We start from the raw sequence: 55,529 nt of genomic DNA, 5'->3' as shown, positions 1-55,529 counted from the left end.
GCGTGGCAACGCCGGTCGGGCACTGATTGGTGTGGCAACGCCGGGACTGGATGCAGCCGACCGCAAACATGAAGGGGCGTGCAGCGTGGCAGATATCGGCTCCGAGCGCGTGCTTGACCACCATGTCATAGCCGAGCGCGACCTTGCCGCTGGCAATCACTCGAATATGCTCGCGCAGCCCACAGCCGGTCAGCGCTTGATCCACAAACGGCAGTGCCTCGTTGATGAAAAGGCCGAAACTGTCGGAAAATTCGGCTGGCGCCGCGCCGGTGCCGCCTTCCGCGCCATCGACCGTAATGAAGTCCGGATAGGTGCCAGTCTCGACCATCGCCTTGCAGATGCTTAAAAACTCGCTGCGCTTCCCGATGCAGAGCTTGAAGCCGACCGGCTTACCACCGCTTAACTCACGAAGACGTGCAACGAACGCCAAAAGCCCCTTGGGCGTCGAAAACTCCGGGTGCGCGGCGGGAGACTCACACGCCTGCCCCACCTCGATCTTGCGGGTTTCGGCAATTTCCTCGTTGACCTTGGACGCTGGAAGCAGCCCGCCGTGTGAGGGCTTGGCCCCCTGGGAAAGCTTGATCTCGATCATCTTGACCTGCTCGCCGCGAGCCTTTTCCTTGAAGGCTTCCGAATCGAAGCGGCCGTCCTCGGTGCGACAGCCGAAGTAGCCTGTGCCCAACTGCCAGATCAGGTCGCCACCGTACTTTTCATGGTAAGGGCTGATCGCGCCCTCGCCGGTGTCGTGCGCGAATCCGCCTTTCTTGGCGCCCTTGTTCATGGCAAGAATGGCGTTACCGGAAAGGGCCCCAAAACTCATGCCGGAGATGTTGAAAATCGAGGACTCGTAGGGCGCCGTACACTGCGGCCCGCCCACCCGGATGCGCGCATGAGCCTGGTCGACCTCTTTCGGCGACAGCGAGTGCGCCGAATAGTCATAGCCCGGGGCATCAACATCGCGCAGCGTACCGAACGGCATGGCATCCGATGCGCCCTCGGCACGGGCGTTGATCAGCTGACGCTGCTCTCGGCTGAACGGACGGCCGCTGGATTCGGATTCGAAAAAATACTGGCGAAGCTCCGGACGGATGAATTCAAGCAAATACCTGAGATGCCCAACGATCGGGTAGTTGGTCAGGACGTTGTAGCTCGAACTCAAATCCTTGATGCCAAGCGCTGTCAGGGCAAGCCAGACCACCCAGGCCAGATGCCACCAAGGCGAGACCAGCACCGCCAGCGCAGCGATGACGACGAATAACACGGCAACGGTTGTAAAAAATGCACGACGGTACATGACGCTCCTTAGGTCAAATGACATCCTTGTTCGTGACTTAAGATAGAAGGCTTTGCCTGTACACGCCTGTATGACACTCCAAATCCGGCCCACATCCACATCCACGCCCGCATCCCCACGGTGCCCGCAAAAAAACGCCCCGCGAAGGCGGGGCGTGGAGACGATAGATTTACGTGACGTCAGGAATGAGACGGCTGCGGCAGCTCCGGCAGGGTCTCATGCAGCATATCGACGCTTTGTCGATAGTACTTCTGCGCTTTTTCCCGCTCGCCAAGGCTCGTATAGAGCCGGGCAAGTTCCGCGCAGGCCATCCGGTCGGGGCGGCTTCGATAGCTTGCCTCGAAGTATTCGCGGGCCTTTTCCCACTGCTGGTTGCGAAGGGCCAGCCGGCCAAGCGTCAACATCAGGTCCGGGTCCTGCGGGCGCTCTTCGGCCCACTTTTCGGCGTACATCTGCTGGCGCTCCACATCGACGTTCAAAAGGCCATAGCGCAGGACCAGCGCCGCATCCCAGTGCTCCTTGAGGGTCTGGCGGAGCAGGCGCTCGGCCTGGTTCTCTTCACCGGCCTTGTAAAGCGATTCGACGTAGATCAGCACCAGTTCCGGGTCGTTGCGCAGTGAATCCGGCATTTCCGCCCAGAGCTGACGCACCTCATCGAGACGACGGTAATCGCCGGATGCGTTTCTGATCGAGGCCAGATAGGCGCTGCGCTCAAGTGTTCTACGCTCCTCGTCGGACACCAGATTATGGCGTTCAAGACGCGGCATCAGGCGACGAAGACCATCCCAGTCGCCCACGCTCAAGTAGGCCTGTTTAAGCAACTTGAGCACCTGCGGGTGTTCCGGCAACTGCTTTTCGATCCGCGTAAGCGTGGCGACCGCCTGCTCATGCTGCTCACGATCAAGCATCAGCTGCGCCTGAATCAGCGATACCGCAGTATCCGCGCCCTCGGTGCTGCCGTGCGCCTTCTTGAGCAGGGTTTCTGACTGGTCGTAGCGGCCCTGGTAGTGCGCAGCCAGTGCCGCAGAGAGGTAGTTGATCAACGGCGCCGAGGAATCATCGGCCGAGCGTACCAGCGACTTCTCGGCCTTTTTCCAGTGACCTTCTGCCAGCGCGACCAGACCTTGAACGGTGCGGTGCATGGCCTGACGATTACGCGTCCGGTTATTCCAGCGCTTGAGCCGTCCAACCGGGCGACGAAGGCTTGAAAGAATCCGCACCAGTGCATAAAGCACCCAGAACAGCACGAACAGCACGATAAGTCCGAGCCAGAACGAGGTCTGGATGGAGGTATCCCCCACTCGGATCAGGAAGTAGCCCGGTGTGGACAGCATAAGCTGACCGAACAGCGCACCCACCGCCAAACCGATGACGATGAACAGAATCAGTTTTCTCATTCGGAAGCTCCTTGCTGCTCATAGCGCTTGCGCATGATGTCACGCAGGGTGCTCAGTGACGCGCTGATGTCGGGAAGCTCCGGATGAATCGTTTCGTTGGCCAGCTCATCAAGACGAGACAGCGCCGTGCGGACACGCTCGTCGCTGGTCTGGTAGTACTGTTTGACCAGCGTCTGTGCCCGCTCGATGCTCTGGGCATAGATGTCCGGCTGCCCCTTGAGCAACGCAAGCTGCGCCTGCTCGAGCATCAGGCGAACGTTCTGGCGGAGATACCCTTCCTGTTCCGGTGTAATCAGGGCTTCAAGGGCTTCGTCGTGATGACGCACCGTGACCAGGTCCTTCAGCTGCTGACCGAGGCGCGCCAGCTGTTCACGCCAGCCGCCACTGTAGGTCGAGCCGTCATCCACCTTGGCCGACAGGGCCTGGGTATCCTGCGCAAGCGGCAGCCGTTCAAACTGCTGAGCTTCGGAGGCAAGCGACAGGTACAGCCCTGTTTCGTCCACGCTTGGGACACTGTCAAGCGCGCTCAGCTCGGAATGAATCTGTCGACGCACCGGCGTAAGGGCCGGGTTATCGGCCTGAGTGAGCCGGTTGTCGGCGCTCTTGAGCAGGGTATAGGCCCCGCTGACGTCGCGCTCGAGCTGCAGGCGCTGATTGGCCAGACGCAAAAGATACTCGACTTCGGCGTACATCCATTCGCGGGCATCGGTCTGCTGTGATGCAGAGAGTTCACTGAGCACTTTTTGCTGAGTCTGACCGGTTTCTTCGATCGAGGCCTTGAGCGATTCAATCGTGCTCTGCTGCTGGGACAGCGTCTGTTTAAGCGGCTCGGTGCTGGCCACTTGTTGATCAAGCGATGCCAGCCGCGCCTTTTGATCCATGAGCATCTTGGCGCCGAAGCCGAACCCCACCAGCATCACGAGCAATACAATGACAAGCACCACGACCAACGCCTTGCTGCCCTTGCCCTTGTTTCCGCCGGAGCCTGACCCGGAGCCGCCGTGTTTGGGCGGCGTATTGGCCCCGCCCGCGCTATAACGCGTACTTGCCTTGTCGGGCGTCTCTGCCTTGGCGCTCTTACCGCTTTCTGAGCCCGAGGACGAAGGCGGCACAGTCTGGCTGTGAGTCGAAGCGGCGTTATCGTCGTTGTCGTGTTCTTGCTTGCTCATGTATCACTAGCCTTTATCAAGGTTAGAAGGCGCCACACAGTGAGCGACAGCACGTGCAAGTGCTGTCGGTGAGGCGTCACCGGCAATGGTTATGGCCGTGAATCCGTGGAAGGATGCCGTTTCCGCCAAGCGCTGGCTGGACACGACGAGCGGCCGTTTTTTGGTTGAATCACTACACCATAACAGAAGATGTTCAAGCTGTTCGGCGCTGGTCAAGATCAATGCTCTAAACGCCCCGTCTTCAAGTACGCGCTGATGGTGCGGCTCAGGCGTATGAACGGTGCGTTTATAAAGCGCCAGTGTATCGACACTGGCGCCGCGCTGCATCAGCGTTTCGTGCAATAACGTGCGACCACCCTCACCGCCGACCAGCAAGACGCGCTGGCCTGATACGGCCTCCGCCTTAAAGGCCGGCATGGAAAGAAGGGCCTCGCTTGCACTGCCGCTACCTGGCGGTGGCGCACCAACATCCTCGCCAAGCCCGTGAGACAAGACCTCGGCCGTACTGGCGCCGGTACCCCACCACGTGATGCCGATGGGGTACTGCGGCCAGAGGTCATCGATCCACTCGAGCAGACAGGCTGCCGCGAACGGGCTGGTGACCAGTACGATCTGATAGAGATCCAGATCGAGAAGGCGTCGTCGCGTATCGCCGGAAGCGTCCTCGAGCGGCACCAGTTGCATGACACCGAGGTTCAGGACCTCGGCCCCAAGCGCCTCGATGTCCTGCTCAAGCGCTTTCGCCCGAGCACCGGGCCGGGCGATCACGACCCGAGGCTTAGCGCTCGCCATAGACCGCGTCCAGAATCGCACCTGCGCCCTGTCCAAGCAGCATATCCGCCACCTGCACTCCGAGCGCCTCCGGCTCATCGGCCGGCCCGCGGGCCGTGGCCCTGAGCACCTGGGAGCCATCGGGTGCGCCGACAAGCCCGCGAAGCCAGAGCGTTTGCCCTTCATCCTCGAGTACGGCGTAGCCGCCGATCGGCACCTGGCAGCCGCCCTCGAGATGCGTATTCATCGCGCGCTCAGCAAGGACTTGCGCCGTGGTCGGCGCATCGGAGAGCGCCTCGATCAGCGTGCGTGAGCGCGTATCGTTCAGACGGCACTCGATCCCGAGCGCGCCCTGACCGCACGCGGGCAACAGCTGCTCCGGCACCAGCTCCGACGTAATGCGCTCGGAGAGTCCGACCCGGGTGAGCCCCGAGGTCGCCAGCACGATGGCATCGAACTGACCGTCATCGAGCTTTGAAAGCCGCGTTTGTACGTTACCGCGCAGGCTTTTAATGACCAGATCCGGGCGCAACTCCTTGAGCTGAAGCCCGCGGCGAAGGCTTGATGTACCCACACAGGCCTCTCGCGGCAGATCCTCGAGGCTCTGATAGTGGTTCGACACGAACGCATCCGTCGGCGCGCCGCGATCCATGATGACCGCAAGTCCCAGCCCGTCCGGAAAATGCATCGGGACGTCTTTCATCGAGTGCACCGCGATGTCGGCGCGCCCGTCCAGCATCGCCTCCTCAAGCTCCTTGACGAACAATGCCTTGCCGCCGATTTTCGCAAGCGGCGTATCGAGGATCTTGTCGCCCCGCGTCGATAGACCAACCAGCTCGACGACAAGCCCCGGATTAAGTGCTTCCAGGCGCGCCTTGACGTGCTCGGCCTGCCACATGGCCAGCGGGCTTTTTCGGGTCGCTATGCGAAGCGGAACGGATTCAGGCTCTGACACGGGCACTCCAATGATCGAGGGATAGATAGAGCATGATAAAGCACCGCTCATCGGCTAAAAACCATTACGCCGCATTACCGCATGAAGGCAGATGCAAAGCACGCAATGAAGGGCGAGCCTTGGACACGAGTTTGGTACACTCAAGCGTATCCGGCACGGCGAATTCGCACTGTGCCCATTCAGCCACGTACCACTTCGGGATTGTCTTGCCATCATGACACAACAGACCAATCAGTCCTGGGGCGGGCGCTTCAGTGAGCCTACTGATGCGTTCGTCGCGGCCTTTACCGCCTCCATCGGCTTCGATAAACGCCTGTACCACCATGACATTCGTGGCTCCATCGCCCACGCCACCATGCTTTCGCAGGTCGGCGTACTGACCGAGGATGAGCGCGACGCCATCATCGACGGCCTTTCCGACATCGAGCGCGACATCGAGGCGGGCAACATTGAATGGTCGGTCGCACTCGAAGACATTCATATGAACATCGAAGCCCGGCTGACCGACAAGATCGGAATCACCGGCAAGAAGCTTCACACCGGCCGCTCGCGAAACGATCAGATCGCCACCGACATTCGCCTGTACCTGCGCGATGAAATCGACGCGATCGACTTGGAGCTTACGCGCCTGCGCGAGGGCATGATTACACTCGCCGACCGCGAAGCGGACACCATCATGCCGGGCTTCACGCACCTGCAAACCGCGCAGCCGGTCACCTTTGGCCATCACGTGCTCGCGTGGCAGGAAATGATCGCCCGCGACCACGAGCGCCTGCGCGACTGCCGCAAGCGCGTCAACGTGCTTCCACTTGGCGCGGCCGCCCTGGCCGGCACCACCTACCCGATCGACCGCCACGTCACCGCTGAACTTCTGGGCTTCGACCGCCCGGCGGAAAACTCGCTGGACGCGGTCAGCGACCGGGATTTCGCGATCGAGTTCACAAGCTTTGCAAGCCTTCTGTTGATGCACCTGTCGCGCATCAGCGAAGAGCTGGTGCTGTGGTCCAGCGCGCAGTTCGATTTCATCGACCTGCCCGACCGCTTCTGCACCGGCTCCTCGATCATGCCGCAGAAGAAAAACCCAGACGTGCCGGAACTCGTGCGCGGCAAGACCGGACGTGTCTATGGCCACCTGATGAGCCTTCTGACCCTGATGAAGTCTCAGCCACTGGCCTACAACAAGGACAATCAGGAAGACAAGGAGCCGCTGTTTGACAGCGTCGATACGGTCAAAGGCTGCCTGCGCGCCTTCGGCGACATGATTCCGGCCATCGAGGCCAAGAACGCCTCCATGTACGAAGCTGCCCGCAAGGGCTTCTCCACCGCGACCGATCTGGCGGACTATCTGGTCAGGCAGGGTGTGGCCTTCCGGGACGCCCATGAAATTGTCGGCAAATCGGTGGCCTACGGCATCGAGACCGGCAAGGATCTGTCCGAGATGACGCTTTCGGAACTCAAGCAGTTTTCCGACACCATCGAACAGGACGTGTTCGAGGTGCTCACGCTCGAGGGCTCGGTCGCCGCGCGCAACCACATCGGGGGGACCGCACCGAATCAGGTTCGCGCCAGCGCCCAACGCGCCCGCGATACCCTTGCGCACTTTACCGGAGGTACCGCCCAGTGAAGACACGCCTTGCACTTTTGGTCTCGGTGGCGCTGCTGGCTGGCTGCGGCCAGAAAGGCCCGCTTTATATGCCAAACGATGAGGCTGCGGCCGAGAAGTACGACCCGCAGCACGCCTACGAGCAGGACGCCGGCGCGCAGGATGGCACCGACGCATCGTCTAAACGCACTGACGGCTCACCAAACGTTTCAGATGCCGAGCGCTCAGAGCGCACGCAAACCGACACGCAAAACGACACCGACAGCCCCGAAGAGACCCGGCCATGAGCGCTTTTGACTATAAAAACGGCCAACTTCACGCCGAACACGTCGCCCTTTCCGACGTCGCCGACCAGGTCGGCACGCCTTGCTACGTTTACTCTCGAGCGGCGCTGACCGAGCACTTCAAGGGCTATCAGGCGCCGCTTGAAGGCCGAGCGCACCTGATCTGCTACGCGGTCAAGACCAATGGCAACCTGGCGGTGCTCGATACGCTCGCACGCCTGGGTGCCGGCTTCGACATCGTATCGATCGGGGAACTCGAGCGCGTCATCGCCGCTGGCGGCGACCCGAGCAAGGTGGTGTTCTCGGGCGTTGCCAAGCAGCGCCATGAAATGGCCCGGGCGCTCGAACTCGGCATCAAATGCTTTAACGTCGAATCGAGCGCGGAGCTCGAGCGCCTGAACGATGTGGCAGCAGGTCTTGGCAAAATCGCGCCGGTCTCGCTTCGGGTCAACCCAGACGTTGACGCCGGCACGCACCCCTACATCTCCACCGGCCTCAAGGACAACAAGTTCGGCGTGGCGATCGACGATGCGCTCGCGACCTACCAGCGCGCGCACGCGCTTTCGAACGTGAATCCGGTCGGACTCGACTGCCACATCGGCTCGCAGCTGACCGAGATTGCGCCGTTTCTTGACGCCTTGGACCGCCTCAAGCAGCTGATGGCCACCCTCAAGGAGCAGGGCATCACGCTCAAGCACCTCGACCTTGGCGGCGGCCTTGGCGTCAATTATCAGGGCGAAACGCCCCCGGCGACACGCGATTACATCGAGGCGCTGATCGAACGGCTGGATGACGACAGCCTCGAGCTGATCTTCGAGCCCGGCCGCTCGATCGCGGCCAATGCAGGCGTCATGCTGACTCGGGTCGAGTACCTGAAGCCGGGTGAAACCAAGCATTTCGCCATTGTCGATGCCGGCATGAACGACCTGATCCGCCCGTCGCTGTACCAGGCCTATCAGGGCATCGTCGAAGTCGATACGACGCAGGAGCGAACGCGTGAGACTTACGATGTGGTCGGCCCGGTCTGCGAGTCCGGTGATTTTCTCGGTAAGGAGCGTGCGCTCGCGATTGCCGAAGGGGATCTGCTTGCAGTGCAGTCCGCCGGGGCCTACGGCTTTGTGATGGCCTCGACCTACAACGCGCGCCCATTGGCGGCGGAAGTCATGGTCGACGGTGAGGCGATGTATCTGATTCGAGAGCGCGCACCTCTCGAGGAGCTTTGGGCCGGTGAATCGCGCCTGCCCGAGGAGTCCCACTGATGCTGCTGCGCTTTTGGAAAATGCACGGCCTCGGCAACGATTTCATGGTGATCGATCTGGTCACCCAGCGCGCCCGCATCCCATCTCAAAAGATCAGCCAGTGGGCCAACCGGAACACCGGCATCGGTTTCGACCAGCTTCTGCTGGTCGAGCCGCCAACGCACCCTGACATGGATTTTCGCTACCGCATCTTCAACGCCGACGGCAGCGAAGTGGAAAACTGCGGTAACGGCGCGCGCTGTTTCGCCCGTTTCGTGGTCGACAATCACCTGACCACCAAGCGCGACATTCGCGTCGAGACCGCCGGTGGCCCGATGACCCTGCATCTGGCCGACGATCAGCGGGTTCGAGTCGACATGGGCCCCCCCAGGCTGACGCCTGACGAGATCCCGTTCGTGGCCGAGGTCGAGGCCACCCAATACGAAGTGGACGTCGACGGCGAGCGCGTCTCGCTCAGCGCGGTATCGATGGGCAATCCTCATGCGGTGGTACTGGTCGACAGCGTCGATCACGCGCCCGTTGCGACCCTCGGCCCCAAGCTCGAGGCGCACGCGCGCTTTCCAAACCGGGTCAACGTCGGCTTTCTGGAAGTGGTGTCGACACACAAGGCTCGGCTTCGTGTGTTCGAGCGCGGGGTGGGTGAAACCCGGGCCTGTGGCACCGGCGCCTGCGCCGCGGCCGTGGCCGGCATCCAGCAGGGGCTCCTTGAAAGCCCGGTCGACATCACCCTGCCTGGCGGCACACTGACGCTCGAATGGGATGGCCACCAGCAGAGCGTGATCATGACCGGGCCGGCCGAGCGCGTGTTCGAAGGTCGGATTCCGCTCTAAGTTTTTCTGACCGTCATCGAGGAGGTCGACATGTCGCCGTCACTGACTGCGTCGCAGGTTGCTCATTGGCTCGCCGAGCACCCGGACTTCTTCGAAGGTCGGGAGGCGCTTCTGGATAAACTCCACGTGCCGCATCCGCTGCACGGCGGCGCCGTATCGCTTCTGGAGTATCAGGTCGCAAGCGCACGAGCAAAGGCCGATGACTCGACCCAGGCGCTGAGTGCGCTCAGCCAGGGCGCACGGCAGCAAAAGGGCAGTCATCAGCGGCTTCAGCAGGTGCTGCTGGCGCTGATGGACGCCGACAGCGCTGATGCACTGGCCCAGCAGCTTGCGCTGCAACTCGACGAGCATTATGGCGTGACCTGGCTGTCGCTCTGGCGTGACGCGACGCCCAGCGCCCCCTGCCATCCACCGACCCACGGGCTCAACCAGGTGATCGTGAACCACATTCACGCGGTGCCGGAGCACGCCCATGGGGTCGCGTTCGTGCCCGACGAGGTGCTCTATCGGCGCCTTCAGCCCGAGGCGCTCGGCACGCCCTGCCCAACCCGACTGGTCGAGCTGCCGCTTGGCAGCCGCAGTGCCTTTCTGGTGCTGTCTGCAAAAGACGATACGCTTGATCGAACGACGGCCTGCTTTCTTGCCGACGTGGTAAGCCGCCTGCTGGAGCGCCACCTCTCATGACCGTCTTACAGGATCACTGCGAGCAGTATCTGGCCTCGCTCACGCGCCACAGCGACACGACCCGGGCGGCCTACCGGCAGGACTTGAAGGCGCTGACCGCCTTTGCTCTCGAGGCACACCTTGCCGACTGGCACGCACTCGATGTGACGCTGCTGCGTCGATTTCTCGGGCGCGAGCGCACCCGGGGCCTTGGCGCCCAGACACTGGCACGGCGGCTTTCGACCTTACGGGGCTTCGGCGATTATCTGGTGGATCAGAACGTTCTGAGCACTAATCCCGCTCGATTGCTCGACACGCCCAGAAAGCGCGCGGCGCTACCCCGCCCGGTGGACATCGATGCGCTAAGCCGCTTCCTCGACGCCCCGTTCGATGAAGCCGACCCGCTCGAAGTGCGCGACCACGCCATGGCGGAGCTTTTTTACTCCTCCGGACTTCGACTGTCGGAGCTGACCGGGCTGGACCGGTCGCACCTCGACAGTACACGCCTTCGAGTACGCGGCAAGGGTGATAAACCGCGTCAGTTACCGCTGGGCCGACGAGCGCGACAAGCGCTGGATAACTGGCTGAGCGTTCGCCCGCTGCTTGCAAACGACGCTGAAGAGGCTTTGTTTGTCAGTAAACGGGGCAGTCGCATTACGCAGCGAAGCGTTCAGCTTCGCCTGAATCGCATGGCGATCGAGCGCGGCCTGCCCGAGCATCTGCACCCGCACCGACTTCGACACAGCTTTGCAAGCCATCTGCTGGAATCGAGCCAGGACCTTCGCGGCGTGCAGGAGCTATTGGGCCATGCGCACCTCTCGACCACGCAAATCTATACCCGACTCGACTGGCAACATCTGGCCGAAGTCTATGACAAGGCGCATCCTCGCGCCCGCAACACACACGCCTCAGGAGAGGATGATGATCAAGGCTCTCACGTTTGATCTGGACGACACCCTTTGGGACAACGGCCCGGTCATGGTTCGCACCGAACAAGGGCACTACGACTGGCTGAATCAACAGGCCGGCCACGCCGAGCGGTTTCCGCCGGAAACGTATCTTGAGCGACGACTGGCCGCCGCGGATCGCTACCCGCTTAGACGAGGCGACTTCACGTTTCTGCGTCGCACGGCGCTATTTGAGATTTTAAGCGAGCACGGGCTCGATAACGCCGAGGCCAACCGTCTGGCCGATGAAGCCATCGACTACATGCTGACGCTTCGTCATGAGGTCACGCTGTTCGAGGAAAGCCTGCCGCTTCTCAATGACCTGAAGCAGCACTACGGCCTGGCCGCAATCACCAACGGCAACGTGGACATTCACCGCATTCTGGAAACGCCGTTGTTCGACTGCGTGATCAACGCCGGTGAATGGCTTGCACCCAAACCGGATGCCCGCACGTTCCTCGCCGCCATGGCACGCCTTGGCACTGCGCCGAGCGAAACCATCCACGTCGGCGATTCGTGGACCGAAGACGCGCTGCCCGCCCTGCGTCTTGGCATGCATGTGGCCTGGATCGATCGCAAGGAGACGGGGCCAGCATTTTCCCACCCACGGCTTCATACCATGACTCATGTGCGGGAATTGCCTGACGTCATCGAGCGTATTACTGCCGCCAGGGCCTGAACACGTGCATGTCTTCTTGTAAGCGCCACCGCCATACACGACACTAAGCGTTCAATGGGGCCTGGAGCTGGAGGAAGACATGCGTGCATTCAAGATCATCGCTGCCATGGCCGCGCTCGGCGCACTCGGTGCGCTGGCACTTGTGATCATGGTGCCTGCAACAGAGCGCTCGGGTGACGCCTTCGGCGTTCATTATCCGAACGCACGCTACGACACCCTCGAGATTCACCCGTCGTATCACTCGTCCGCCGCGCCCGCGCCCGTACTTGACCAGCCTTCCACGTCAACGCCTGGCTCAGATGCCACCCTGGTCGCGCCGGTCGAGGAGGCCCTTCCCTATCGCTATCCGGCAAGCCAGAAAACCTACGTCTTCTGATGCGCGCTGCGTCAGTGACGCTTCCTCGACGAGCGGCCGGGCATGCCACTCACTCGGGCTTTGACTCGGTGTCCGGCGCCAGCCAGCGGTTGAGCGTCTGAGCGAGCGTATCCAGCCCCTGGCGCTTGAGGGATGAAAAAAGCTGTACCGACACCAGGTCGTCCCATTCGGCCAGCGCCGAACGGACCTTTTGCAAACTCGCCGCGGCTGCGCCACGCTTAAGCTTATCGCTCTTGGTCAGCAGGATATGAACCGGCATGTCGGCGTCATCAGCCCATGCAAGCATCATCTGATCGAATTCCGTTAGCGGATGACGCACATCCATCATCAGCACCAACCCCTTGAGCGAGCGGCGCTCTTGCAGGTAGGCCGAGAGATGGCGCTGCCACTCGAGCTTGACCTTCTCAGGCACCTTGGCATAGCCGTAGCCGGGCAGGTCGACCAGGTGGCGTGTACCATCATCGAGTTCGAAGAAATTGATCAACTGCGTTCGGCCCGGCGTCTTTGACGTTCTGGCAAGCGCCTTCTGTCCCGTGAGGGCATTGATGGCGCTGGACTTACCGGCATTGGAACGTCCGGCAAATGCCACCTCATGACCTTCATCGGGAAGACAATGAGCAAGGGTCGGCGCGCTATGAACGAAACGCGCCTGATGATAATCGATGGAGCGAGGCGACATGATGGGTTTCCTGAGCCGTCGTACGAATGGAATGAAAGGCACACAGTATACCAGTCCTGCGCCCGACATGACCCGGGGCCGGCTCTGTGGCACCATCAAGAACGCACATCGAGCCTGCGAGGAACTCTCATCTCTCGGCTGGCTCTAATCAGGGATTTAAACAACCCAACATTGGAGTGGTACACATGATCAAGAAGTTACTGACGTCGTTCATTGTCAGCCTGTGCCTGGCATCGACGGCCTTTGCCGCCGCCCCCGAGGCCGGCAAGGATTACAAGGTCCTCGATGAACCGGTCAATACCGAGCTGCCGGACGGCAAGATTCAAGTAACTGAAGTCTTCTGGTACGGCTGCCCGCACTGCTACGCCTTGAATCCCTCGCTCGAAAAATGGGCCGCTGAGCTCAAGGACGACGTCGACTTCGAACTGCTGCCCGCCACCATGGGTCGCACCTGGGTGCGTCACGCAGCGGTCTATTACGCAGCCACCCAACTGGGCATCGAACACAAGCTGCATGACGACCTGTTCGACGCAATCCACAAAAATGGCGAGCACATGACCGATGATGGCGAGATCGCCGAGTTCTTCAGTCATTATGGCGTCAGCAAGGAAGCCGCGCTCAAGGCGCTGAACTCCTTCGGCGTCAAGAGCCAGATCAATGAAGCGCACGCACGCATGCGCGCCTACAAGCTCATGGGCGTTCCGGCGCTGGTAGTTGACGGCAAGTATGTGATCACCCCGAAAACCGCGGGCGGTCTTGAAAACATGCTGACCATCGCGTCAAAACTGATCGATGAAATCCGGGACGGCGACCTCAAATGACCGACCAAGGCCCCTCGACTGGCCAGCCCACGCGACTTCGCGTACTGACATTCAATCTCCAGGTAGGCATTCACACCCATGCCTATCATCACTATGTCACTCGCAGCTGGCAGCACCTTCTGCCACATCCCGAGCGACAGAGCAGGCTCGATTTCATCAGTGGCACACTCGCCCGCTATGACATCGTGGCGCTCCAGGAGGTGGATGGCGGTAGCTTTCGGTCCGGCAACGTCAACCAGACCGAATATCTGGCCAGCAAGGCGGCCTTTCCCTTTTGCTGTCATCAGCTCAATCGTAATTTCGGCAACGTGGCCAAGCACAGCAACGGCCTCCTAAGCCGCATTCCGATGAGCCGGGTTCAAAACCACAAGCTGCCAGGCCCGCCGGGGCGCGGTGTCATTCACGCAACGCTTGGCGAAGGCAAACATGCACTGCATATCTTCGCCGTGCACCTCTCGCTTGGTCAGCGCACGCGCGACCGCCAACTCAGCTATCTGAGTGAGCTGATCGAGCCGTTGACGCACGTGGTGGTGCTTGGCGACCTCAATTGCACGCTTGAGCAGTTGACTCCCCACAAGCGCTTTTGCAATGCGATGGATCTAGCCCCCGGCAAAGCGCTCTTGAGCTATCCGGCATGGCAGCCCAAGCGAGCGCTTGATCACATTCTGGTGTCGAAGAGCCTCAAGACCACGAACCTCGAGGTGCTTGATCAACACTATTCTGATCACCTGCCGCTGGCACTCGAACTCGAACTTCCCGAGGCGTGTGCACGCGCCCTGAATCACGCTCCCGAGCAGGAAGAACCGTCGATCGTTCTTCCGACCTGAAGAATCGAGAAGGTGTGATTCACAGGGATCACGCATAAAAAAAGCCCCGCCTGAGCGGGGCTTTTTTCGTCATGCCGATTTTGCGTTCTGCCGACGTCGCTTACGAACGCATGTCGTCGAAGAACTTGCGCACGCCTTCGAAAAAGCCGCTTTTTCTCGGCGAGTGCTTGGTGCCTGTACCGTCCAGGCTTTCCTGGAACCGGCGCAGCAGGTCTTTCTGATCTTCGTTGAGATTGACCGGTGTTTCGGTGACAACCTTACAAATCAGATCGCCCGGCGGGCCACCGCGTACGGATTTCACACCCTTGCCACGCAGGCGGAACAGCTTGCCGGTTTGGGTTTCCGGCGGAATCTTGAGCTTGACGCGGCCATCGAGCGTCGGCACTTCCAGCTCACCGCCAAGCGTTGCATCAACGAAGTTGATCGGCACATCGCAGTGAAGGTCACGGCCGTCACGCTCAAAGATTTCGTGCGACTTGATCGCGACCTGCACATAGAGATCGCCTGCCGGGCCACCATTCAGGCCGCCCTCACCTTCGCCATTCAGACGAATGCGATCGCCGGTGTCGACGCCGGCCGGAATCTTGACAGAGAGCGTTCGGGTTTCCTTGACGCGGCCTTCACCGTGGCACTTGCGGCACGGCGTTTCGATGACTTCACCACGACCGTGACAGGTCGGGCAGGTCTGCTGAACCGCGAAGAAACCCTGCTGCATACGCACCTGACCGATGCCATTACAGGTCGAGCAGGCGCTCTTGTTGGAGCCGGGCTCGGCACCATCGCCATGGCACTGGCCGCACTCGGCAAGCCTTGGCACCCGGATATCAACCGTGGTGCCAGCGACGGCATCCTCGAGATCGATCTCTAGGTTATAGCGAAGGTCGCTGCCACGCTGAGGTGCGTTTGGGTTGCGACGTCCACCGCCACCGCCACCGAAAATATCGCCGAACACGTCGCCGAAGATATCGCTGAACCCGCCGGCACCACCGCCGCCAAAACCGCCACCGCCGAAGCCACCGGCCTGACCGTCAACACCTGCGTGACCGAACTGGTCATACGCCGAGCGTTTTTCACTGTCGGACAGCACTTCGTAGGCGTCGGAGACTTCACGGAATTTCTCCGCAGCCGTCTCATCGTCCGGATTACGGTCGGGGTGGTATTTCTGGGCGAGACGGCGGTACGCCTTTTTGATCTCTTTTTGATCGGCGCTGCGCTCGACGCCCAGCACCTCGTAATAATCACGTTTGGACATGAGTCATTGGCCCTCCGAAACCATGGTTCGAACACAACGGCGCGGGGGCCGTGATGCCCCCGCGCCGTTGTCACGAGTGCGGACTCGTATTACTGCTTTTTCTGACTGTCGTTGACTTCTTCGTACTCGGCGTCAACCACATCATCGTCCGCTTTCTGGTTTCCCTGAGCGCTTTCGCCCTGGGCCTGCTCGCCGCCTTCTTGCTCGGCGTACATTTTCTGTGCAAGCGAACCGGATGCTTCGGTCAGCGCGTCGAGCTTGGACTGAATCTCGTCCTTGTCGTCGCCCTTGAGCGCTTCTTCAAGATCACTGATCGCGGTCTCGATCTTCTGACGCTCGTCGTCGGTTGCCTTGTCGCCGGCTTCCTCGAGCGTCTTGCGCGCTGCGTGAACCATGCCGTCGGCCTGGTTACGGACCTGAACAAGCTCTTCAAACTTCTTGTCTTCGGCTTCGTGCGCTTCGGCGTCCTTGACCATCTGATCGATCTCGTCGTCGGACAGACCGCCGGAGGACTTGATCACGATGGACTGTTCCTTGCCGGTCGCCTTGTCCTTCGCCGTGATGTTCAAGATGCCGTTGGCATCAAGATCAAACGCGACTTCGATCTGCGGCACGCCGCGCGGCGCGGGCGGAATGTCGGAGAGGTCGAACCGACCCAGCGACTTGTTCTGCGCGGCCTGCTTACGTTCACCCTGAAGCGCGTGGATGGTCACGGCTGTCTGGTTGTCTTCGGCCGTCGAGAACGTCTGGGTTTTCTTGGTCGGGATCGTGGTGTTTTTCTCGATCAGCGGCGTCATCACGCCACCCATGGTTTCGATACCAAGCGTCAGCGGAGTCACGTCGAGCAGGAGCACGTCCTTGACGTCACCACCGAGGACACCGCCTTGAAGGGCTGCACCCATGGCGACAGCTTCATCCGGGTTGACGTCCTTACGGGCATCCTTACCGAAGAACTCGGCCACTTTCTTCTGAACCATCGGCATGCGGGTCTGGCCACCGACGAGAATGACGTCATCAATCTCGCTGTTGGAGAGACCTGCGTCCTGAAGCGCGGTCTTGCACGGGGCGAGCGAGCGCTGGACCAGATCTTCGACCAGAGACTCAAGCTTGGCGCGCGTTACCTTGACCGCCAAGTGCTTCGGACCCGTGTTGTCTGCCGTGATGTAGGGCAGGTTCACTTCGGTCTGCTGCGCGGAAGACAGCTCGATCTTGGCTTTCTCGGCGGCTTCCTTCAGACGCTGCATGGCGAGGCTGTCGCCGGAGAGGTCAATACCGGAATCGCTCTTGAACTGAGAGACGAGGTAGTCGATCAGCGCCAGGTCGAAGTCTTCACCACCGAGGAACGTGTCGCCGTTGGTTGCCAGTACTTCGAACTGCTTCTCGCCTTCGACGTCTGCAACTTCGATGATCGAGATATCAAAGGTACCGCCACCCAGGTCATAGACCGCAATGGTGCGATCGCCCTTGATGTTGTCCATGCCGTAGGCAAGTGCGGCAGCTGTCGGCTCATTGATGATGCGCTTGACTTCAAGACCTGCAATGCGGCCGGCATCCTTGGTCGCCTGACGCTGAGAATCGTTGAAGTAGGCCGGTACCGTGATGACCGCTTCGGTGACGGTTTCACCGAGGTAGTCTTCAGCGGTTTTCTTCATCTTCTTGAGAACTTCGGCGCTGACCTGCGGCGGAGCCATCTTGTTGTCGTTGACCTGAACCCAGGCATCGCCGTTGTCGGCTTCAACGATGGAGTACGGCACCATCTTGATGTCTTTCTGGACGACGTCGTCCTTGAACTTGCGGCCGATCAGGCGTTTTACCGCATAGAGCGTGTTGCTGGGATTTGTTACGGCCTGACGTTTGGCCGCCTGCCCGACGAGCGTTTCGCCGTCGTCGGCATAGGCAATGATCGACGGCGTTGTACGGCCGCCTTCAGCGTTTTCGATAACCTTGGTCTTGTCGCCATCGAGTACGGCAACGCAAGAGTTTGTCGTACCAAGGTCAATACCAATAATGCGTCCCATGTATCCACCTCACTTCAAAACTGATCTATTGGTTCGTATCTGATGCGGAGTGTTCCGCGTGTCTGTCTGCTTATATGGGGCCGGGTTAACGCCTTTCAAGGGGCGTTTTTTTATTCGGCGGCCTTACTGACCACAACCATTGCCGGGCGAACCAGGCGGCCGTTCAGCGTGTAGCCCTTCTGCATGACGTCGATCACGGTGTTCGGCTCGACGTCTGGGCTTGGCACCATGGTCATCGCTTCGTGAAAATTCGGGTCGAACGGTTCGCCGTTGGGTTCGATCTGCTCGACGCCGAACTTGCTCAGGGCATCGACCTGCATCTTGAGCGTCATGGACACGCCTTCACGATGCGTTTCAGAAGCGTCTTCCTGCATGCTCTCGAGCGCCTTTTCGAGGCTGTCGACGACCGGCAGAAGCTCTTTTACAAACTTTTCGAGCGCGAATTTTTTCGCTTTCTCGGTTTCCTGATCAGCACGGCGCCGCGCGTTCTGAACTTCTGCAGCCGTACGCAGCGATTTGTCTTCGGCTTGCTTGAGTTGCTCTTCGAGTTCTGCAACGCGCGCAGCCAGAACATCAGCCTCGGGGTCACCATCGAGTTCGCCCTCTACGGGTTCAAGCGCGTCTTCTTCAAGGCGTTCCCCCATACGCTCGATGGACTCGTCTTCCATGGGCTGGGGTTCCGCGTCGCGCTCGGCGCGCTGAAGTTCTTCGTCTTTTTGCGTATTGGACTTATCCGTCATGGTCAAGCCTCTCCCAATTGGTGTTCGATCAAATGAATCTGCTGCGTTAATGGGGCGAGTTGCGTCCATTCTCAAGGGGGCGACCTAAAAAAGCACCTGGCTGGGTGGTTGAACCCGTCACAGGGTCACTGTATAAAAAGCCATAGTGTGTTTATCAACAGGGACACCTCATGCTCGCTCAACTGTCTATCCATCACTACGCCATCGTCGATGCCCTCGATCTTGATTTTCGCAAGGGGATGACGGCCATTACCGGCGAAACCGGTGCCGGAAAGTCCATCTTGTTGGGCGCGCTGGGGCTGTGTCTCGGCGACCGCGCTGATGCCGCCAATGTTCGCCACGGCGCCAAGCAGGCCGACATCAGCGCCCGCTTCGATATTCAAGCCCTGCCTAGCGCGCGTGACTGGCTCTCCGAGCGAGAGCTCGACACCGAGGACTGCTTGATTCGGCGCGTAGTGACGACGTCCGGGCGTTCAAAGGCATGGATCAACGGCACGCCCTGCACGGCGTCGGATTTAAAGCAGCTTGGCGAGCATTTAATCGAAGTGCACGGTCAGCACGCGCACCACGCGCTAATGCGTGAGGAGACGCATCTGCGCCTGGTGGATGAGTTGGCCGGGCATCAGGAAGGTGTTCAAAGCCTCAAGGGCCTGCATCGTCAATGGCAATCCCTTCGTCGCGACATACGTGCGCGCCGGGAAAACAGTAGCGAACGCGATGCGCGCCTGCAGCTTCTTCGCTACCAGGTGGAGGAACTCGATGAGCTGGCATTGCAGGAGGGAGAACTGGGCCAGCTTGAGGCTGAGCACACAAGGCTTTCTCACGCCGAACAGTCCATTCAAACCACCCAACACGCACTCGATGAGTGTGGTGACGAACAGCACGGCGCCCTCACACGACTGTCGAGCGCACTGGGCCATCTGGGCACGCTGCCCGACGCTCAGCGAAAAACGATCGAACCGATTCTCACGATGCTCGAGGAGGCTCGCATCCAGTTAAGCGAAGCCGTCAGCGATCTGACGCATCATCAAAGTTCGATCGAACTGGACCCGACACGGCTCGCGTTCGTGGAGGAGCGCCTGAGCACGGCACACACCATCGCCCGCAAGCACTACGTCAATCCGGAAGAGCTGACTGGACTTCACGCGACGCTGGCGCATGAATTGAGTGAACTGGATGCAGGCCCGAGCGATCTTTCCGAGCTTGAGGCTCAGGCCCAGACCGTACGCGATGAGTGGCGCGCGCTTGCTGCAACTGTCAGTGATCGACGAGCAAAGGCAGCAATACAACTGACAGCCGATGTCGAGGCACAGCTCAAGTTTCTCGGAATGGAGAAGGCGCGCTTCGAGGTCGCGGTGACCCCGCTTGAAAAACCCCAGCCGGAAGGGCTTGATCACGTTCAATTCTTGATGAGCGCAAACCCCGGACAACCCATGCGGCCGCTTCATAAAGTCGCCTCGGGCGGTGAGCTTTCACGCATCAGTTTGGCTATTCAGGTGGCGACCGCCACACACAGCAAAACACCGACACTGGTGTTTGACGAAGTGGATGTAGGCATTTCAGGCGCCACGGCCGAAATCGTCGGACAGCTCTTAAGAGAGCTTGGCGGGCGCGGCCAGGTCATGTGTGTTACCCACCTGCCCCAGGTGGCCGCTCAGGCGCATCAACACTTGCATATTGAAAAGCAGGCCGATGAACATCAAACACACACATCGATGCTCCTATTGGACCGGCAGGGTCGTGTTCGCGAGCTGGCCAGAATGCTTGGCGGCGTACATCTATCCCAACAGACGCTGGCACATGCCCGGGAAATGCTCAAAAGCGGCCAGTCCGATCAACGCCACTGACTGACATACGGCGATTGACGAAGGCCGCTCGTTGTTTGAGCTCAAAAAAAAGAGCGCCACCCATTTGGGTCGCGCTCTTTTCTACTAAAGCGGCTGCGATCATCCTTTAGCGCCGATTCCCGCCCCCATCCTGGCGAGTCGCCTTTGAGCCCTTGGGCCGGACGTAAAGCACCAGCGCATGATCAACGAGTTCATAACCACGCTCATCGGCAAGCTCACGTTGACGACGCTCGATATCGTCATCGAAAAACTCGATAACCTCGCCGGTTTCAAGGCACAGCATATGATCGTGATGGTCTTCCTGAGACATTTCGAAGACGGCATGCCCGCCATCGAAATTATGCCTTACCACAAGACCCGCCGCTTCGAACTGAGTAAGGACACGGTAAACCGTAGCAAGACCGACATCTTCGCCCTGATCCAGCAGCGATTTATATACGTCTTCTGCACTCATGTGCAGGTCTTCTTCTCGGGTCGCCTCCAGTATCTGAAGGATCTTGACCCGTGGCAGGGTGACCTTGAGGCCTACCTTGCGTAACTCCTGGTTCCTGTCGGCCATAGTTCGCTCTTCGCAGTCGCTTGATGTATCAGGTATGATCGATGAAGGCAAACGATAAGGAAAGTCAGACGCAAATGCAAAAATCGATCCGATTAGTCACCTTTTGTTGCATTCTTGGTCTTCTTGGCGGATGTAGCTGGTTCGGTGTCTACAAAAGAGACATCCCCCAAGGCAACCTGATCACTCAGGACATGGTACAACAGATTCACACCGGGATGAGTAAATCCCAGGTCATCTATGTCATGGGTACACCGCTTTTGGAAGATCCGATGGGCAAGGATCAGTGGGACTACGTCTATCGTGTCAAGAAGGCCGATGGCACCACTACCCGCAAGCGCGTAACGCTTGATTTCCAAGGCGACACCGTTCAACGCGTACGTACCAGCGGCGACCTTGATGCCTCACCGAACGTTAACAACCAGCCACCAGCCTCAGAATCGGCGGCTGACCCTGAGTCGACCGTACTGGACCCCATACCGGGTACCGGCACACAGCCTTATCCAAACGACGACTAACGCCTTCACCCTTTCTTGTTGGCCCGAGCAATTCGGGCCTTTTTGGGATCACAGAGCAAGGGCCGGTAAACCTCTACCCGGTCGCCTTGTGCAACCACGTTATGCTCCGGCGCCCGAAGCTTTACTCCGAAGACACCGACCGGAGCATTCTCAAGCATGGTGCGCGTAAGGCCTGTCGCAGCCTCCTGATCCAATCCCGACTGAAGTACAGCCGCCCTCACCGTTGTACCGTGCTCAACGCGCAAGAGTTTCATGAACTGCTGCCCAGGTAAGGCATATACAACCTCAATCTCAACCGCTTGATCAGCCATAGACCTGGTTCGCTCGTTTAACGAAGGCATCAACCTGCTGCTTGGCGACCTGATGAAACAACCGCCCAAACGCCATGCCGATCAAACGGTTCGAAAATTCGAAGTTGAGTTGAAATTCGACCTTGCAGGCGTTTTCCCCCATTTCCATGAAGCGCCAGCTCCCGGACAACTTCTTGAAAGGCCCATCTTCAAGCGACAAGTCGATTCTCGAGGGCGCATGCAGTGTATTGCGGGTGGTAAAACTCTGCTCGACACCACTTTTGGACAGAGTCAGTTTACCGACCCGATAATTGTCGCCCTCATCGACCACAGCCGCCTGACGACACCCAGGCAAAAATTCGGGGTAGCGCTCGATGTCATTGACCAGATCAAACATTTTCCGGTCAGAGTGTTTAACGAGCGCCGACTGACTCACTGTTGGCATAACCTCTCCACTGACGGGGACGCACTTTCTGCGTATAATAGTGCGTCTTTCACATAGATGAATGACTTGAATGTTATCACGCTTTCCCGGTATCGCGGAGAGCACGCTATAAGGACATAGGGGTTCTATGGGCAAGAAAAAAGGAAACGCGCCCGGTGGCAACGTTATTGCCCAGAACAAGAAGGCTCGTCACGAATATCATATTCAGGAAACGTTCGAAGCAGGCCTCTCGCTGGCAGGCTGGGAAGTCAAAAGTCTGCGAGCCGGCAAGGGCCAGCTTACGGACACCTATATCTTGGTTCGGCGTGGTGAAGCCTGGCTTATGGGCGCAAACATAACGCCAATCAGCACCACCAGCACGCACGAAGTTGCAGACCCTGCGCGCACTCGCAAGCTCTTATTGCATCGAAAGGAAATTGCCAAGATCTTTTCGCGAACTCAGGACAAGGGACATACCTGCGTCCCCCTGAAGCTTTACTGGAAAAACAACCTGGTAAAATGCGAATTGGCTCTGGTACAGGGCAAGAAAGAGTACGATAAGCGCGCCACCGAGAAAGAACGCGACTGGAACCGTCAGAAAGCCAGGATCGTTCGAGAAGAGCGCTAAAGCGTTGGCGTTCGATAGAGCGCAGTGCTACCATCACCGATTACTTGGGGGCGATCTGGTCTCGACGCCGGTAGTAAGCCCTGAGGTGCATGCCGAGAGCGTAACGTATCTCGTAAATACCACGTTACTTTAAAATAGTCGCAAACGACGAAAACTACGCTCAGGGCGCACTGGCAGCTTAAACACTGCTAGTTGTTAGCCTGGCCCGGAAAGGATGTGCCTGTTCATCCTGGATGGGAGAAGAGCTCAGCTGACAGGACCGCGTTTGGCCTTGCCTTCGTGTCAAACGTTAAACATTAGAGGGATCGCGTAGCCTTATCCTGCCCGTCGGAGAAGGTGTCGCTAAATAAAAAGACGGATCTAAGCATGTAGAGCCAATGGGTAAGCGCCGGCGGACGCGGGTTCAATTCCCGCCGCCTCCACCAAGCGCCAAAGCCGCTGTCACCGACAGCGGCTTTTTTTATGACGCTTTATGAAAGGAACAAGCTGTGCGCCTGCCGAAATCATCCGCTTCAGCACATCTTGCCAACTCAAAAAATGCCACTATGGCCCACTCTTAGCGCGCCCAACACTCAAGGCCAACTACCTTAATGTCATCCGTTCGCATCAACACATTCTGGATACTGTTTGAAAAGCTCTTTTTCGTACTTTCCGGTCTTTTCATCAATGTGTATGTGGCTCGCTATCTCGGCCCCGAACTCTTCGGAGTCCTTGGCTTTTCGCTGGCAATGACCGGTCTTATCGGACCGTTTACCACGCTTGGCGCCAACAATATCGTATTCAATCGACTGGCGAAAAACCTGCCCAGCGGACTCCAACTCCTGGCGTCATCAGCACGACTCAGACTGATCATATTCGCCCTGCTTGCCCTGGCATTTACAGCCTTCGCCATCCCTTATTTTGAGGATGCGCAAAAGCGTACGGTCTTTTTGATCATTTTATGGGGAAGCTTCTTCACAACGAACGACATCTTCCAGGTGTTTTTCAATGCAAGGCTCGAATCCAAGGTCAACACCTTGTGCCAGAATGCATCCCTGCTTGCCTCGGTGCTTTTAAAGCTTGCCTTCATTGCTGCCAAACTGTCAGTGACAGCCTTCGCAATCGCCAATGTTTTGCAGTGGGCGACATCGTATTTCATGAAGCGCCATTTCTTTAAGCGTCACCATGAAGCCAAAGCGCATAGCACCGGCAAGATTTCACGCCGCCACGCAAAATACCTTTTAAAAGTTGGACTGCCACTGGCGTTTTCCGGCCTGGCCATTGTTTTGTATACCAAAACGGACCAGATCATGCTCGGCATGCTGATCGACGATACTACTGTCGGGTATTACACGGCCGCCATAACACTGGCGCAAGGCTGGATCTTTATCCCTCAAGCGATCATCGCTTCACACATGGTCCGAGTAAGCGAAGCCGCTCGAGACTCACACCTGTTTGAAAAACGCACCGAACGGTTGTTCAGGCTGATTTTATGGCTTTCACTACCCATAGCGATCATCCTGTCCGCACTGAGCCCCTGGGTCGTTGGACTCATTTATGGCGAACAGTTTTCGGCTTCTATCGATATTTTGTATATTAGTGCATTTAGCACACTCTTCTCGGCGTTGGGCACCATCAGCTACAGAGCCATTACAGTTTTGGGTGGCTATCGATTCCTGTTCTACAAAATGGCTGTCGTAGCTGTGCTCAATATCGCTGCCAACTACTTATTGATTCCCATATATGGCGGCGTTGGCGCTGCCATGGCAACACTACTTGCCGAAATTCTATCATCAGTAGTTTTCAATCTATTTTTTCAAGGCGGGCGCATCCTAAAACTACAATGTCGCGCATGCCTGCCGCTGCTTGTAACGGAGAACTCTGATGCCAAGGACCGCACCAGATAGAAAATATGTCATGACAAATCAAAAACGAACGTCGCGCTGGAGTAAACGGAATAGCCCTAAACGCGCTTTTGACGCGTTGATGACGGCGATTAGAAGCAACATCATGAACTCGCTGTCAGATAGGCTTCACGTTCCGTTACGTTATAAACGTGCATTTGGCGAGTTTCCGAATCTGCGAAACCCAAAAACGTTCAACGAAAAGATCTGTTATCGAAAGCTTCACCCGCAGCCGGTCTTTTCGATTCTGAGCGACAAGATAGAAGCCAGGGCGTACGTCAAGCACACCATTGGCGAGCGGTTCCTCATTCCGCATTACGGCATTGCCAAGGAATTGAGCCCGGATCTGTTCGAACAGCTCCCCAATAGCTTTGTCATGAAGGCAAGTCATGGGTCAGGCTTTAACCTATTGGTTGACGATAAGCAAAATACGTCATTTGCCGAGCTCTACAATTTGAGCCAGCAGTGGCTATCGCAAAACTTTTATACCGTATGTCGTGAAAATCAGTACAAGCCCATCGAACCTCGGCTGATCTTCGAGAAGATGCTGCTTGATGAAGAAAAAAAGGTACCTAAAGACTATAAGTTTCATTGCTTCAGCGCGCCTGGCAAAGAACCCGTCATCTATATTGAAGTAAGCCATGACCGCTTCATTAATTATAAGGTCGACTTCTTTGATCTTGACTGGAAGCCCGTACAAGTTCGTTCTGAGCATCTGAATTCGGATATAGACCTCGAAAAACCGCGCACTCTCGACGAGGCCATCTCTCGAGCGAAAGCGCTGGCGGCAGGCTTTTCATACGTGCGGGTCGATTTTTATCTGATTGGTGATGACATCTATTTTGGAGAGATGACTTTCACTCCAATGGCAGGACTCATGAAGTTCAAGTCGCGCCAGATCGATGAAGAGTGGGGCGCACTCTTCAACGATTAATGGTAACCACCTGCTTGCCCAGCACCTGATCGCTCAAGACGATAATTGCTTGAGCAGGCGCTCTCTCAACTTGGGTGACATGGGCAAGTTAATCTCGGGATTGGGGTGCAGACTAAAGGTCAGAGTCTGCGTTAACTCAAGCGCCAACTTTCCTCGCCAGCCACAATCGGCGTTCTGACACTCAACCACCGCCTCCCTATAAACTGGCGTCATCTGCTGACTCTTGCGAATCCGGGCAAATGCGCCGCAATGCGGGCAGCTAAGACGTAGGTTACTTTTACGATCCATATGCAACTCCTCCATCCCCTTTGTTTATAATTCCTGCCCTTGCGATCAAGCTGCAGAAACGACGCTGAATCTGGCTTTTTTATTGTCGTCAACGGACATGACTTACCAGATAGGATATGCTTCATATTGTTCAGTACTACTTTGACTAAGACTATTTACTTAAAGGGGAATAGTCAACTTATTAGGGAAGAATAATTATCATGAGCACAGACCCGCATTCCTCCCCTCCCACGCTTTCCGGTGCGATAATGGAGAGAATGAAAGCCATAACAGGCCTGAACTCTGATTATAAGCTTGCTCAGCGCTTTGGAAAATCAACGAGCGCCATTCATAACTGGAGAAAACGAGGCACAATTCCGGTCGACGAGTGCATTGAACTTTCTGTTGAATACGACGTTAGCCTAGACTGGCTAATCTTGGGGCGGGATCGATCAGACGCCTTGGAGAGTCCGAAGCAAAAAACTGACCAAGAACACCAGTTCATACAAAAGGATTACTCCGGAGTACCACTTTATGACATTGAGGCCGCAGCCGGACCAGGGCGCCTATTTGATCATGAACACGTCAGCAGCTTTTTAAGCTTTCATGACGACTGGATTACCCGCGAAGGCCTACACACCAAGAACCTCGTTGCGGTCCGCGTACGAGGAGATTCGATGGAAAATACGCTCAAGAATGGCGACACCGTACTCATCAATCGGGCAATCACCAATCCAGACGGCGTATTCTTGATCAGAGTCGGGGACGAGCTTCGGATAAAACGACTTCAACGGCTCTCAGATGGCTCTCTAAGGCTCTCTTCCGACAACCCTTACTATGCCCCTGAGATCATAGCGCCTGAAGCTCTGCAAAACGTCCATATCATTGGTCATTGCCACTGGCACAGCGGCAGAGTTAGCTGATACGACATAACACACGCATGACCCCTTTTAGTAATTACACTCGATCAATGCTCGGTCATGCTTTATTTAACCAGCCTCCCTACGCACCGCCATACATCACCCCTGTTCTTATTTTGCAAAACGGCTCTATCCAGCATCCCCCAAGCCGCCATCACCAATCATTTCTCGGTGCATGGCCCAGAAGTGTAATGGTCTATGGCATGAATCGCTGAAAGAGGAGGCCCCATCGCTCAGATACTTTACCAACGCGCCACAACCACGCACGCCATCCGAAAAGAGACACAGCGAGCAACGGCTGCGATCGCCGAGCTGAGCCAGCGCTAAAACATCAACCCCAAAACCGTGTGCAAATGGCGCAAGCAAGCATTGGTCAAAGAAGAAGTAATGGAGCCAAAGGCACCTCACTCATCGTCTCTGACAGAAGCGGAAAAAGCTACTGCCACCACCTTCCGTCGAACGACACATCTGCCCCTGGATGACTGCCTGCTGATGCTGCAGCGCTTTATCCCGCACCTGACTCGCTACAGACTGCATCATCTCAATCAACGCCATGGCCTCAGCCGATTGCCACGTGAAGCCGGATCCAAAACAAAGAGACAGACCTTCAGTGCGTATCCGACCGGCTATCTGCATCTAGACATCTGCGACGTTCGTACTGCCGAAGGCCAATCGTGACTAGGCTGCCGCACGTCTTGAAAACACCGTACAGCAACTGTCATGCCGGGTGCATACGGCGCTGACCGATAACGGCGTACAGTTTGCCAAGCGCCGCGGCACCGTGAACACGGCATCGAGCACCGCCTGACTCGCCCCGTCCATCCGTGAACCAATGGTCAGGTGGAGCGGACGAACCGCCCCCGGAAGACCGCCACGACCGGCAGCTTTCACTACGCCCCGCTCGAGGAGATGGCAGCCCCTCTGAAGGACTATCTATGGGTCTATAACAATCTATGGGTCTATAACAATGCCCGTCCGCTACGTTCCCCAAAAGAGCAAAACTCCCTCTGGAAAAATGGCAGGAGGACCCGGACAGGCCCCATCAGAATCCGAACCACGACTCCCCCGGGTCAAACACCTAGACGACAAGCACTGGATAGGTTGAACATGTTAAAAGCACGAAGTGAGCACAAGCTTGAGTGCTCATAAAAAACCCCGCTAAGGCGGGGTTTTTGGAGTGTTGACCATGTCATTTCTTGAGCATCCACTCATGGTCGGGATCGTTATGAAACTTCCAGATCCGCTTCGGTCCCGCCATCACATTAAGGTAATAAAGCTCATAGCCATGCGGGGCCCCCACTGGATGATACCCTCTGGGCACCAGTACGCAGTTTCCGTGCTCTACCGCCATGGTCTCATCAAGTGAGCGGTCATCGGTATAAACCCGGTGAAACGCAAACCCTTGAGACGGATTGAGCAAATGATAATACGTTTCCTCAAGCAGCGACTCATGCGGCAGATTGTCTTCATCGTGCTTGTGTGGCGGGTAGCTCGACCAGTTGCCAGCGGGCGTATACACCTCGACGACCAGTAGGCCATCGGCATCTTCCGTTTCAGGAAGGATGTCGTGTACATGACGGACGTTGCTGCCTTCGCCGCGCGTGGTGCTTGCAATCTGATCCGGACCGATGAGCCGTGCCTTGAAGCTTCCCTTGCCCGGGGCGCTGCATATGGCCACCTCGACATCGGTCAATGCCTCGACACTGTAAGATGTGTCGTTGGGCAGATAGGCGGCGTAAGGACGCGTCTTCTCGAATACGTCCATGCGCTCACCGATGTTTTCCCAGCGCTTATCACCACAGTCGATCGTAGCTCGACCAGTCAGCAGGACCACGCACGCTTCCCTGTCGCCTGTCTCAAAGGACACCTTGTCCCCTTGCGTCAGCTTATGCACACAAAAACCGACATGTCCCCAGCCGGCTGACTCGGGAGTGACCTCGAGCACCTTACCTTCAGCATCGGGGGAATGAGGGCGAACCAAAAGTGAACTCATATTGACTCCTTCAATTGAAATCGTCGGTAGTGACGAACATCAAGTGCCCGTCAAGACAGCGCCTTGAATCTAACCCGGATCAGCAGCGTCCTGCTTCTGATCCTGACGAATGCCTAACGCGATCGCCAGTGTTTGACTCAGGCACAATGAGGCGGTTAGGCCACGAAAACTTCTCACCTCTGCTTCATGAACGATCAGCGACACATTCGCCGTCGGTACCAGCGGGCTCAGTCTTGAATCAGTAATGACGACATGCGGAATGCCTCGTTCACTCGCCTCCGCCACAGCATCTCTGGCCTCACGAGAATAGGGCGAAAAGCTGACGATCAGCACGGCGTCTTGGGGGCCGACCGCCTTCATCTGCTCGGAGTGCATGCCACCAAGCCCATCCATCAAAAATGCTCGCTTACCGATATGGTGAAGCGCGTAGGAAAAGTAGCTTGCAACCACGAAACTTCGCCGGGCACCGAGCACATGAACGATCTCGGCCTGCTCAAGAATATCCAGCACCTGCTCTAGTTGTTCAGGGTCAATGCGGCCGGGGAGAGTGCTGAGCACTTCCCGATTGGCCTCGGCAAACTCCCAAAGCAGCTGGGTACTATCGAGCGCTTCGCCCGTAGCGGTTCGAAGCGCACGTATGCGCTCGGCGTAGTTGGGCAACTCATTGACCAGCCTTGATCGAAACAGTTGCTGCATTTCGGAAAAGCCCTTGAAACCAAAGCTGTTGGCAAAACGAATCAATGTCGACGGTGTAACGCCTGCCTGCTCGGCCAGTCGGGCAACCGTTGCAAACGCCACTTCCTGTGGATGATCAAGCAGAAAACGGGCTGTTTGCTGCAAACGTCGGCTCAAGTTTGCGTACTGTGCGGTGACACGCTCTTCAAGCTCGGCAAAGCTTTGAGGTAACTCACTCATGGTCTTTTATCTCTTAGTATCTGGGCTTGCGTCCGACGCCTGAGCATGTCGCGCAGACTAAAACATATGAAATATTAATTCCATTCTTAAAAAAAATGAAATTCATCAAACCAACCAGTAGAAATACGCAGGCAAATGGCTACACCCTCTGACGATTACTTGTAAGGCCGTTTTTTCGGCCTGCTTGCTACATCTTTGGTCTTATTCAATACCGCTCCTCGTACTGCCTAACAGGCAAAATAGATGAATTTTTATACTCAAGTATTTGAATTAATTAAACTAAGTCAGAGAAATAGATTACAACAGCGCCTATATAGACCTTATTTTCCAATAGTTGAACAAAAGGAATATAAATTCTAATCTCGACGCACTCTCGGCTCCACTCGGACCCCCGCGAAGACAACGCGATGAACAGTCAAGGAACCCTAAACATGTCTGGCCAAACTCCCCGCTTCGCTCTCAACCACATGATCTGCCCCTCTATCAGCGCAAAGAAACTGGTCGATGGCGCCGTTGACCTCGGCCTGGATGCAATTGAGCTTCGCAACGATATCGGCGAAAACAGCATTCTTACGTTGGAACAGGCGCGCGCTGCGGGGGACTATGCCCGTGAACGTGGCATTCGCGTGCTAACCATCAACGCTCTCTACCCATTCAACATCTGGAATGACGAGCGCGCGGAACAGGCAGAGGCCATGGCACAGCTTGCCAAGGCCAGCGGCGCCGAAGCCTTGATCCTATGCCCTCTGGTCGATGCCGAGCATGGTTTGAGCGAACAGCAACAGCACGACCACGTCGTCACGGCCCTCAAGGGACTCGATGGCATCTTCGAGCGCAACGGCATTCGTGGTCTGGTCGAACCACTCGGCTTCCCGATCTCGAGCCTTCGCACCAAGCAGGCAGCCACAGCGGCTATCAAGGAACTGAATCTCGAGCATCGTTTCAGTGTCGTGCATGACACGTTCCATCATCGCGGCGCCGATGAATCGGCCTGTTTCCCCGAAATGACCGGTCTCGTACACATTTCAGGCGTCGAGGATAAGGACATCTCGTTCAACGACATGTTAGACGATCACCGCGTTCTGGTTGGCCCGGAAGACCGTCTTGGTAACGTCGAACAAATTCGTGATCTTATGGAGAAAGGCTACACCGGCTACTTCTCGTTCGAGCCGTTTTCAAAGCCGGTCTGGGATCTTCCCGATCCGCTGGCGGCCACGAAAGAGAGTCTCGAGTTTATTCGTTCGTCCTTGAATAAGTAAGCACGCCCCATTCGATAACGACTCCCCAGGAGAATTTTCATCATGAAAATTGCCCTTGACCCTTTTATGCACCGCCATGTCCCTCTGGACGACCTGCCTCGTCTGGCAGCGGATCTGGGGTATGAGCACATTGAACTGTCGCCCCGCGCCGACTTCCTGGACTGGTTCGTGCACCCGCGGGTATACCCGGAGCGGCTGAACTCCTTCAAGAAATCGCTCAGGGATCATGGCGTCCAAGTTGCATCGCTGCTGCCCATGTATCGCTGGGCCAGCCCACACGAAGAAGAGCGTCAGTCGGCAGTCAAGTTCTGGAAAAAAGCCATCGAGATCGCGGTCGAGCTAGGCGTGGACACCATGAACTCCGAATTCGGCCGTGGCCCGCATCCAGAGCGGGGCAGCTGCTCGAGCTGCTGCCAAGGCGGCGTGACCACTGAATCAAGCGAAGCCGCCTGGTGGCGCTCCATGGAAGAGCTGGTGCCCATTTTCGAACGCGAAGGCATCCAGCTCAACGTTGAGCCGCACCCCGACGATTTTGTCGAAACGCTGCACCCTGCGGTGGACATGATTCGAACGATCAACTCAGACAAGGTCAAGTTCCTGTACTGCGCCCCGCACACGTTCCACTTCGGTGAAGACATGGAACAGATGATTCGCGACTGCGCGCCAGTGCTCGCTCACGTCCACGTGGCCGACACGTTCAACCACAAGGCTTCCTCCGGGCTTCGCTACATCATCAACCCGCCGGGCTCCACTGCTCGGGTTCACCAGCACCTCAACATCGGTGAAGGTGAAGTGAACTGGGACCTGTTCTTTAAAACCCTAGCTGATGTCGGCTTCGACGGCATCATGACCGCCTGTGTCTTTGCTTGGGAAGAAAAAGCTGAAGAGTCCTCTCGCTTCATGCGCAACGAAATTCAAAGCTACGTCGACAAATACTGGAAGTAACGACTGAAACCGATTCGGAGAATCAAAAGATGACATTACGTATTGGTGTGATCGGCACAGGCATGATCGGGGAAGAACATTCTCGCCGTATCACTCAGACACTCTCTGGCGCAGCGATCATTGCCGTCAGCGACGTCAACCATGAGCAGGCAAGCGCCATGGTCAGCCGGCTCAACCTTGACGCCAAGGTGTATGAAAGCGGTGAGCAGCTGATCGCCTCCGATGACGTCGATGCCGTGCTGGTGACCTCCTGGGGTCAAACCCATGAAGAATACGTGCTGGCCGCCATCAAGGCCGGAAAATACGTTTTCTGTGAAAAACCCCTGGCCACGACTGCCGAAGGCTGTCAGCGCATCATGGAAGCCGAAATTACCGCCGGCCGTCGCTTGGTACAGGTCGGCTTCATGCGCCGCTACGATCAAGGCTACAACCTGCTCAAGAATTCGATCGACGATGAAAGCCTTGGCGACGCGCTGATGATTCACGCCGCACACCGTAACCCGACGGTGCCGGAGCGCTACATCACGCCAATGGCGATTCACGACACGCTTATCCATGAGCTTGATACCTTCCGTTGGCTGCTTGATGACGAATACGCAAGCGCCCAGGTCATTTTCTCCAAGAAGAGCCGTCACGCGCACAGTCAGGTCCGTGATCCGCAAATGGTGCTTCTGGAAACGACCCGCGGCATACGCATCGACGTCGAAGTCTTCGTCAACTGCCAGTATGGCTATGACATTCAGTGCACCGTGGTCGGCGAAGAAGGCATCGCGCACCTTCCAGAACCTCAGAGCCTGACGGTCCTCAAGGCCGGTACTCGCGGCAACGAAATTCTCCAGGATTGGAAAAATCGCTTCAACAACGCCTTCGATATCGAACTTCAGGGCTTCATCCAGGACGCGACGGATAACACGCTCAAGGGGCCCTCCTCCTGGGATGGCTACGCAGCTGCCGTCGCTGGCGACGCATGCGTCAAGGCGCAGGAAAGCGGTCAGATCGAGTCGATCGATATGCCGACTCGCCCCGACTTTTACCGCTGAGTTCGGCCGCAAGGCATGAAACAATCCGCCCCGCTGTCTTGATCCCATCAAGACTCGGGGCTTTTTTTGAAAAACGCGTTCGAACGGCCTTACACCATCGCGACTCGACCGAGATAGAGAATATTTTTTCCAACTATCGTTTAATAGGAAAATTTGTTCCAAACATTCTATGATCGGAATAAATGAACCGATGTCATCCAATCACCGGACGCGTCGCACCGCCTAGCTTCAGGGAGGCGACTCCGGCCCCATGCAGGAAAGCATCATGAACAACACCTCCTCGCTTGATCTGATTTGTCTAGGAAGAGTTGCGGTCGACCTATACGCCGAACAGATCGGCAACCGCCTGGAAGACGTAGCAAGTTTTGCCAAATACCTCGGCGGCAGCTCCGGTAACATGGCCTATGGCACCGCGCGTCTTGGCCTTCGCTCCGCCATGCTCTCCCGGGTCGGCAATGAGCAGTTCGGAAATTTCGTTCGTGAAGAACTTTCTGGGGCAGGCGTCGATGTGAGCGCCCTTCAAACCGACCCGGAGCGTTATACCGGGCTTGCAATCCTGGCGCTCAAAAACCGCGACAGTTTCCCCCTACTGTTCTATCGCCGCGACTGCGCCGATATGGCCGTCGACGCAGACGCGATCGACCCAGCGTTCATCGCCCGCGCCAAATCACTGGTGATTACCGGCACGCACCTGTCGACCGACACCACTCAGCGCGCCTGTCGCAAGGCCCTGGATGCGGCTCGTGATCATGGGGTCAAATGTGCACTGGACATCGACTACCGCCCGGTCCTCTGGGGCCTGACGGAGCCCGGCGATGGTGAAACCCGCTTCGTGGCCGATGAAAAAGTCACAAATCATCTTCAACAGTGGTTGAGCGACTTCGACCTGATCGTCGGCACCGAAGAAGAGTTTCATATTGCCGGTGGGGACACCGATACGCTCACCGCCCTACGCACAGTGCGCGAAAAAACCGACGCAACGCTTGTCTGCAAACTGGGCGCGCTGGGCTGCGTCGTGTTCGAAAACGACATCCCTGAGCGTATCGAAGATGGCATTCTGGTCGAAGGCGTCAAGGTCGACGTCCTCAATGTGCTGGGCGCAGGCGATGCGTTCATGAGCGGGCTTCTGCGCGGCTGGCTTCGGAACGAGGACTGGCGCACCAGCGCTACATACGCCAACGCCTGTGGCGCGCTTGTCGTCTCACGCCACGGCTGTGCTCCGGCCATGCCGACCGAAGAAGAGCTTTTCGACTACCTCGACCGCCGTGATAGCGTCAAACGCCCCGACCGCGACAAGCAGCTCAATCACCTTCACCGCGTCACCACGCGCGTTCCGAACTCCTGGCCGGAAGTCTGCGGGCTGGCGTTCGATCATCGCCGTCAGCTGACAGACATGGCTCGAGAGGTCGGCGCCGATCAGGCCCGCCTACCGCAACTCAAGCAGCTTCTGGTCAAGGCAGCCGAACGAGGCGCACAGGAAACCGGGCTCGAGCACCCGGCCATTCTTGTCGATGACGTGTTCGGTCAGGACGCCCTGAACGACGCGACCGGTCGCCAATGGTGGATCGGCCGCCCGGTCGAGCTTCCTGGATCTCGCCCGCTACGTTTCCAGCACGGGGACGACCTGGGGTCGGTGCTGCGTCAGTGGCCGCGCGAACACATCATCAAGTGTCTGGTGTTCTACCATCCCGACGATGAGATGAGCCTGCGTCTGGATCAGGAAGCGCATCTGCGTCAGCTGTATCAGGCAGCCTGCCGCATGGAGCTTGAACTGCTCATCGAAATCATTCCGCCTGCGCGTGATGGCGATGATGATCAGGTACTGGCCCGCTCTCTTAAGCGGCTCTACAACCTGGGCATCCGCCCGGACTGGTGGAAGCTGCCATCGATGAACGACGAAGCCTGGAGCGCTGTCAGCAAGGTGATCGACGAGCAGGACAAGCATTGCCGCGGTGTCGTGCTACTTGGCCTCGACGCGCCGATGGCTGACATGAAAAAAGGCTTCGCTGCCGCAGCAAGCCACAGCCAGTGCAAGGGCTTTACGGTCGGCCGGACGCTTTTTGCAGCGCCCAGTCGCGACTGGCTCGCCGGCACGATCGACGATGAAACCCTCATCACCCGCGTAGCCGATAACTACGCCGAACTTATCGATGAGTGGCAGCGCCTTCGCAACAGCCAGCCCTCTTCAGAGGAGATGACTTCATGAGTACTGTCCGTCTGACCATGGCGCAAGCCGTCATACGTTATCTGACCGCTCAGAAGGTCGAGATCGACGGCGAACTTAAACCGATGTTTGCCGGCTGCTGGGCTATTTTCGGTCATGGCAACGTCGCAGGCCTTGGTGAAGCGCTCTATCAGGTTCGAGATCAATTGCCGACCTGGCGCGCGCACAACGAACAAGGCATGAGCCACGCCGCCATCGCCTATGCGAAAACGCTGGATCGCCGTCAGATGATGGCCTGTACCGCTTCGGCCGGGCCGGGCTCGACCAATATGGTAACGGCTGCAGCGCTTGCACACGTCAACCGGCTACCTGTGCTGTTTCTGCCAGGCGACACGTTCGCGACCCGCATGCCGGACCCGGTACTTCAGCAGATCGAGAACTTTCACGACCACACGCTGACCAGCAACGACTGCTTCCGTCCGGTCAGCCGCTTCTTCGACCGCATCACCCGGCCCGAGCAGCTTCTGACCTCACTGCCGCAGGCGATGCGCGTGCTGACCGATCCGATCGAATGCGGCCCGGTCACATTGGCAATGCCTCAGGACGTGCAGACCATGGCGTTCGATTTCCCCGAGCACTTTTTCAACGAGCAGACCCACTACCCTCGCCGTCAGGCGGCGGACCGGGGTGAGCTTGCACGCGCGATCGAACTCATCAAGACAGCCAGCAAGCCGCTGGTTGTCGCAGGCGGCGGGGTTCATTACGCTCAGGCACGCGACGCCTTCGACGCCTTCGTGTCGAAATATCAGCTCCCGGTCGGGGAAACCCAGGCCGGCAAGGGCGCACTGCCCTGGGACCACGAGCAGAACATGGGCACCATCGGAGTGACCGGCGCTGCCTCGACCAACGCCCTGGCTGCCGACGCCGATCTGATCATTGCGGTCGGCACCCGCCTGGGGGACTTTGCCTCCGGTTCGCGGGCAATGATCAATCCAGAGGCTCGAATTCTTTGCTTGAACGTTGCCTCCTTCGATGCGATCAAGCACCGCAGTCAGCCACTGGTCGGCGACGCTCTATTGACCCTGCCCGAGCTCGAGAACGGCCTGACCAACTGGCAGCCCGAGAGCGCGTGGGTCGAGCGCGCCGATGAGCTTCGCCGGCAGTGGCACCGAAGCGTCGACGTCGCGACCACAGACCGCGGCACTGACCTTCCAACCGACGCCGAAGTCGTTGGCGCCGTCAATCGAGCCGCTAGCGAAAGAGACATTGTGGTCTGCGCCGCCGGCGGTTTGCCCGGTGAACTGCAAAAACTATGGCGCACGCGCTACGCCCGTGGTTATCACGTGGAGTATGGCTATTCCTGCATGGGGTATGAACTTGCCGGCGGCTTGGGCGTCAAGATGGCCAAACCCGATTCGGAAGTGTTCGTGATGGTCGGCGACGGGTCGTACCTGATGCTCAACTCCGAAATCGCCACTTCTGTCATGCTGGGCCACAAGATCATCGCGGTCGTTCTGGATAACCGCGGCTACGGCTGCATTCATCGCCTGCAACAGGCGTGCGGTGGGCCGGGCTTCAATAACATGCTGGAAGACTGTCTGACAGCCGAAGATGGCGCTCCGAAAACCGATTTCGCAGCACACGCCGCTGCCTTGGGCGCGAAATCCGAGAAGGTCGGCAACATCGGCGAGCTCGAAGCGGCCCTCGAGCGCGCCAAGGCCTCCCCCATCAGTTACGTCATCACCCTCGACACCGATGGCCAGGCCGGTACCGAAGAAGGGGGCTCCTGGTGGGACGTGGCCGTTGCCGAAGTTTCGGCGCGTTCCGAAGTCGAAGAAGCCCGTGCACGCTATGACAAGCATAAAGCCCGTCAGTGGAAGAACCTCTGACCGTCAACCAGAACCGGAGCGGCACGGTCCGCTCCAGGGCATCGATATTTCAGGAGCATTTCCATGTCAGTACGTCTTGGCATCAATCCGTTGACCTGGACCAACGACGACCTGCCCAGCCTGGGTGGAGATACGCCGCTTGAAACCTGTCTGACCGAAGGCCGCCAGGCCGGATTCAGTGGCTTCGAGCTGGGTCAAAAATTTCCCCGCACACCGGACGCACTCAATCAGGTGCTGAGCGATCATGACCTCTCGCTCGTTTCCGGCTGGTACTCCTCGCAGCTTCTGGAGCGAAGCGTCGAGGAAGAGATAGAAGCGGTCGAATCCCACCTTCAACTACTGAAACAGTGCGGCTCGAAGGTCATGGTGTTCTGTGAGGTCAGCCACTGCGTTCATGGCGATCAGATGCGCCCCGTGTCACAGCGCCCTCACCTGCAAGACGTCGACTGGCCCCGCCTGACCGAAGGGCTTGACCGGGTCGGCGCTTATTTGAAAGAGCACGGCGTTCAGATGGTCTATCACCACCACCTGGGCACCGTGATCGAAAGCCAGGCCGATGTCGAACGCTTGATGGACAACACCAGTGACGCGGTCGGCCTGCTGCTCGATTTCGGCCATCTGGTCGTGGCGGGCGGCGACCCACTGGCCTTGGCCCAGCGGTACGCGTCACGCATACATCACATTCATTGCAAAGACGTACGTTTTGACGTACTCAAAGAAACGCGGAACCGCGATAAGAGCTTTCTGGACGGCGTTCTCGACGGTCTATTCGCCGTCACTGGCGACGGTGATATCGACTTCCTTCCGGCACTGACGCACCTCAAGAACGAGGGGTACGAGGGCTGGCTTGTGGTCGAGGCCGAACAGGACCCCTCTGTCGCTCATTCACTGACCCAGGCCCGGCTTGGCCACAAGGGGTTGAAACAGGTCGCCGAGCGCGCCGGTTTCCAGGTCACCGACTGACACAGACAATCTCAGCCTCTGACTCGACCCAACGACTCACGCAACATACTTATTCGCGAAAAAAGGGAAAGGCATGAACACGATCCAGCATTATCTCAACGGCGCGATCAGCACTGGCCAGAGCGACCGCTTTGCACCAGTGTACAACCCTGCAACCGGCGAGCAGAGCGCTCAAGTCGCCCTCGCTACCGCCGACGAAACCCGTAATGCCATCGGCATTGCCGATGAGGCATTCAAACGCTGGTCGAAAGTGACGCCGCTTCGCCGCTCACGCATTCTGTTTCGCTTCAAGGCTCTGATCGAAGAGCATGCTGATGAGTTGGCTCGCCTGATTTCGAGCGAGCATGGCAAGGTGTTTTCCGACGCCAAAGGGGAGCTGACCCGCGGGCTAGAAGTGGTCGAATTCGCCTGCGGCATTCCACACCTACAAAAGGGTGAGTACTCCATGAACGTCGGCACCGGCGTCGACAGCTACTCGATGATGCAGCCGGTCGGCGTGTGCGCAGGTATTTCGCCGTTCAACTTCCCGGCCATGGTACCCATGTGGATGTTCCCGATCGCACTCGCCTGCGGCAATACGTTCATCATGAAGCCGTCCGAGAAGGATCCGTCCACGCCGATGCGTCTGGCAGAACTTCTGACCGAAGCGGGCCTGCCCGATGGTGTTTTCAACGTCGTCAACGGCGACAAGGAATCAGTCGACGTCCTGCTGACCGATGAGCGCGTTCAGGCAGTTAGCTTCGTCGGCTCCACGCCGATCGCTGAATACATCTACGCCACCGCCTCGAAGCATGGCAAGCGGGTTCAAGCGCTCGGCGGTGCCAAGAACCATATGGTCATCATGCCGGATGCCGATCTGGATCAAGCCGTCGATGCACTGATGGGCGCAGCCTACGGCAGTGCAGGCGAGCGTTGCATGGCGATTTCAGTGGCTGTCCCGATCGGTGAAGAAACCGCGAACCGTCTGCGTGAAAAGCTGATCGAAAAGCTCGAGACGCTTCGCGTGGGCCCCGGTTTGGTCGATGGTCAAGAAAACGACATGGGCCCACTAATTACTGCAGAGCATCTGGCCAAAGTGAAAGACTACATCGCCGTTGGCGAGCAGGAAGGCGCTGAACTGGTCGTGGATGGCCGTAACGCCGAGTTCGAAGGTACCGGCAAAGGTTACTTCGTCGGGGGTACGCTTTTCGATCACGTCAAACCCGGCATGCGTATCCATTCTGAAGAGATCTTCGGTCCGGTGCTGGCGATCACTCGTGCCGAGAGCTTCGATGACGCCGTTGCCATGATCAACGACCACGAGTTCGGTAACGGTACCGCGATCTTTACCCGTGACGGAGACGCTGCGCGCCAATACTGCGAGCAGATCCAGGTGGGGATGGTCGGCGTCAACGTACCGATTCCGGTCCCGATGGCATTCCACAGCTTCGGTGGCTGGAAGCGCTCTCTGTTTGGACCGCTCCACATGCATGGCAACGACGGCGTTCGTTTCTACACACGTATGAAAACCATCACCCAGCGCTGGCCGAGTGGCATTCGTAACGAAACCAACAGTTTCACCATGCCGACCCACTAACCCTTGAACGCCGGCGCAATGCGCCGGCTTCCCCCCAAAGCACAGAGCCATGCTTCTGGCCGCTATCATTGCCGTAGATCATCACTCGACGCAGTAATCTCTTGATGTCGCCGACATCGTCAACCCCGTAGTTATCGACACTCTGGATTTTCCCGCCGACGACCGCTATCAGATCACCCATGCCCTTCCTTCTATGTGCCTCGAGCATCAAGACCGCAGCGGTGACAGCCTTACCGCGAAGGGGGCCGAATTGATCATGTGCAAAAACTCCAGTCTGAAGAAGTGAACACCGGCTGGCGGACAACGCCAATAGTTTGGCGTGTTCTGCGATTATATAAAGGCCGCAACGCGTTTACGCTCTGGGTCTAACCAAACCCAAGGAGTTTCACATGCCCCATAAAACAGCACTAGTTACCGGCGGTGCCAGCGGCATCGGCAAGGCCACCGCTCTCAAACTGGCGCGTCAGGGCGTCACTGTTGTCATCAGCGGACGCAACGCGAAAAAAGGCGCTTCCGCCGTGCAAGAAATCGAAGCGCTGGCCTGCGGTCAGGCACAGGTTCGGTTCATGCCATGCGATGTCAACGACGAGGCTGCGGTGCAGCGGCTAGTTCGGCAGGTTGTCAGCGAATTCGGGCGTCTGGATATGGCCGTGAACAACGCTGGAATCTATAACGAGAGCGCGACAATTGACCAATCGGACACGCAGAATTTTCGTGATATGTTCGAAACCAACGTACTGGGTGTCTACTACGGCATGAAATACCAGATCGCTCAGATGAAGCAGCAGGGCGGCGGCGCGATTGTCAATCTGGCCTCTATTGCGGGACTGAATGGCGTGCCATGGACCGGAACCTATTGCGCAACCAAACACGCGGTTGTGGGGTTAACTAAGGCTGCCGCCCTCGACCACGCCGCCGAAGGCATTCGCATCAACGCGGTTGCTCCCGGCGCCATTCATACCGACATCATCGCCGCCCAGATCGAGGCCGCCGAAGCCGAACTCGATGCTATGCACCCCATCGGGCGCATGGGCCAGCCTGAAGAAATCGCCGAAGGAATCGTCTGGCTGTTGTCGCAGGAGTCGCGTTTCGTGGCTGGGCACACCCTCAATATCGATGGAGGCTTTCAAGCCAAATGACGATACGCGACCGGATCAGGGTTCCGGCGGCCTTCTGGCACGGCTTGGCCCAGATGGGGATAAGACGATCCGAAATGTTGCGTGCGTCACAACTGCCCGTGTCGGCGGGACAGGACGACGCGCACCTGTCCACGGCAGATTTTTTTGCGCTGTGGCGCGGGCTGTCGGCGCTGAGGGGGCCGAATGTGGGGCTAGATTTGTCCGCTGCGTTAGATCGGGCAATCATGCCACCCTCGATTCTGGTGGCGTATCACGCGCGCGATCTGCGCGATGCGCTGGTTCGCGTGGCACGTTTCAAAAAGCTGTGTGCACCCGAAGAGATCAAAATCATGGTATCGGGCGGTGAGGCGACGGTGCGCATTTCATGGCCCTTCGCTGTCGACTTCATTCCCGACGCGCTGGTCGATGCGACGATGGCGTCTATCCTTGAACTTGCCATTACAGGCACCCAAAAACAGATCCGCCCAAAACGAATCGAACGGCGAGGGCCGATGCACACGCATTTGGAACCATATTTTAAATGTCCCGTTCATTGGAATGCAGATCAGGATCTGCTGACCTTTTACGCCGACGATCTCGACCAGCCATTCAAGAGCTACAACCGCGCGATGCTAGATCTTCTTGATCAGGGGCTTCAGCAACACATCGAGGGTATATGTACATCGCAGACCCTGATCGACCAGGTGCGTTGGCTGTTGCGGCGCAGCCTGACCGCAGGACGCCCTGAGTTGCGTAGCATTGCGCGTGAACTGGCGATCAGCGAACGGTCCTTGCAGCGCAAGCTAAACGAGAACGGACAAAGCTTTCAGTCGCTGCTAGCCGACGTGCGGCATGACTTGGCCTGCGAATATCTCATCCAACCGGAATACGAGATATCCGAGATCGCCTATATGCTCGGATATAACGATGCGGGCTCGTTCTATCGGGCCTTTCAGAAGTGGGAAGGCAAACCGCCCGCCGAATGGCGGTCCGATCAAACCTTCTCGGCTAGCGGCCAGCCTTTGGCACGTAAATCGTGATGGCGCTGTCCCAGCGCATTACACTTGGCACGCTGTACCTTGAAAGGCGTCCATGAGAGCCCAGATGAATTTGAGCGTGCCGCTGGTAGGGCCGTCGGATAAGTAGTAAAGGGGGTGACTTAGTACGTCGTATAGTACGCATAGACACAAAAAAACCGCCTTCGAGGGCGGTTGATCTGGAACCAACTAATTGACTTAGTTGTAAAAATTAATGGTGCCGACACCAGGAGTCGAACCCGGGACCTACTGATTACAAGTCAGTTGCTCTACCAACTGAGCTATGTCGGCACTGCATTAACAGTGTTGACTGGCTGGGGTACCAGGACTCGAACCTGGGAATGCCGATACCAAAAACCGGTGCCTTACCACTTGGCTATACCCCAACATGGTGGCCAGAGACGGAATCGAACCGCCGACACGGGGATTTTCAATCCCCTGCTCTACCAACTGAGCTATCTGGCCGTTGCCAACGGGTGCGTATTAAACCGAAAACTAGAGATTCGGTCAACACTCTTTTTCATCTTTTTCCAAAATAATTCGCACAGCAGAATTAATGGCTCGGCGGCACAAAGCCTTCGGCCACATCCGTAGGCTCGTTATCCAGGAAAAGCTCCATCTGAGTCATCAGATAACGACGCGCATCTGGGTCCAGTAAACTCAGATGTTTTTCATTGATCAGACGCGTTTGGTGCTGCTGCCACTCTTCCCACGCCTGCTTGGACACGGTCTCAAAGAGCTCCTGCCCTTTCTCACCAGGCAGAGGCGGCATCATCAACCCCTCTTTCTCTTCGCCATACTTACGGCACTGAACGGTTCGCATTCGACTTACCCTACGTTGTTGACTGAATAACATCCCGGGCGGACTCTAGATGCTCGAGAAGCGACTTGACCGGCGCGGCAAGCCCAATACCGGATACATCGGACGGGTCGACCCAGATACGATCAGCGCTCTGAAGCGCCTCATCGACACCTCTTAAGCGTACCGGGCACGGCGTGATGGTCAATCGAAAATGACTGAACACATGCACAAACGGCGCCCAATGCGGCGTGCGCTGTATATCGCTCGCTAAGCCCCGCAGCCAGGCCTCAAGCCCATCCCTATCCTCAAACTGGGGGAAGCTCCATAAACCGCCCCAGATGCCCTTCTCGGGCCGCTTCTCGAGCAGGACTCGCCCTGCGTCATTCTGAACGAGCGCAAAGTACGCCTGCCGCTCTGGTTTGGCCTTCTTGGGCTTGGACTCAGGAAAAGCGTCTTCCTGCCCACGTGCATGAGCCATGCACACGTCCTCAAACGGACACAACAGACACGCAGGCCTTTTTCGCACACACAGTGTGGCCCCTAGATCCATCATCGCCTGGGTGTACTCGGCGGCGCGCGTCGAGGGAAGATAATATTCGGCTAACTGCCATAGATACCGTTCAACCTCGGTCTTGCCGGGCCAGCCTTCCACGGCATGCAAACGGGCAAGTACTCGTTTGACATTGCCATCCAGAATCGGCGCTGGGCGGTCGGTCGAGATGCTGTAAATGGCGCCTGCAGTAGAGCGTCCAACGCCTGGCAGCGTCATGAGAGACTCGACTGACTCGACCGGAAACGAACCGTCGTGCTCGCTCATGACAACGCCCGCGGCCTTATAGAGATTGCGCGCTCGCGCGTAGTAGCCGAGCCCCGTCCAGAGATGGAGCACCTCATCCAGCGGCGCCTCGGCAAGCGCTTTGACGTCGGGAAAGCGCGCCATGAACCGTTGGTAATACTCGATGACGGTTGCTACCTGCGTTTGCTGGAGCATGATCTCCGAAACCCAAACACGGTACGGCGTTTTATTATGCTGCCAAGGCAGATGAGTTCGCCCGTATCGGTCGAACCAGGTGAATACGCGCTGTTGAAACGCCTCGGCGGTTAGAACGTGCATGCGCTCTCCTCATCGTCATGGTCCCACCATTATGCCGGTTTGTGACGGACATAAAAAAAGCGCCGAACGAATGTCGGCGCTTAAGACTGGCTTTTGAAGGATTGCTCAGTTAAATAGACCATCCAATGCGTTTTTTAGTTCCCTGGCGGTGTCACTTCCAAACTTTTCGCTCACCTTGTCATTGATGCCACGCTCAAGCTCTTTCTGAGTCTTGCGCTTGGCTTCGCTAACGGACAGCGACCCCAGTGACGCCTGAAGCGCGTCACGGTCAACCCCGCACCAGGAACCAGGCTCACCGGAAAATTCCCCCTTGCAGCGCACAGGGAATGCCACACGCTGGAACTTGTCACTGACACGGCAAGCATCAGGGTCCGCCGTATTCACGAAATGGCCCTTGAGTCCGTAGTCGAATCGGGCTGTGGGCAGATTGGCCTCACCGGCACCGTCGAAACGAAGCCCGGGAATCGAAAGCTCGAAATCATCGTTTCGGGCGACACCGTTTGTGATCTTGAACGTGCCTTGAAGTGTCTTGAATGGCGTATCCTCAGACCACTCTCGCGTCCCCTGCTTGCCGCTCAGCGTCGCAACCGCACCGCACATAGCCTTGGACAGATTTTGACCCAGTAGCGCCCCATCGGTTACATGGAAATCGACGCGACCGTTCAGATTGGTCAGCATGCTGTCGAACTCATTTGTTCGCGAGGTCTGGGTGCCCTCGAGCGCCAGGGCGCCCTGAATTTTGGCTGGTTTTTGAGTGGCGTCGGCAAGCAGCGGCTTGAGCTGAACGCCTTTGATCTGCTCCGACAGACGCCATGCGATCGGCGACTGGAGCACATTGAGCGCACCCTTGAACGCGGCTGATCCACCGTAGAGATTGGCATTGAGATGATCGAGGGTATGCTGACCATTGCGCCCCGATACGGCCAGCGCCACATCGGAAAGCGTCATTCCCTTGAGGGTCATCTGATCAAGCTTCACGCCCAGATCCAGCGACAACGTCTTGAGCAGTTCAACCGGCACCACTCCAGACGCATCGGCAGCGCCTTTCTCCTCGGCCATTGCCGAGCGGATCAGAGCGCTACGTGAGGCCTGATCAGCACCGCCTTTCGGCGGCGCCAGATAACGGTCAAGGTCAAGGCGCTTACCGGTCAGAGCGAGCATCAGTCGCTGCCCTTTGAGGCCAAGCTCAGCCTCGCCGGAGAAATCCTGATCATCGAGTGCAATATCAAGATCAGGCAGCTTCAGCGTATTGAGATCGCCCTTGATAGGAGAGCTGAAGGCCAACTTGGTCAACGCGCTCTTGTCCGCACTGGGAAGAGACACGTTCAATTGATCGGAAAGCCATTGGCGCACATTGAACGGCGCCAGCGTAAGCGTGCCGTTATACGAGGGCGAATCCAAAAGTCCGGTGACGTTCAGGCCACCACTCAAGCGAAGATCGTCGCCACCTGTCACGTTTATATCGGTCAAGGCTGCTGTCTGCTGTGAAAGATCGGCCTCTGCGGACAGTGACGCGGCAAATGGCAGCGCCTTCTCGGTTTCACCCGGCAGGTAACTTTCACCGTCGAAGGTTACGCCCTGAAGCTGATACCGACTCGCCTGAGTATCCGCAACGAGGCGCTCGATGCTGGCATTGAGCACTTGCTCATGAGCGCCATCGAGGGCGGGGTAGTGAGTGCGGCTATTGACGGCAAGCTTGGACAGCTCATAACGCTTGGCGGCAAGGTCGGCCCTTGCCTGGGTTTTAAGCGAGACTTCCGAGGTGAACTCGGGCGCCTTGCTGGCGAGCTCGAAACTCATGGTCAACGGAAACGACTGCGTCGGTACGATGTTCGAGCCTTCGATCATGACCTTGTCGAGGGTATATTCAGCGCCGCTTTCAAGGTCCTGATAATGAATCCAGCCGTTATTGACATTGAGTCGTGCGATGTCGATGCCCAGCGGCTGACTGGCCGCATTCTGCGGAGAGACCGGCCGAGAGGCCTTGGGCTTGTCGTTGGAAAGCGTGCCCTGACTCTCGCCCATATGATCGAGCACCTGAACCCAGTTGCCTCGTCCCTGCTCATCGCGTTTCAAGTCGAGCTTGAGCCCGTTGACGGTGATCCCGTCGATCGATACATCTCCGACCAGAAGCGGTGCGAAAGCGACTTCCACATCGGCGCTTTTGACCGAGGCCAGCGGTGAAGCATTGGCGTCAGACTCCGGCAAACGCACTGACGCGTCCTGAATCGACATGCCAAGGTGGGGATAGAACGACCAGTCCAGCGGACCGTTAAGCGTCAGATCCAGCCCGGTCTGTGCCTTGACCGCCTCGACCATGCGCGGCTTGAGATCGTTCGGATCCAGAAACGTCGTGACATAGATCACGCCACATACCAGCAATAACGCCAAAACGCCGATCGCTGCCAACAGGAGGCGAACCAGTGCTTTCATCGAAAAACTCCCTTGCAAATGGCCTGTTCGCGCATCCATTGCGCAACATATCGCGCGAGATGATGGCTCGCGGCAGGCGGGCCATCCCTTTTCTAACATCGTCGCTGCAGACATAAACTGAAACGAATGACCGCCAATGCAGGTAGCCTGCACGCTCATTTATCGGCGGCGGCGTCCTAGTGTAGCGGATGGCAAGGCGCCTTCTCTATAATGACCCCACTTCACGGGGCGCCCGTTTCAGCGGTCGCCTGTATTCCAACCGAGCTTGCCGGAGAGTGCGATGTCTCGTCCCGACCTGGACACCCGAACTGCCACTGTTACCCGAAACACTCAGGAAACGCAGATTACCGTGTCCATCGACCTTGATGGCAACGGCGATCTGAAAGCAGACACCGGGGTCCCGTTTTTCGAACACATGCTTGATCAGATCGCCCGCCACGGACAGATCGACATCAGTATCGACGCCCAGGGCGACCTTCACATCGATGATCATCATACGGTTGAAGACGTCGGCATTACACTCGGCCAGGCGTTTGCGAAAGCGCTGGGCGACAAGAAAGGCATCTACCGGTACGGCCACGCTTATGTACCGCTCGACGAAGCGCTTTCTCGAGTGGTCATCGATTTTTCCGGACGCCCGGGGCTATTCTTGAACGCACCGTTTACCCGGGCAACCATCGGCCGGTTTGACACCCAACTGGTCTCGGAGTTCTTCCAGGGCTTTGCAAACCACGCCCAGGCCACCGTGCACATCGACAACCTGAAAGGCGACAATGCTCACCATCAGGTCGAGACCATCTTCAAGGCCTTCGGACGCGCGCTTCGCATGGCCGCCGAACGTGACCCACGCATGGCCGGGCGTATCGCCTCCACCAAGGGTAGCCTGTAAGCTACCGCTTTCATTGATGTGACGACCAGGAGACTACATGACCATTGCCGTCATCGATTATGGGATGGGCAACCTGCACTCCGTTGCCAAGGCGCTGGAACATGTCGGCGACGAACGTGTCACCATCACGCGAGATGCGCGCGCGATCAAGGGCGCGACCCGCGTGGTGCTTCCGGGCCAGGGCGCGATTCGTGACTGCATGGGCGAACTCGAACGCACCCAGCTCAAGGGGCTTGTCAACGAGCTTCTAACTGACGCCGACAAACCGCTGCTCGGCATCTGCGTCGGCCAGCAGATGCTCATGAGTCACAGCGAGGAAAACGGCGGTGTGCACTGCCTCGATTACCTGCCGGGCAAGGTCAAGCGCTTCGATGACACCATGACCGATAACGAAGGTCACCGCCTCAAGGTGCCGCACATGGGCTGGAACCGGGTTGATCAGCACCATATGCATCCGCTGTGGGAAGGCATTGCCACCGGTGAACGCTTCTATTTCGTTCACAGCTATTTCGTCTCGGCCGAAAACGACGCCCACGTGTTCGGCACCACCCGCTACGGCCATCATCAGGCGCACATCGCCACTGGCCGGGACGCGGTGTTTGCCGTTCAGTTTCATCCTGAAAAAAGCGCCGGCGTCGGCCTCAAGCTTCTGGAAAACTTCGTGCACTGGGCCCCCTGATTACGGCCCACATTCAACAATAAAGGATTCGACACGACATGCTGGTCATACCCGCTATTGATCTCAAGGACGGCCACTGTGTTCGTCTCAAGCAGGGCCGAATGGATGATGCGACCGACTATGGCGCCGACCCGGTCGCCATGGCGCGCCGCTGGGTTGACGCCGGCGCACGCCGCCTGCACCTGGTCGATCTCAATGGGGCCTTCGAAGGGCGACCGATCAACGGCGAGGCGGTAACCGCCATCGCTCGGGCCTACCCCAACCTTCCCATCCAGATCGGCGGCGGCATCCGCTCCCGAGAAACCATTCAGTACTACCTCGATGCCGGTGTCTCCTACGTCATTATCGGTACCAAGGCGGTAAAAGAGCCGGAGTTCGTTACCGAGATGTGCAAGGCCTTTCCCGGTCACATCATTGTCGGACTCGACGCCCGCGACGGGTTTGTCGCGACCGACGGCTGGGCCGAGGTCTCGACCATCAAGGCAACAAAACTTGCCAAGCGATTCGCCAACGATGGCGTCGAGAGCATCGTCTATACCGACATCGCCCGTGACGGCATGATGCAGGGGGTCAACATCGACGCGACCGTCGAACTTGCCCGTGAAGGCGGTCTGCCGGTCATCGCCTCAGGCGGTGTGACCAACCTCGAGGATATCGAAGGTCTTGCCGATGTGGCCGACCAGGGCATCCTGGGCGCCATCACCGGCCGAGCCATCTATGAAGGTTCGCTTGATGTCGAAGAAGCCCAGGCCCTGTGCGATCGCAAGGCAGGAGAAGGCTCATGAGCCTGGCCAAACGCATCATACCGTGCCTGGATGTTGATCGCGGGCGCGTGGTCAAGGGCATCAATTTCGTTGGCATCCGCGACGCCGGCGACCCGGTCGAGGTCGCCAAACGCTACAACCAGCAAAATGCCGACGAAATTACCTTTCTCGACATCACGGCAAGCCATGAAGGGCGCGGCACAACGCTTGACATGGTCAGCCGGATCGCAAGCGAAGTCTTCATACCCCTCACCGTCGGCGGCGGCATTCGCACCTGCGAAGACATTCGGGCGCTGCTCAACGCCGGCGCCGATAAGGTCTCGATCAACACCACTGCCGTCACCCACCCGGAATTCGTTCGGGAAGCTGCCGAGCGCTTTGGCAGCCAATGCATTGTGGTCGCGATCGACGCCAAACAGGTCAGCACCGAGGGTGAACCGCTCAAGTGGGAAGTCTTTACTCATGGTGGGCGCAAGGAAACCGGGCTGGACGCGGTCGAATGGGCACGCAAGATGGTCGAGTACGGCGCCGGTGAAATTCTTCTGACCAGCATGGACCGCGACGGAACGCGTCAGGGCTTTAACCTCCCGATGACGCGCGCGATCAGTGACGCCGTCTCCGTGCCGGTCATTGCCTCAGGCGGTGTCGGCTCGCTTGATGACCTGGTGGCCGGAGTCAAGGAAGGGGGCGCCGATGCAGTACTGGCAGCCAGCATCTTTCACTTCGGCGAACATACGGTTGAAGACGCCAAGCGTTACATGGCCGATCATGGCATCGAAATGCGCCTCTGAGGGTCACTGACCGTCTCGAGTCAGGGGCGCAAAGACCAAACCTTTGCGCCTCACCCGACGCCCTGATTAAAGCGCCACACCCACGTTACTGACGCCATCGTTGCGAGCAAGGCGCTTCACGGCCTTGAGCTGCTCTTGATCAAGCCCCGCCTCGATCTGATCGAGAACGGCCTCCAGAAACGCCTGCTCATCCTGCATCAGGGGCTCCTGAGTCAAATCGGCGTCATCGTCTGCGTCACGGCTCAACTCGAGAAACCGCGCAACGCCCGCACTTGAAAGCTGGGCGACTTCCATGGCGCTGTCGATCGGGCGCGATTTTTGAAGACCATCGAAACAGCTTGAAAGCGCCATGGTCGTCTCAAGCGCAAGACGAGCCCCAAGGCTATCGTCGTGATCGATGTCCGGCTCAAGCTCCTCGAGCTTTTCGCTCTGACGCTCGAAATCGATTCGAGCCTGGCTCGGGCCCAACTGCTCCCAGATCAGATCCATCATCACGCGAACGCGATGCATATCCCCCTGCCCGGTCAGCTCGGTATAAAGGCCGTAGTTCGGCAGCATTCGCTCGCAAAGCGCCGCGGCCAGCGCCAACGCTTGAGAATCACTCAACGCACGGATACGGGTGGCCGCGTGCTCGGTAACGTTCATGGTGTCCATTTTCTGCCTTGATTCCGCGTTGGGGTCGATCGGGCCATCCGCCGCGCCCGCTCGACAAATATGCTAGCTTTGTGGCACATCGCACTGTTGCTCAAGGAGCGCTCATGCCGCGCCTGTTCGCCTACGCCGACTGCCTTAGAAGCGCACCGAACCACCACCTGCTGGACGGTGCCCGCCTGCTGGGCCATCACCGCACACGACCTCGATTTCGTTTGTTCGAAACCCCGCAGGAAACCGCGCTGTTCGAACCCGGCAACATTGCCATCGAAGGGGAAGTATACACCTTGAGTGATGCGCATCTGGCCTGGCTCGACCAGCATCTGGCACACGGTGCCATGACGCGTGCCACGACCCTTTCAACGCCTTACGGCAAGGCCTGGTACTACCGCTTCGATGCCCTTCCTGACACGGCACGGCCGTTACCCCACGGAGACTGGCTTGCCTACCGTACCGAGCGCGTTTGAATGAAGGCATTGCCTCTGTTCACGCCTGGTTCACGGCCAGAAAAAACGCGCCGGAATACGCCCGCGCTCATCAAAGACAATGCCTTCGTCCTGCAGGCGTCGACGCTGATCATCCGCACCACCGTGGTCGGCCAGGATGCCGCCAGAGCGCACGATACGAAACCACGGCAAGTCATGCCCGGCCGGCAGCGTTCTGAGCACATAGCCGACCGAGCGGGCCGTCGCGCCTTCAGTCATCCTGGCGATGGTGCCGTAGGTCGTGACCCGGCCCTGGGGTATGCGCGCCATGACCGTGGTAACCTGTTCTTTTAACGCCTCTTTCACCGGTTCCTCCGCTAAATTAACGCACTCGCTGTTTTCACCATGAGGGAATCATGCACATCTATTTCCTACAGCATAGCGACGAAGATGCACCTGCGCGGCTGGCTGACTGGCTGACGGGCATGGGACACAGCTACAACGTCTGCGAACTTCATAAAGACGAAGTGCCGCCACGCCCAAGCAATTTCGATGCGCTGGTCGTACTGGGTGGACCGTCACCGGTCAGCGGCGACGCACAGCTTGGGTGGTCAAAACGCGAACGGCAGTTGATCGATCGCATCCTCAAAAGCAACAAGCCCCTGCTTGGCCTTGGCCTTGGCGCTGAACTCATCGCCGAACAACTCGGCGCCGTGGTCTCACCGGCCGCATCCCCTGAAATCGGTTGGCATACCGTTACGCGCCACGAAGACTGTGCGCTGCCGCTGCCGGAAACGTTCGATCTGTTTCAATGGCGCGAGCGCGTGTTCGGCCTGCCGGAGGGGTGCACGCCCATCGGCGCGAGCACGGCAAGCCCGGTTCAGGGCTTTAGCTGGGACTACAACCGAGTCATCGCCCTGCAGGGCCATCCCGAGGCCACGCCGGCCTGGGCACGCGCGCAGTACAACGCCAAGACCGCAATCGAAGGTCCCTATACTCAATTCGAGGCGGACGCACTGGATATCGGCAAGCGCTTTGACCGGCTGGCCCCGATTCTCGACCGGCTGATGCTCGCCTGGCTCAACGAGCTGATCGATTGAGCGCCCCCGTAAACCGCTTGTCCTGACGCATAAAAAACGCCCCGAATTCGGGGCGTTTTTGAAAGGCTCAGGCGTTATCCCACGACCGAGATCGTCGGCGCCCCCTCCTTGGCACTCAGGCACTCTCCGAACGGCTCGAGGGTCATGCCGTACTCACGCCCCAAACGCTCGACATCGTCGTCCCAGGCCGGGTCAACCGCGACCAAAAGTCCGCCGGAGGTCTGCGGGTCGCACAGCCACTGCCAATGTGCGTCGTCCATCTGATTCAGCGCCTTGCCAAGCGCGTTGCGGTTGCGTGCGGTCGCTTCCGGCACGATGCCTTGCCGGCGATAGCCCTCGGCCACCTTGATGCGGGGCACCTTGTTGAATTCGATGCGCGCCTGCACGCCGCTGCCTCGACACATCTCTTCCAGATGGCCCGCAAGCCCGAAGCCGGAGACGTCGGTCATGGCGTTGACACCCTTGATGCGCCCCAGCGCTTCACCGATGCGGTTGGGCTTGAGCATCGTTTCGGTGGCAAGGCCGCGGTGGCCCGGATCAAGACCGCCCTTGCGCTCGGCTTCGGTCAAAAGGCCGGTACCGATAGGCTTGGTCAGATACAGCTTGTCGCCAGGTTTGGCACCCATGTTGCGCTTTAGATTTTCAAGCGGAACCATGCCGTTGACCGAAAGCCCGAAGATCGGCTCGGCCGTATCAATCGAATGCCCACCGGACAGCGCCACCCCAAGCTCGCGGCAAACGGTCTGCGCGCCCGAGACAACGTCGCCTGCGATCTTCGCCGGCAGTTTCGACAGCGGCCAGCAAAGAATTCCCAGCGCCATGAATGGCTTGCCGCCCATGGCGTAGACATCGCTCATGGCGTTGGTCGCAGCGATACGCCCGAAATCGAACGGATCGTCGACGATCGGCATGAAGAAATCGGTGGTCGAGACCAGGCCCTGGCCCGTGCCGAGATCAAAGACGGCGGCGTCTTCGTGACCCTGGTTACCGACGATCAGCTGGCTATTGATGGCGCCGGGGCCTGCATTGGCAAGAATCGAGTCCAGAACGTCAGGAGCCACCTTGCAGCCACTGCCGGCACCTTGGCTGTACTGCGTCAAGCGAATGGAAGTCATAATCGGTCCTTATGGCGTACCGCATCCACGCGGTGCACAGAGTGTTTCACTAGATAATAGCATCGGCGCAAGTGTACGTCGGCTCGAGTGAGTCAAGCCATGCCGAAGCGTTACAGGGCATCGATGGCTTGCATAAGTTTATCTACGGCGACGACCTCCATCCCTTCAGGCCGCTTCTTGGGCACATTGGCGTTCGGTGCGATGGCGCGGGTAAACCCGTGCTTGGCGGCCTCGATCAGTCGCTCCTGGCCGCTCGGCACCGGCCGGATCTCACCTGAAAGCCCCACTTCGCCGAACACCACCAACTCTCGCGGCAGCGGCGTATTCTTGAGACTGGAGACGATCGCGAGCAGCACCGCCAAGTCGGCACTGGTTTCCAGCACCTTGACCCCGCCGACCACATTAACGAACACGTCCTGGTCACCAGTAAAGAGCCCACCGTGCTTGTGAAGCACCGCCAGCAACATGGCCAGACGCTGGCTGTCCATACCGACCGAGACTCGCCGCGGATTACCAAGTGCTGACTCATCGAGCAGGGCCTGCACTTCGACCAGAAGTGGGCGCGTGCCTTCCCACACCACCATGACCACGCTGCCGGGCGCCTGCTCTTCCCCGCGCGACAGGAAAATGGCACTTGGGTTTTTCACTTCCTTGAGCCCGTGCTCAAGCATCGCGAACACACCGAGCTCGTTGACAGCACCAAATCGGTTCTTGTGCCCGCGAAGCGTTCGAAAACGTGAGTCGGCGCCGCCCTCCAGCAAAAGCGAGGCGTCGATCATGTGCTCGAGCACTTTCGGCCCGGCAAGCGTACCGTCCTTGGTGACGTGCCCCACCAGCAACAGCACCGTGCTGCTCTGTTTGGCAAAGCGGGTCAGGGCCGCTGCGGATTCGCGCACCTGCGCCACGCCACCCGGCGCGGAGGAGACGTCTTCAAGATGCATCGTCTGAATCGAGTCGATGATCAAAACGTCCGGCGTCTCGCGCTCGGCCGTTGCAAGGATGGTCTCGACGCTGGTTTCTCCCAGCATCTTGAGCCCCTGGGTCGGGAGCTTGAGCCGATGCGCCCGCATGGCGACCTGCGAAAGCGACTCCTCACCGGTCACGTAAAGCACCTTCTTGCCCTGAGCAAGCGCACAGGCGGTCTGCAAAAGCAGCGTCGATTTTCCGGCACCCGGGCTTCCGCCGAGCAGGACGGCCGACCCCGGTACCAACCCGCCTCCCAGCACGCGGTCAAACTCACCGAACGTGGAGCTGAACCGGGGCACCTCGCTCAGATCGACCTGTGCCAGGTCGGTCACATTTGATGACAGGCTTCCGGCATAGCCTGAACGCCCCGCGCTTGCGGAGCTACCGCCACTGCGTGCCGGAGACGCGGAGAGACGCAGCTCTGTCAGCGTGTTCCATTCGCGGCAATTGGAACATTGCCCCTGCCATTTGGAATATTCCGCACCGCACTCGGTGCACACGAACGCACTTTTTGCCTTGGCCATTCACTTTCCCCGGTCGAAACGGGCTCTTCTTTAACGTCGTGAGTCAAAAAAGGCGCCCGAAGGCGCCTTGGAGCGTATAGCAACCCTGCACGACTTACTGCGCCGCGCTGGCCTGCTGCCGCTTGAGCTGGAGAGTCTGGCCATTTTCGAACTTGCGCAGCTGTGGATCGATCAGCTCCAGCGTGTTCGGGTCGACCTTCAGGAAGTAATACACCTGGCCTTCGCCGTTCGGCGTCAGCTCATACACCGTTGCGTCCGGGTTGGACTGCGTGCCGGAAATCATGTCCCAGTTGCCCTCGTAATGCTCCTTGGGCGGATTCTGGGGATGGTTCAGGTATTCAGCATCGAGTGAAAAGGTGCGCTCGGCGGCCTGAGCCTGCTCTGTGCCCTTGAGATCGACGGTAAGCTCGATTCCGTCGCAGTTACGGCAAGGAAGGGTCCCTTGATACTCGGCGGTCTGAACGCGCTCTTCCTGGCTTGTGGACTGAGAGCCCGACGTCGCACACCCTGCGAGCACGGCGGTCATGGCAACCCCCGCCAGCAACGTTCTGATCTGCATGAACTGTACTCCTTTGCGTCATTGTCAGGCCGCAAGACAGCGGCTTGCCTTACAGCATAGCGGTTCGTGACGGTCGGCGACCAGCCCGGGATGCGCATGACTTACATTTCCATGTCGCCAGTTCGTTCTCCTCTTTTAGTCGCACAGTGTCGTTTTTTGCCGTCAAACTGTCGCAAACAGAAAGGTGCCTACCCCAGTCGCTCCTATGCTGAACCGGCCTTGGCCCGTCGAGATCGCCGAGGTCGTTCATAAAAATTAGGAGAGCACGCCATGTCATCACCCGCCAACCGAGGCGTTGTCTTTCGCGGCGCCGGAAAGGTTAACGTCGAGTCCATTCCCTTTCCCGAACTGGCGCTGGGCAACCGTCAATGCCATCACGGCGTTATCCTCAAGGTCCTGACCACCAACATCTGCGGCAGCGACCAGCACATGGTCCGCGGTCGTACCACGGCCCCTGAAGGCCTGGTTCTCGGTCACGAAATCACCGGTGAGGTTATCGAGTGCGGTCGTGATGTCGAATTCGTCAACAAGGGCGATATCGTATCCGTCCCGTTCAACGTCGCCTGCGGCCGTTGCCGCAACTGTATCCGCGGCGATACGCACATCTGTCTCAATGTTAACGGCGATCGCGCCGGCGGCGCTTACGGCTACGTTGACATGGGTGGCTGGGTTGGCGGTCAGGCCGAATACGTCATGGTCCCGTATGCCGACTTCCAGCTGCTGGTGTTCCCGGACAAGGAACAGGCCATGGAAAAGATCCTTGACCTGACCATGCTGTCCGACATCTTCCCGACAGGTTTCCATGGCTGCTACATGGCGGGCGTGCGTCCTGGTTCAACCGTTTACATCGCAGGCGCGGGCCCAGTCGGCCTGGCGGCCGCCATGTCCGCACAGCTTCTGGGCGCCTCCTGCGTCATCGTGGGCGACATGAACGACAAGCGCCTTGAACAGGCACGCAGCTTTGGCTGTGAAGGGCTCGACCTCAAG

56 protein-coding genes, 3 tRNA genes, 1 other RNA gene and 1 pseudogene (2 of these 61 only partly in view) are annotated in these 55,529 nt (G+C 58.2%); 34 read left to right on the top strand and 27 right to left on the bottom strand.

Annotated features, from left to right (window positions below):
* From NAT23_RS11570 to hemC, 5 genes are all read right to left on the bottom strand, one after another.
* Positions 1-1,294, bottom strand: partial view of an FMN-binding glutamate synthase family protein gene (locus NAT23_RS11570; protein WP_251928489.1) — the 5' portion only. Its footprint begins 290 nt before the window's first position; only the first 1,294 of its 1,584 coding nucleotides appear in the window; its start codon is at positions 1,292-1,294; its stop codon lies beyond the left edge, outside the window.
* Between the two features lie 179 nt (positions 1,295-1,473).
* Complete coding sequence (locus NAT23_RS11565; protein WP_251928488.1) at positions 1,474-2,691, bottom strand: heme biosynthesis HemY N-terminal domain-containing protein; 1,218 nt, start codon at positions 2,689-2,691, stop codon at positions 1,474-1,476.
* Complete coding sequence (locus NAT23_RS11560) at positions 2,688-3,860, bottom strand: uroporphyrinogen-III C-methyltransferase (RefSeq protein ID WP_251928487.1); 1,173 nt, start codon at positions 3,858-3,860, stop codon at positions 2,688-2,690. Before NAT23_RS11560 ends, NAT23_RS11565 begins: the two co-directional genes overlap by 4 nt.
* Positions 3,861-3,866: 6 nt before the next feature.
* Positions 3,867-4,652: a uroporphyrinogen-III synthase gene (locus tag NAT23_RS11555; protein WP_251928486.1), complete on the bottom strand. Its 786-nt coding sequence runs from the start codon at positions 4,650-4,652 to the stop codon at positions 3,867-3,869.
* The gene (gene hemC / locus NAT23_RS11550; RefSeq protein WP_350028332.1) at positions 4,639-5,586 is read right to left on the bottom strand and encodes a hydroxymethylbilane synthase; all 948 of its coding nucleotides are present in this window, start codon (positions 5,584-5,586) and stop codon (positions 4,639-4,641) included. The genes NAT23_RS11555 and hemC overlap by 14 nt, the downstream gene beginning before the upstream one ends.
* Before the next feature lie 214 nt (positions 5,587-5,800).
* Between hemC and argH the strand changes: the two genes are divergently transcribed.
* From argH to NAT23_RS11510, 8 genes and pseudogenes are all read left to right on the top strand, one after another.
* Positions 5,801-7,210, top strand: a complete 1,410-nt coding sequence (gene argH, locus NAT23_RS11545; protein WP_251928485.1) for an argininosuccinate lyase — start codon at positions 5,801-5,803, stop codon at positions 7,208-7,210.
* Positions 7,207-7,308 (top strand): annotated as a pseudogene (lptM, locus tag NAT23_RS14840) (LPS translocon maturation chaperone LptM); the annotation flags it as partial. The gene argH and the pseudogene lptM, both read left to right, overlap by 4 nt.
* Positions 7,309-7,472: 164 nt before the next feature.
* On the top strand, positions 7,473-8,732 hold the full coding sequence (lysA, locus tag NAT23_RS11535) for a diaminopimelate decarboxylase (RefSeq protein ID WP_251928481.1): 1,260 nt from the start codon (positions 7,473-7,475) through the stop codon (positions 8,730-8,732).
* Positions 8,732-9,562 carry a diaminopimelate epimerase gene (gene dapF, locus NAT23_RS11530; protein WP_251928479.1) on the top strand — a complete coding sequence of 277 codons (831 nt, stop codon included), beginning with the start codon at positions 8,732-8,734 and terminating at the stop codon, positions 9,560-9,562. Before lysA ends, dapF begins: the two co-directional genes overlap by 1 nt.
* Positions 9,563-9,592: 30 nt before the next feature.
* Positions 9,593-10,246: a DUF484 family protein gene (locus NAT23_RS11525; RefSeq protein WP_251928477.1), complete on the top strand. Its 654-nt coding sequence runs from the start codon at positions 9,593-9,595 to the stop codon at positions 10,244-10,246.
* The gene (locus NAT23_RS11520; protein ID WP_251928476.1) at positions 10,243-11,169 is read left to right on the top strand and encodes a tyrosine recombinase XerC; all 927 of its coding nucleotides are present in this window, start codon (positions 10,243-10,245) and stop codon (positions 11,167-11,169) included. The genes NAT23_RS11525 and NAT23_RS11520 overlap by 4 nt, the downstream gene beginning before the upstream one ends.
* Positions 11,147-11,851 (top strand): HAD family hydrolase, encoded by a 705-nt coding sequence (locus tag NAT23_RS11515; protein ID WP_251928474.1) that lies wholly within the window; start codon positions 11,147-11,149, stop codon positions 11,849-11,851. The genes NAT23_RS11520 and NAT23_RS11515 overlap by 23 nt, the downstream gene beginning before the upstream one ends.
* A 79-nt stretch (positions 11,852-11,930) precedes the next feature.
* On the top strand, positions 11,931-12,227 hold the full coding sequence (locus NAT23_RS11510; protein ID WP_251928472.1) for a hypothetical protein: 297 nt from the start codon (positions 11,931-11,933) through the stop codon (positions 12,225-12,227).
* A 49-nt stretch (positions 12,228-12,276) separates the two neighbouring features.
* Here the strand turns inward: NAT23_RS11510 and yihA are convergent, their stop codons facing one another.
* The gene (gene yihA, locus NAT23_RS11505) at positions 12,277-12,906 is read right to left on the bottom strand and encodes a ribosome biogenesis GTP-binding protein YihA/YsxC (protein WP_251928470.1); all 630 of its coding nucleotides are present in this window, start codon (positions 12,904-12,906) and stop codon (positions 12,277-12,279) included.
* Positions 12,907-13,091: 185 nt separating this feature from the next.
* Between yihA and NAT23_RS11500 the strand changes: the two genes are divergently transcribed.
* A complete protein-coding gene (locus tag NAT23_RS11500) occupies positions 13,092-13,727 on the top strand; it encodes a thiol:disulfide interchange protein DsbA/DsbL (protein WP_251928460.1) in 636 nt (211 codons plus the stop codon).
* The gene (locus tag NAT23_RS11495) at positions 13,724-14,554 is read left to right on the top strand and encodes an endonuclease/exonuclease/phosphatase family protein (RefSeq protein WP_251928458.1); all 831 of its coding nucleotides are present in this window, start codon (positions 13,724-13,726) and stop codon (positions 14,552-14,554) included. The genes NAT23_RS11500 and NAT23_RS11495 overlap by 4 nt, the downstream gene beginning before the upstream one ends.
* Before the next feature lie 100 nt (positions 14,555-14,654).
* Here NAT23_RS11495 and dnaJ read toward each other — a convergent pair whose 3' ends face one another.
* From dnaJ to grpE, 3 genes are all read right to left on the bottom strand, one after another.
* Positions 14,655-15,806: a molecular chaperone DnaJ gene (gene dnaJ, locus NAT23_RS11490; protein WP_251595074.1), complete on the bottom strand. Its 1,152-nt coding sequence runs from the start codon at positions 15,804-15,806 to the stop codon at positions 14,655-14,657.
* A gap of 89 nt (positions 15,807-15,895) precedes the next feature.
* A complete protein-coding gene (gene dnaK, locus NAT23_RS11485; RefSeq protein ID WP_251928457.1) occupies positions 15,896-17,824 on the bottom strand; it encodes a molecular chaperone DnaK in 1,929 nt (642 codons plus the stop codon).
* Between the two features lie 110 nt (positions 17,825-17,934).
* Positions 17,935-18,564 carry a nucleotide exchange factor GrpE gene (grpE, locus tag NAT23_RS11480; RefSeq protein WP_251928455.1) on the bottom strand — a complete coding sequence of 210 codons (630 nt, stop codon included), beginning with the start codon at positions 18,562-18,564 and terminating at the stop codon, positions 17,935-17,937.
* A gap of 170 nt (positions 18,565-18,734) precedes the next feature.
* Here grpE and recN point away from each other — a divergent pair, with 170 nt between their 5' ends.
* Positions 18,735-20,411, top strand: coding sequence for a DNA repair protein RecN (recN, locus tag NAT23_RS11475; RefSeq protein WP_251928452.1), 1,677 nt, complete (start codon positions 18,735-18,737; stop codon positions 20,409-20,411).
* Positions 20,412-20,517: 106 nt separating this feature from the next.
* On the opposite strand, the gene fur is transcribed toward recN, so the two are convergent.
* Complete coding sequence (gene fur / locus NAT23_RS11470) at positions 20,518-20,970, bottom strand: ferric iron uptake transcriptional regulator (RefSeq protein ID WP_251928442.1); 453 nt, start codon at positions 20,968-20,970, stop codon at positions 20,518-20,520.
* A 41-nt stretch (positions 20,971-21,011) separates the two neighbouring features.
* Between fur and NAT23_RS11465 the strand changes: the two genes are divergently transcribed.
* Positions 21,012-21,485, top strand: coding sequence for an outer membrane protein assembly factor BamE (locus NAT23_RS11465; protein ID WP_251928440.1), 474 nt, complete (start codon positions 21,012-21,014; stop codon positions 21,483-21,485).
* A 5-nt stretch (positions 21,486-21,490) separates the two neighbouring features.
* Here NAT23_RS11465 and NAT23_RS11460 read toward each other — a convergent pair whose 3' ends face one another.
* Both NAT23_RS11460 and NAT23_RS11455 read right to left on the bottom strand, forming a co-directional pair.
* Positions 21,491-21,796: an RnfH family protein gene (locus NAT23_RS11460; protein WP_285836145.1), complete on the bottom strand. Its 306-nt coding sequence runs from the start codon at positions 21,794-21,796 to the stop codon at positions 21,491-21,493.
* A complete protein-coding gene (locus NAT23_RS11455) occupies positions 21,789-22,220 on the bottom strand; it encodes a type II toxin-antitoxin system RatA family toxin (RefSeq protein ID WP_251928438.1) in 432 nt (143 codons plus the stop codon). Before NAT23_RS11455 ends, NAT23_RS11460 begins: the two co-directional genes overlap by 8 nt.
* A 127-nt stretch (positions 22,221-22,347) precedes the next feature.
* On the opposite strand from NAT23_RS11455, the gene smpB reads away from it, so the two are divergent.
* From smpB to NAT23_RS11435, 4 genes are all read left to right on the top strand, one after another.
* On the top strand, positions 22,348-22,827 hold the full coding sequence (smpB, locus tag NAT23_RS11450) for an SsrA-binding protein SmpB (RefSeq protein WP_251928437.1): 480 nt from the start codon (positions 22,348-22,350) through the stop codon (positions 22,825-22,827).
* A gap of 46 nt (positions 22,828-22,873) precedes the next feature.
* Positions 22,874-23,252, top strand: a transfer-messenger RNA (tmRNA) gene (gene ssrA / locus NAT23_RS11445).
* 165 nt (positions 23,253-23,417) lie between these two features.
* Positions 23,418-24,713, top strand: coding sequence for a flippase (locus tag NAT23_RS11440; RefSeq protein WP_251928436.1), 1,296 nt, complete (start codon positions 23,418-23,420; stop codon positions 24,711-24,713).
* Positions 24,691-25,644 carry an ATP-grasp fold amidoligase family protein gene (locus NAT23_RS11435; protein WP_251928435.1) on the top strand — a complete coding sequence of 318 codons (954 nt, stop codon included), beginning with the start codon at positions 24,691-24,693 and terminating at the stop codon, positions 25,642-25,644. Before NAT23_RS11440 ends, NAT23_RS11435 begins: the two co-directional genes overlap by 23 nt.
* 33 nt (positions 25,645-25,677) lie before the next feature.
* Here NAT23_RS11435 and NAT23_RS14810 read toward each other — a convergent pair whose 3' ends face one another.
* Entirely contained in the window at positions 25,678-25,932 is a 255-nt protein-coding gene (locus tag NAT23_RS14810) for an Ogr/Delta-like zinc finger protein (protein WP_251594957.1), read from the bottom strand.
* 200 nt (positions 25,933-26,132) lie between these two features.
* Between NAT23_RS14810 and NAT23_RS11430 the strand changes: the two genes are divergently transcribed.
* Entirely contained in the window at positions 26,133-26,834 is a 702-nt protein-coding gene (locus NAT23_RS11430) for a LexA family transcriptional regulator (RefSeq protein WP_251928434.1), read from the top strand.
* A gap of 384 nt (positions 26,835-27,218) precedes the next feature.
* Positions 27,219-27,509: a hypothetical protein gene (locus tag NAT23_RS11425; protein WP_251928433.1), complete on the top strand. Its 291-nt coding sequence runs from the start codon at positions 27,219-27,221 to the stop codon at positions 27,507-27,509.
* A 511-nt stretch (positions 27,510-28,020) separates the two neighbouring features.
* On the opposite strand, the gene iolB is transcribed toward NAT23_RS11425, so the two are convergent.
* Both iolB and NAT23_RS11415 read right to left on the bottom strand, forming a co-directional pair.
* A complete protein-coding gene (gene iolB, locus NAT23_RS11420) occupies positions 28,021-28,824 on the bottom strand; it encodes a 5-deoxy-glucuronate isomerase (protein ID WP_251928432.1) in 804 nt (267 codons plus the stop codon).
* 69 nt (positions 28,825-28,893) lie between these two features.
* The gene (locus tag NAT23_RS11415) at positions 28,894-29,739 is read right to left on the bottom strand and encodes a MurR/RpiR family transcriptional regulator (RefSeq protein ID WP_251928431.1); all 846 of its coding nucleotides are present in this window, start codon (positions 29,737-29,739) and stop codon (positions 28,894-28,896) included.
* Between the two features lie 431 nt (positions 29,740-30,170).
* Between NAT23_RS11415 and NAT23_RS11410 the strand changes: the two genes are divergently transcribed.
* The 7 genes from NAT23_RS11410 (at position 30,171) to NAT23_RS11380 (ending at position 39,575) form a co-directional block, all read left to right on the top strand.
* The gene (locus NAT23_RS11410; RefSeq protein ID WP_251928430.1) at positions 30,171-30,998 is read left to right on the top strand and encodes a TIM barrel protein; all 828 of its coding nucleotides are present in this window, start codon (positions 30,171-30,173) and stop codon (positions 30,996-30,998) included.
* A gap of 42 nt (positions 30,999-31,040) precedes the next feature.
* Positions 31,041-31,943 (top strand): sugar phosphate isomerase/epimerase family protein, encoded by a 903-nt coding sequence (locus NAT23_RS11405; RefSeq protein ID WP_251928428.1) that lies wholly within the window; start codon positions 31,041-31,043, stop codon positions 31,941-31,943.
* Between the two features lie 29 nt (positions 31,944-31,972).
* A complete protein-coding gene (locus tag NAT23_RS11400) occupies positions 31,973-32,983 on the top strand; it encodes a Gfo/Idh/MocA family protein (RefSeq protein ID WP_251928427.1) in 1,011 nt (336 codons plus the stop codon).
* Positions 32,984-33,248: 265 nt separating this feature from the next.
* Entirely contained in the window at positions 33,249-35,189 is a 1,941-nt protein-coding gene (locus tag NAT23_RS11395) for a bifunctional 5-dehydro-2-deoxygluconokinase/5-dehydro-2-deoxyphosphogluconate aldolase (protein ID WP_251928426.1), read from the top strand.
* A complete protein-coding gene (gene iolD / locus NAT23_RS11390) occupies positions 35,186-37,036 on the top strand; it encodes a 3D-(3,5/4)-trihydroxycyclohexane-1,2-dione acylhydrolase (decyclizing) (RefSeq protein WP_251928425.1) in 1,851 nt (616 codons plus the stop codon). Before NAT23_RS11395 ends, iolD begins: the two co-directional genes overlap by 4 nt.
* A 63-nt stretch (positions 37,037-37,099) precedes the next feature.
* Positions 37,100-37,999: a myo-inosose-2 dehydratase gene (gene iolE / locus NAT23_RS11385; RefSeq protein WP_251928393.1), complete on the top strand. Its 900-nt coding sequence runs from the start codon at positions 37,100-37,102 to the stop codon at positions 37,997-37,999.
* A 73-nt stretch (positions 38,000-38,072) separates the two neighbouring features.
* Complete coding sequence (locus NAT23_RS11380; protein ID WP_251928392.1) at positions 38,073-39,575, top strand: CoA-acylating methylmalonate-semialdehyde dehydrogenase; 1,503 nt, start codon at positions 38,073-38,075, stop codon at positions 39,573-39,575.
* On the opposite strand, the gene NAT23_RS11375 is transcribed toward NAT23_RS11380, so the two are convergent.
* Positions 39,556-39,756 (bottom strand): hypothetical protein, encoded by a 201-nt coding sequence (locus tag NAT23_RS11375; RefSeq protein ID WP_251928391.1) that lies wholly within the window; start codon positions 39,754-39,756, stop codon positions 39,556-39,558. The genes NAT23_RS11380 and NAT23_RS11375 overlap by 20 nt on opposite strands.
* Positions 39,757-39,964: 208 nt before the next feature.
* Between NAT23_RS11375 and NAT23_RS11370 the strand changes: the two genes are divergently transcribed.
* Positions 39,965-40,714, top strand: coding sequence for an SDR family NAD(P)-dependent oxidoreductase (locus tag NAT23_RS11370; RefSeq protein WP_251928390.1), 750 nt, complete (start codon positions 39,965-39,967; stop codon positions 40,712-40,714).
* Complete coding sequence (locus tag NAT23_RS11365) at positions 40,711-41,733, top strand: helix-turn-helix transcriptional regulator (RefSeq protein ID WP_251928389.1); 1,023 nt, start codon at positions 40,711-40,713, stop codon at positions 41,731-41,733. Before NAT23_RS11370 ends, NAT23_RS11365 begins: the two co-directional genes overlap by 4 nt.
* Before the next feature lie 212 nt (positions 41,734-41,945).
* Here the strand turns inward: NAT23_RS11365 and NAT23_RS11360 are convergent.
* The 6 genes from NAT23_RS11360 to NAT23_RS11335 all read right to left on the bottom strand — a co-directional run bounded on the left by NAT23_RS11360 (position 41,946) and on the right by NAT23_RS11335 (position 46,079).
* Positions 41,946-42,021: transfer RNA gene (locus NAT23_RS11360), tRNA-Thr, on the bottom strand.
* A 20-nt stretch (positions 42,022-42,041) separates the two neighbouring features.
* A tRNA-Gln gene (locus NAT23_RS11355) sits at positions 42,042-42,116 on the bottom strand.
* Positions 42,117-42,119: 3 nt separating this feature from the next.
* Positions 42,120-42,195 (bottom strand) — tRNA-Phe (locus NAT23_RS11350).
* Between the two features lie 88 nt (positions 42,196-42,283).
* Complete coding sequence (locus NAT23_RS11345; protein ID WP_285836139.1) at positions 42,284-42,553, bottom strand: oxidative damage protection protein; 270 nt, start codon at positions 42,551-42,553, stop codon at positions 42,284-42,286.
* A 10-nt stretch (positions 42,554-42,563) separates the two neighbouring features.
* Positions 42,564-43,646 (bottom strand): A/G-specific adenine glycosylase, encoded by a 1,083-nt coding sequence (mutY, locus tag NAT23_RS11340; RefSeq protein ID WP_251928388.1) that lies wholly within the window; start codon positions 43,644-43,646, stop codon positions 42,564-42,566.
* 105 nt (positions 43,647-43,751) lie between these two features.
* On the bottom strand, positions 43,752-46,079 hold the full coding sequence (locus tag NAT23_RS11335; protein WP_251928387.1) for an AsmA family protein: 2,328 nt from the start codon (positions 46,077-46,079) through the stop codon (positions 43,752-43,754).
* A 295-nt stretch (positions 46,080-46,374) separates the two neighbouring features.
* On the opposite strand from NAT23_RS11335, the gene hisB reads away from it, so the two are divergent.
* From hisB to hisF, 4 genes are read left to right on the top strand one after another with little or no spacing between them, the layout of a single operon-like run.
* On the top strand, positions 46,375-46,968 hold the full coding sequence (gene hisB, locus NAT23_RS11330) for an imidazoleglycerol-phosphate dehydratase HisB (RefSeq protein WP_251595254.1): 594 nt from the start codon (positions 46,375-46,377) through the stop codon (positions 46,966-46,968).
* Between the two features lie 37 nt (positions 46,969-47,005).
* Positions 47,006-47,647, top strand: a complete 642-nt coding sequence (gene hisH, locus NAT23_RS11325) for an imidazole glycerol phosphate synthase subunit HisH (protein WP_251928386.1) — start codon at positions 47,006-47,008, stop codon at positions 47,645-47,647.
* 38 nt (positions 47,648-47,685) lie between these two features.
* Complete coding sequence (hisA, locus tag NAT23_RS11320) at positions 47,686-48,432, top strand: 1-(5-phosphoribosyl)-5-[(5-phosphoribosylamino)methylideneamino]imidazole-4-carboxamide isomerase (protein ID WP_251928385.1); 747 nt, start codon at positions 47,686-47,688, stop codon at positions 48,430-48,432.
* Positions 48,429-49,202: an imidazole glycerol phosphate synthase subunit HisF gene (gene hisF, locus NAT23_RS11315; protein WP_251928384.1), complete on the top strand. Its 774-nt coding sequence runs from the start codon at positions 48,429-48,431 to the stop codon at positions 49,200-49,202. Before hisA ends, hisF begins: the two co-directional genes overlap by 4 nt.
* Before the next feature lie 66 nt (positions 49,203-49,268).
* Here the strand turns inward: hisF and NAT23_RS11310 are convergent, their stop codons facing one another.
* The gene (locus NAT23_RS11310; RefSeq protein WP_251928382.1) at positions 49,269-49,856 is read right to left on the bottom strand and encodes a YjaG family protein; all 588 of its coding nucleotides are present in this window, start codon (positions 49,854-49,856) and stop codon (positions 49,269-49,271) included.
* A 104-nt stretch (positions 49,857-49,960) separates the two neighbouring features.
* Between NAT23_RS11310 and NAT23_RS11305 the strand changes: the two genes are divergently transcribed.
* Entirely contained in the window at positions 49,961-50,320 is a 360-nt protein-coding gene (locus NAT23_RS11305; protein WP_251928380.1) for a gamma-glutamylcyclotransferase family protein, read from the top strand.
* A 30-nt stretch (positions 50,321-50,350) separates the two neighbouring features.
* Here NAT23_RS11305 and NAT23_RS11300 read toward each other — a convergent pair whose 3' ends face one another.
* On the bottom strand, positions 50,351-50,644 hold the full coding sequence (locus NAT23_RS11300; protein ID WP_251928377.1) for an MGMT family protein: 294 nt from the start codon (positions 50,642-50,644) through the stop codon (positions 50,351-50,353).
* Between the two features lie 50 nt (positions 50,645-50,694).
* On the opposite strand from NAT23_RS11300, the gene NAT23_RS11295 reads away from it, so the two are divergent.
* Positions 50,695-51,378, top strand: coding sequence for a type 1 glutamine amidotransferase (locus NAT23_RS11295; protein WP_251928375.1), 684 nt, complete (start codon positions 50,695-50,697; stop codon positions 51,376-51,378).
* 74 nt (positions 51,379-51,452) lie between these two features.
* Here NAT23_RS11295 and selD read toward each other — a convergent pair whose 3' ends face one another.
* The 3 genes from selD to NAT23_RS11280 form a co-directional block, all read right to left on the bottom strand.
* A complete protein-coding gene (selD, locus tag NAT23_RS11290) occupies positions 51,453-52,493 on the bottom strand; it encodes a selenide, water dikinase SelD (RefSeq protein ID WP_251928373.1) in 1,041 nt (346 codons plus the stop codon).
* A 110-nt stretch (positions 52,494-52,603) separates the two neighbouring features.
* Positions 52,604-53,983: a DNA repair protein RadA gene (gene radA, locus NAT23_RS11285; RefSeq protein ID WP_251928371.1), complete on the bottom strand. Its 1,380-nt coding sequence runs from the start codon at positions 53,981-53,983 to the stop codon at positions 52,604-52,606.
* A 94-nt stretch (positions 53,984-54,077) separates the two neighbouring features.
* Positions 54,078-54,542 (bottom strand): copper resistance protein NlpE N-terminal domain-containing protein, encoded by a 465-nt coding sequence (locus NAT23_RS11280; protein WP_251928369.1) that lies wholly within the window; start codon positions 54,540-54,542, stop codon positions 54,078-54,080.
* Positions 54,543-54,812: 270 nt separating this feature from the next.
* Between NAT23_RS11280 and fdhA the strand changes: the two genes are divergently transcribed.
* A protein-coding gene (gene fdhA / locus NAT23_RS11275; protein WP_251928367.1) for a formaldehyde dehydrogenase, glutathione-independent crosses the window boundary here: on the top strand, positions 54,813-55,529 show its 5' portion. 474 nt of this gene lie beyond the right edge of the window; 717 of the gene's 1,191 nt are visible here — the first part of the coding sequence; the start codon lies at positions 54,813-54,815; the stop codon falls past the right edge of the window.

The organism is Larsenimonas salina, assembly GCF_023736155.1.
GTDB lineage: Bacteria > Pseudomonadota > Gammaproteobacteria > Pseudomonadales > Halomonadaceae > Larsenimonas > Larsenimonas salina.
This window is presented reverse-complemented; position numbering and strand designations above follow the sequence as displayed.

What these genes read in the sequence shown, in the direction of transcription:
- NAT23_RS11565 (WP_251928488.1), bottom strand. Translation starts at nt 2,691, where the DNA reads ATGAGAAAACTGATTCTGTTCATCGTCATCGGTTTGGCGGTGGGTGCG.
- NAT23_RS11560 (WP_251928487.1), bottom strand. Translation starts at nt 3,860, where the DNA reads ATGAGCAAGCAAGAACACGACAACGACGATAACGCCGCTTCGACTCAC.
- NAT23_RS11555 (WP_251928486.1), bottom strand. Translation starts at nt 4,652, where the DNA reads ATGGCGAGCGCTAAGCCTCGGGTCGTGATCGCCCGGCCCGGTGCTCGG.
- argH (WP_251928485.1), top strand. Translation starts at nt 5,801, where the DNA reads ATGACACAACAGACCAATCAGTCCTGGGGCGGGCGCTTCAGTGAGCCT.
- lysA (WP_251928481.1), top strand. Translation starts at nt 7,473, where the DNA reads ATGAGCGCTTTTGACTATAAAAACGGCCAACTTCACGCCGAACACGTC.
- dapF (WP_251928479.1), top strand. Translation starts at nt 8,732, where the DNA reads ATGCTGCTGCGCTTTTGGAAAATGCACGGCCTCGGCAACGATTTCATG.
- NAT23_RS11525 (WP_251928477.1), top strand. Translation starts at nt 9,593, where the DNA reads ATGTCGCCGTCACTGACTGCGTCGCAGGTTGCTCATTGGCTCGCCGAG.
- NAT23_RS11520 (WP_251928476.1), top strand. Translation starts at nt 10,243, where the DNA reads ATGACCGTCTTACAGGATCACTGCGAGCAGTATCTGGCCTCGCTCACG.
- NAT23_RS11515 (WP_251928474.1), top strand. Translation starts at nt 11,147, where the DNA reads ATGATCAAGGCTCTCACGTTTGATCTGGACGACACCCTTTGGGACAAC.
- NAT23_RS11510 (WP_251928472.1), top strand. Translation starts at nt 11,931, where the DNA reads ATGCGTGCATTCAAGATCATCGCTGCCATGGCCGCGCTCGGCGCACTC.
- yihA (WP_251928470.1), bottom strand. Translation starts at nt 12,906, where the DNA reads ATGTCGCCTCGCTCCATCGATTATCATCAGGCGCGTTTCGTTCATAGC.
- NAT23_RS11500 (WP_251928460.1), top strand. Translation starts at nt 13,092, where the DNA reads ATGATCAAGAAGTTACTGACGTCGTTCATTGTCAGCCTGTGCCTGGCA.
- NAT23_RS11495 (WP_251928458.1), top strand. Translation starts at nt 13,724, where the DNA reads ATGACCGACCAAGGCCCCTCGACTGGCCAGCCCACGCGACTTCGCGTA.
- dnaJ (WP_251595074.1), bottom strand. Translation starts at nt 15,806, where the DNA reads ATGTCCAAACGTGATTATTACGAGGTGCTGGGCGTCGAGCGCAGCGCC.
- dnaK (WP_251928457.1), bottom strand. Translation starts at nt 17,824, where the DNA reads ATGGGACGCATTATTGGTATTGACCTTGGTACGACAAACTCTTGCGTT.
- grpE (WP_251928455.1), bottom strand. Translation starts at nt 18,564, where the DNA reads ATGACGGATAAGTCCAATACGCAAAAAGACGAAGAACTTCAGCGCGCC.
- recN (WP_251928452.1), top strand. Translation starts at nt 18,735, where the DNA reads ATGCTCGCTCAACTGTCTATCCATCACTACGCCATCGTCGATGCCCTC.
- fur (WP_251928442.1), bottom strand. Translation starts at nt 20,970, where the DNA reads ATGGCCGACAGGAACCAGGAGTTACGCAAGGTAGGCCTCAAGGTCACC.
- NAT23_RS11465 (WP_251928440.1), top strand. Translation starts at nt 21,012, where the DNA reads ATGAAGGCAAACGATAAGGAAAGTCAGACGCAAATGCAAAAATCGATC.
- NAT23_RS11460 (WP_285836145.1), bottom strand. Translation starts at nt 21,796, where the DNA reads ATGGCTGATCAAGCGGTTGAGATTGAGGTTGTATATGCCTTACCTGGG.
- NAT23_RS11455 (WP_251928438.1), bottom strand. Translation starts at nt 22,220, where the DNA reads ATGCCAACAGTGAGTCAGTCGGCGCTCGTTAAACACTCTGACCGGAAA.
- smpB (WP_251928437.1), top strand. Translation starts at nt 22,348, where the DNA reads ATGGGCAAGAAAAAAGGAAACGCGCCCGGTGGCAACGTTATTGCCCAG.
- NAT23_RS11440 (WP_251928436.1), top strand. Translation starts at nt 23,418, where the DNA reads ATGTCATCCGTTCGCATCAACACATTCTGGATACTGTTTGAAAAGCTC.
- NAT23_RS11435 (WP_251928435.1), top strand. Translation starts at nt 24,691, where the DNA reads ATGCCAAGGACCGCACCAGATAGAAAATATGTCATGACAAATCAAAAA.
- NAT23_RS14810 (WP_251594957.1), bottom strand. Translation starts at nt 25,932, where the DNA reads ATGGATCGTAAAAGTAACCTACGTCTTAGCTGCCCGCATTGCGGCGCA.
- NAT23_RS11430 (WP_251928434.1), top strand. Translation starts at nt 26,133, where the DNA reads ATGAGCACAGACCCGCATTCCTCCCCTCCCACGCTTTCCGGTGCGATA.
- NAT23_RS11425 (WP_251928433.1), top strand. Translation starts at nt 27,219, where the DNA reads ATGGAGCCAAAGGCACCTCACTCATCGTCTCTGACAGAAGCGGAAAAA.
- iolB (WP_251928432.1), bottom strand. Translation starts at nt 28,824, where the DNA reads ATGAGTTCACTTTTGGTTCGCCCTCATTCCCCCGATGCTGAAGGTAAG.
- NAT23_RS11415 (WP_251928431.1), bottom strand. Translation starts at nt 29,739, where the DNA reads ATGAGTGAGTTACCTCAAAGCTTTGCCGAGCTTGAAGAGCGTGTCACC.
- NAT23_RS11410 (WP_251928430.1), top strand. Translation starts at nt 30,171, where the DNA reads ATGTCTGGCCAAACTCCCCGCTTCGCTCTCAACCACATGATCTGCCCC.
- NAT23_RS11405 (WP_251928428.1), top strand. Translation starts at nt 31,041, where the DNA reads ATGAAAATTGCCCTTGACCCTTTTATGCACCGCCATGTCCCTCTGGAC.
- NAT23_RS11400 (WP_251928427.1), top strand. Translation starts at nt 31,973, where the DNA reads ATGACATTACGTATTGGTGTGATCGGCACAGGCATGATCGGGGAAGAA.
- NAT23_RS11395 (WP_251928426.1), top strand. Translation starts at nt 33,249, where the DNA reads ATGAACAACACCTCCTCGCTTGATCTGATTTGTCTAGGAAGAGTTGCG.
- iolD (WP_251928425.1), top strand. Translation starts at nt 35,186, where the DNA reads ATGAGTACTGTCCGTCTGACCATGGCGCAAGCCGTCATACGTTATCTG.
- iolE (WP_251928393.1), top strand. Translation starts at nt 37,100, where the DNA reads ATGTCAGTACGTCTTGGCATCAATCCGTTGACCTGGACCAACGACGAC.
- NAT23_RS11380 (WP_251928392.1), top strand. Translation starts at nt 38,073, where the DNA reads ATGAACACGATCCAGCATTATCTCAACGGCGCGATCAGCACTGGCCAG.
- NAT23_RS11375 (WP_251928391.1), bottom strand. Translation starts at nt 39,756, where the DNA reads ATGGGTGATCTGATAGCGGTCGTCGGCGGGAAAATCCAGAGTGTCGAT.
- NAT23_RS11370 (WP_251928390.1), top strand. Translation starts at nt 39,965, where the DNA reads ATGCCCCATAAAACAGCACTAGTTACCGGCGGTGCCAGCGGCATCGGC.
- NAT23_RS11365 (WP_251928389.1), top strand. Translation starts at nt 40,711, where the DNA reads ATGACGATACGCGACCGGATCAGGGTTCCGGCGGCCTTCTGGCACGGC.
- NAT23_RS11345 (WP_285836139.1), bottom strand. Translation starts at nt 42,553, where the DNA reads ATGCGAACCGTTCAGTGCCGTAAGTATGGCGAAGAGAAAGAGGGGTTG.
- mutY (WP_251928388.1), bottom strand. Translation starts at nt 43,646, where the DNA reads ATGCACGTTCTAACCGCCGAGGCGTTTCAACAGCGCGTATTCACCTGG.
- NAT23_RS11335 (WP_251928387.1), bottom strand. Translation starts at nt 46,079, where the DNA reads ATGAAAGCACTGGTTCGCCTCCTGTTGGCAGCGATCGGCGTTTTGGCG.
- hisH (WP_251928386.1), top strand. Translation starts at nt 47,006, where the DNA reads ATGACCATTGCCGTCATCGATTATGGGATGGGCAACCTGCACTCCGTT.
- hisA (WP_251928385.1), top strand. Translation starts at nt 47,686, where the DNA reads ATGCTGGTCATACCCGCTATTGATCTCAAGGACGGCCACTGTGTTCGT.
- hisF (WP_251928384.1), top strand. Translation starts at nt 48,429, where the DNA reads ATGAGCCTGGCCAAACGCATCATACCGTGCCTGGATGTTGATCGCGGG.
- NAT23_RS11310 (WP_251928382.1), bottom strand. Translation starts at nt 49,856, where the DNA reads ATGGACACCATGAACGTTACCGAGCACGCGGCCACCCGTATCCGTGCG.
- NAT23_RS11305 (WP_251928380.1), top strand. Translation starts at nt 49,961, where the DNA reads ATGCCGCGCCTGTTCGCCTACGCCGACTGCCTTAGAAGCGCACCGAAC.
- NAT23_RS11295 (WP_251928375.1), top strand. Translation starts at nt 50,695, where the DNA reads ATGCACATCTATTTCCTACAGCATAGCGACGAAGATGCACCTGCGCGG.
- selD (WP_251928373.1), bottom strand. Translation starts at nt 52,493, where the DNA reads ATGACTTCCATTCGCTTGACGCAGTACAGCCAAGGTGCCGGCAGTGGC.
- radA (WP_251928371.1), bottom strand. Translation starts at nt 53,983, where the DNA reads ATGGCCAAGGCAAAAAGTGCGTTCGTGTGCACCGAGTGCGGTGCGGAA.
- NAT23_RS11280 (WP_251928369.1), bottom strand. Translation starts at nt 54,542, where the DNA reads ATGCAGATCAGAACGTTGCTGGCGGGGGTTGCCATGACCGCCGTGCTC.